Genomic DNA, 56,169 nt, shown 5'->3' with positions numbered 1-56,169 from the left:
GGGACGACTCGGTCGACCATGCCGATGCGCAGCGCCTCGTCGGCCTTCACGAAGCGGCCGGTGAAGATGATGTCCTTCGCGCGCGACGTGCCGACCAGGCGGGCGAGCCGCTGGGTGCCACCGGCGCCGGGGATGATCCCGAGCAGGACCTCGGGCTGGCCGAGCACCGCGTCCTCGGCGGCGAAGCGCAGGTCCGCGGCCAGGGCGAGCTCGCAACCGCCGCCGAGGGCGTAGCCGTTGACCGCCGCCACCACGGGCTTGGGGATCCGGGCGATCGCGGTGGTCGCGGAGCTCACCGACGCCGAGACCTTCACCATGTCGGAGTAGGACAGGTCGGCCATCTCCTTGACGTCGTTGCCGGCGGCGAAGACGCGCTCGCCTCCCCACACCACGACCGCGCGGACGTCGTCGCGCATCGTCAGCTCGGCGGCCGCCTCGCGCAGGTCGGCCTGCACCTGGATGCTGATCGCGTTCATCTTCGGGCGGTCGAGCCGCAGCACGGCGACCCCGTCGGTCACGTCGATCGAGACGAACTCCATGGTTGCTCCCCTTCGTCGGTGCCGGTCCCGCCTCCCGTGAGCGGTGTTGCCGGATCGTGATGGGGCATTGTGCCGTGTGGCGCCGACTCCGCGACAATGGCCCGCGTGACACCGCCCCCCGCGACGCCCGCCGTCTGGAACCACGACGGCGAGACCATGTCGGTCTGGCCCGGCCGCAACTACCCGCTCGGCGCGACGTGGTCCTCGGAGTCGACCAACTTCGCCGTCTACGCCCCGGCCGCGACCCAGCTCTGGGTGTGCCTGTTCGACGACGACGGCACCGAGGTCCGGCACCGCCTCACCGAGCACTCCCTGGGCGTGTGGCACGGCGCGATCCCCGGCGTGCGCCCCGGCACCTGCTACGGCTACCGCGCCGACGGCCCGTGGGACCCCGACGCCGGGCTGCGGTTCAACCCGGCGAAGCTGCTGCTCGACCCCTACGGCAAGGCCGTGGCCGGCGACCTCACGGTGGACGACGCGATCTTCGGCTACGCCCCGGGCGACCCCGCCACCGCCAGCGACCTCGACTCCGCGCCGTACGTGCCGCGCAGCGTCGTGGTCTACGACGACTTCCAGTGGGGCGCCGACACCTCGCCGCGACGCCGCTGGCGCGACACCGTCATCTACGAGATGCACGTCAAGGGGATGACCGCGCTGCACGACCGGGTGCCCGAGGAGCTCCGCGGGACCTACGCCGGGCTGGCGACGCCCGCCGTCACCGACTACCTGCGCGACCTCGGCGTCACCGCCGTCGAGCTGCTGCCGGTGCACCAGTTCTTCTCCGAGCCCATGCTCGCCGAGCGCGGCCTGGTCAACTACTGGGGCTACAACTCGCTGTGCTTCTTCGCCCCGCACAACGCCTACGCCGCCTCCGGCGACCGGGGCCAGCAGGTGTCGGAGTTCAAGCAGATGGTCAAGGACCTCCACGCGGCCGGGCTGGAGGTGATCCTCGACGTGGTCTACAACCACACCGCGGAGGCCGGCCCGCTCGGCCCGACGCTCAGCTTCCGTGGCCTCGACGACCTCGGCTACTACCAGCGCGTGGTCGCCGTCCCCGACCCCGACGGGCCGCCGCCGCCCGACACGTACTGGGACGTCACCGGCTGCGGCAACACCGTCGACGCCACCCACACCCAGAGCCTGCGGATGATCCTCGACTCGCTGCGCTACTGGGTCACCGAGATGCACGTCGACGGCTTCCGCTTCGACCTGATGAGCGCGCTGACCCGCACCGACCAGGTGGTCGACATGGGCAGCCACCTGATAACCGCCATCGGCCAGGACCCGGTGCTCCGGCACGTGAAGCTGATCGCCGAGCCGTGGGACGCCTCGATGGACGGCTACCGCGTCGGCCAGTTCCCGCCGCCGTGGATCGAGTGGAACGACCAGTTCCGCGACACCGTCCGCGACTTCTGGCGCGGCCACTCCGCCGGCGTCCGCACGGTCGCGACCCGGCTGGCCGGGTCGAGCGACCTCTACGCCGACGACGGCCGCTCGCCCTACGCCTCGGTCAACTTCGTCACCGCCCACGACGGCTTCACCGTGCGCGACCTGGTCTCCTACGACCACAAGCACAACGAGGCCAACGGCGAGGACAACCGCGACGGCACCGACAACAACCGGTCGTGGAACTGCGGCGTGGAGGGCGAGACCGACGACCCGTCGATCCTCGCGCTGCGCCGGCGCCAGGCGGCCAACCTGATGGCGACGCTGTGCTTCTCCAGCGGCGTGCCGATGCTGACCGCCGGCGACGAGCGCGGGCGCACGCAGGGCGGCAACAACAACGCCTACGGCCAGGACAACGAGACGTCGTGGATCGACTGGCGCCCCGACGACGCGTGGCTCGACGTCTACGAGGTCACCAAGGCCGCGCTGCGGCTGCGGCGCGAGCACCCGGTGCTGCGGCAGCGGCACTGGTTCGAGGGCCGGCCCACGATCCGGGGCGGGATCAAGGACCTGGTGTGGGTGCACCCCAGCGGGCGCGAGATGTCGACCGACGACTGGAACGACGACGCCTGCCGCACCGTCGGGATGTTCCTCAACGGCGCCCCGCTGCGCTCCCCCGGCCCGCGCGGCGAGCAGGTCCGCGACCGCTCGTTCATGATCTGGCTCAACTCCGGGGTGGACGACGTCGAGCTGGCGCTCCCCGCCAACCAGTGGGTGCACACCGGCGAGGTCGTGCTGTCGACCAACGACGCCGTCGCGCTCGGCACCCCCGTGGTCGCCGGCGGCACGCTGCCCCTCCAGGCCCGTTCGGTCCTCGTGCTCCGCCAGACCTGACCCGTCAGGCCGGCTGGGCCGCCTTGGCGGCGTCGATCACCGTCGCCAGCCGGTCGCGCAGCTCCATGAGCTCGTCGACGTCGATGCCGAGCCGCTCCACCACCGTGCCGGGCACCGCGAGCGCCTGCCCGCGCAGCGCGCGCCCACGCGGCGTGAGGGCGACGGCGAGGCTGCGCTCGTCGTCCGGGTCGCGGTCGCGGGTCACCAGGCCGGCCGCCTCGAGCCGCTTGACCAGGCGCGACAGCGTGCCCGGGTCGAGGTCGAGCTGGCGCCCGAGCCCGCTCAGCGACAGGGGCTCGTGGCCCCAGAGCGCGAGCATCACGAGGTACTGCGGGTGGGTGAGGCCGAGCGGCTCGAGGACCGGGCGGTAGACCGACACCACGGTCCGGCTGGCGACGGCCAGCGCGAAGCAGACCTGGCGCTCCAGGGCGAGCGGGTCGTCGTCTTGGGTCGGCGCGGACATTCCGTTAGCCTAACAACAGTTGTCACAGCAAAGAATTGGACGGTCCGCCATGGCCAGCAGCGTCCCCGCCCGCCGCACCGAGAAGGGTCGCGGCCACCTGCTCGACCTCGACGCGCCCCGCCGCGTCGTGGGCGACCCGTCCGCGGAGGACCGCGACCTGGCCCGCGTCCAGCGGTGGGTGATGTCGACGATCGCCGTCACCACGATCCTGCACCTGTCCGGCGGCCTCGTCGTGGCCTCGGTGATGCTCGACGAGAAGCCGTGGTCCTCGCAGGTCGGGCTCTCCGTGATGGCCGGCGTCGTCGGGGTCCTCGCCGTCGCCACCGGGCTCGGCATCCACGGCCGCCGGCTGGTCTCGCCGTGGCTGCTGCTGGGCCTGGTCCCGACCGCGATCGGGCTCTGGCTGATCCGCTGAGCGGCCCTCAGACCGGCTGCGCGACCCACTCGGCGGGGTCGCCCGCGTCGAGGTCGGTGATCCCGAGGGTCTCGTAGGCCCCCAGCACGACCAGGCGGCGCACGGCGGCGAAGGTCAGCACGTGCGCCACCATGCCGCCGTAGGAGAAGACCCGCGGCGGCTCGCAGGTGACGTCGAGGAAGGTGTCGTCGAGACGCCCCTCCTCCACCGTCGTCCGCACCTGGGACAGGAAGGCCGGTCCCTCCGCGGCGAGCTCGCGGCGCAGGGTGGTCACGGACTTGCCGCGCTCCTGGTCCCAGTCGTAGCGCCGCTGGTCGACCGCGGCGTTCCACTGCGCGAGCTGGCCGACGATCCGGCCGAGCACCGAGCGGATCGTCATGTCGTCGTCGATGGTGCCGATCGGCACCTCGATCGGGGCGTCGAGCTGCTCGTCGCTCAGCCGGGCGGCGCGGTCCAGCATCTCGCCGGTCAGCCAGAGGTGGTGCTCGATCATCCGGGTCATCAGGTCCATGGCGGACACCTTTCGTGCAGTGGGCAGCCGCAGGCCGCCCGGCGGGTGGAAGTGCACCTCGCTGGCACCCGGGATCCGGGTGCCGGTCGGTGCCTGACGCCAACGGCTGGGCGCGCTGCCGTACGCCCGGGCGAACGCCCGCGTGAACGCCTCGTGCGAGCCGAAGCCCGCCCCGAGCGCCACGTCGAGCACCGGCCGGTCGGTGGTGGCCAGCTCGTAGGCCGCCCGCTCGAGCAGCAGCCGCCGGCGCATCCGCTCCGGCGACTCGCCCCCGGTCGCCGAGACGACCCGGTCGAGGTGGTGGCGCGAGAGGTGGAGCCGCCGCGACCGCTCCTCGCTGCCCAGGTCGAGGGTCTCGGCCAGGGTGGCGAGGAACTCCGCGAAGGTGTCCGCCGCTGTCGTCATGCCCCCAGCCTCACGACCGGCGCGCGCCGGCGCTTGATCGTGCTTGCGCACTCCCCCGTCACGACCGGTCGCCTCAGAGCCGCAGCGTGCTGATCGCGACCAGGTACGCCCCGCGCACCAGGTCGGGGTCGTGGAACCGGCCCTCGTCGGCGGCCACCGCGGCCTCGCGGGCGCGCATCGCCGCTCCGGGGTCGGGCGCGACCAGGTCCGAGGCGAGCGCCGCCACGACCAGGGGCAGGTCGTGCCCGTCGAGGTCGTCGAGCACGAGGCCGTCGTGGAGCATCCCGGCCGCCTCGGCCATCAGCTCGCGGGCGACCTCGAGGTCCACCTCGGGCCGCTCGGCGGCCGTGGCGTCGGCGGCGGCGAGGAAGGGGTCGAGCAGGTGGGCGGGGACGCGGGAGGTCACCGCGCCATCCTCGCCACCGTCGTACGGCCCGGCAACCGATTCACCCGGAGGTTGTCAGGCTCTCGCTGAACTTGTCAGGCCATGCACGGCCTGACAAGTTCAGCGATCCCCGGCTGACCGGGGATCGCTGAAGAGCCGAGAACCGCCTCTCAGGCCGGCTCGGCCACCAGCCCGAGCTCGGCGACCGACGCGAGGGCCGCGTTGCGCGGCACGACACGCACCGTGTAGCCGAACGGGCCCGAGTGCGCGAGCCGCACGTCGGTGTCGAAGCGGTGGCGGTTGCCGTCGTAGGACTCGACCACGTGCATCGGCGAGACCGTCGTCGCGGTCAGCACGTCGTCGGAGCCGATCCGGCCGTGCACGACCTGGACCTCGACGTCGGCGGGCGAGAGACCGCCGAGCGCGACCCACGCGCGGACGCCGAGGGTGGCGCCGACCTCGGCCTGGTCGCCCACGCCCTCGGAGTCGACGTGCTCGACCCGGACGCCCGGCCACGCGGCGCGGACGGTCTGCTTCCAGCCCGAGAGGTTCCGGGCGCCGGCGTAGTCGGAGTTGATCGCCCGCGCGGTGTGGGCCGCCGGGGCGTAGAGCTCGCGGACGTAGTCGCGGACCTGGCGGGTGGCGAGCACCTTGGGGCCGAGCGACTTGAGGGTGTGGCGCACCATCTCGATCCAGCGCGGCGGGACGCCCTCGTCGTTGGTCTCGTAGAAGCGCGGGACGACCTCGCCCTCGAGCAGGTCGTAGAGGGCGTTGGCCTCGAGGTCGTCACGCCGGTCGGCGTCCTCGATGCCGTCGGCCGACGGGATCGCCCAGCCGTTGTTGCCGTCGTACCACTCGTCCCACCAGCCGTCGAGGATCGACAGGTTGAGGCCGCCGTTGAGCGCGGCCTTCATGCCCGAGGTGCCGCAGGCCTCGTAGGGGCGCAGCGGGTTGTTGAGCCACACGTCGCAACCGGGGTAGAGCGGCTGCGCCATCGCGATGTCGTAGTTGGGCAGGAACGCGATCCGGTGGCGGATCTCCGGGTCGTCGGCGAAGCGCACCATCTCCTGGATCAGGCGCTTGCCGGTCTCGTCGGCGGGGTGGGCCTTGCCGGCGATGACGAGCTGGATCGGGCGCTCTGGGTCGAGCAGCAGCTTCTTGAGCCGCGCGGGGTCGCGCAGCATCAGGGTGAGCCGCTTGTAGGTCGGCACGCGGCGCGCGAAGCCGATCGTCAGCACGTCGGGGTCGAGCGCGCCGTCGACCCAGGTGGTCTCGGCGGGGGCGAAGCCGCGCTTGGCCGCGGAGCGACGCATCCGGTCGCGGGCGTCGTCGACGAAGCGGGTGCGCAGGGTGCGCTTGAGGTCCCAGATCTCGCGGTCGGAGATCTGGTCGACCAGCGGCCACAGCGCGTCGGTGTCGTCGCCGTCGATGTCGCCGCCGCGGCTGGCGGCCAGCTCGATGACCTCGCGGGCGATCCAGGTGGGCCCGTGCACGCCGTTGGTGATCGACGTGATCGGCACCTCGGCCTCGTCGAACGCGGGCCACAGGCCGTTGAACATCCCGCGCGACACGTGCCCGTGCAGCTCGGAGACGCCGTTGGCGCGCTGCGCCAGCCGGAAGCCCATCACGGCCATGTTGAAGACGCCGGCGTCACCGCCGTCGTAGTCCTCGGCACCCAGCGCCAGCACCCGGTCGACCGGCACGCCCGGCGTCGGCGAGCTGCCGCCGAAGTACTGCTCCACGAGCTCGCGCGGGAAGCGGTCGATGCCGGCCGGCACCGGGGTGTGGGTGGTGAAGACGGTGCCCGCCCGCGAGACCTCGAGGGCGGTGTCGAAGTCGAGGTGCGGGCCGTCCTCGGCGACGGTGAGCTCGCGGATCCGCTCGATCCCGAGGAAGCCGGCGTGGCCCTCGTTGGCGTGGAAGACCTCGGGGGCCGGGGCGCCGGTGATCCGCGACCAGGCCCGGAGGGCGCGCACGCCGCCGACGCCCAGCAGCAGCTCCTGGCGCAGCCGGTGCTCGGAGTTGCCGCCGTAGAGGCGGTCGGTCACGTCGCGGTAGTGGGCGCTGTTCTCCTCGATGTCGGTGTCGAGGAGCAGCAGCGGCACCCGGCCGACCTGCGCGACCAGGATCCGGGCCACCAGGTCGGCGCCGTCGGGCAGCGCGAGGGAGATCGTCGCGCGGCTGCCGTCGGCCTCGCGGAGCACGCTCAGCGGCAGCTCGTCGGGGTCCAGCACGGGGTAGCTCTCCTGCTGCCACCCGTCGCGGTCGAGCGCCTGCTTGAAGTAGCCGTGGCGGTAGAACAGCCCGACGCCGACCAGCGGGATGCCGAGGTCGGACGACGCCTTGAGGTGGTCGCCGGCGAGGATGCCGAGACCGCCGGAGTACTGCGGCAGCACCGAGGTGATGCCGAACTCGGAGGAGAAGTACGCGATCGCGCGGGGCGCGTCCTCGCCGGCCTTCCGGGCGTACCAGCGGTCCTCGGAGAGGTAGCGCTCGAGGTCGGCGTGCGCGGCGTCGAGGCGCTGGCGGAACTCGGCGTCCCCGACGAGCTCGTCGAGCCGCTCGCGGCCGACGGCGCCCAGGAAGCGGACGGGGTCGCCGGCCACCTCGCGCCACAGCGCGGAGTCGACGGACGCGAAGACGTCCTGGGTCGGCGGGTGCCACGACCAGCGCAGGTTGCCGGCCAGCACGGCCAGCGCCCCCAGCGGCTCGGGCAGGACGGGACGGACGGTGAATCGTCGGATCGCTCGCACGGTCGTGCACGCTAGGGCATTTCTTGGATCGATCCAAGACCCACCCCCGGGGACGGGACGGCGCACCGCTCCGCAGGGTGAGACCGAGCATGCCCCGGGTTGCGCCCATGACCATGGGTTCGCAAGTGTGGGGGCATGGTTGGACGCATTCCCGTGATGGACGTCTCCCCCGTCGTCGACCTCGGCCGCCAGGCGGCCAAGGCGACGGTCGGCGAGCCGATGCCCGTGCGCGCGACGGTGTTCCGGGAGGGGCACGACCAGCTCGGCGCCGAGGTGGTCGCGATCGACCCGCAGGGCGTGCGCCGCGCGCCGGTGCGGATGGAGCCCGACGGGCCCGAGCCCAACCGCTACCTCGCCCACGTCACCCCCGACGTCGAGGGTGAGTGGACCTTCGAGGTGCACAGCTGGTCCGACCCGATCGGCACCTGGCAGCACGACGCGGGCATCAAGATCCCGGCCGGCGTCGACGTCGAGCTGATGTTCACCGAGGCCCGGCTGCTCCTCGAGCGCGTCCTGGCCGGCACCGGGCCCGACAAGCCCGACGCCGCCGACGCCGCGGTCCTCCGCGCGGCCGTGGCCGCCGCCGACGACACCTCGCGCCCCGTCGGCGCCCGCCTGGCCGCCCTGCAGGACCCCGGCCTCTCGGCCGTCCTGCTCGCGCACCCGCTGCGCGACATGCTCACCACCACCGGGCCGTTCCGCTTCCGCGCCGACCGCGTCCGGGCGCTCTTCGGCAGCTGGTACGAGTTCTTCCCCCGCTCCGAGGGCGCGACGCGCGACCCGCGGACCGGCAAGGTCACCAGCGGCACCTTCCGCACCGCGACCGAGCGGCTCGACGCCGTCGCCGCGATGGGCTTCGACGTGCTCTACCTGCCACCGATCCACCCGATCGGCGAGGTCAACCGCAAGGGCCCGAACAACACCCTGACGCCCGGACCCGACGACACCGGGTCGCCGTGGGCGATCGGCAGCAAGGACGGCGGCCACGACGCGATCCACCCGGACCTCGGCACCTTCGACGACTTCGACGCGTTCGTCGCGCGCGCCGGCGAGCTCGGCCTCGAGGTGGCGCTCGACCTCGCCCTGCAGGCCGCGCCCGACCACCCGTGGGTGACCACCCACCCGCAGTTCTTCACCACGCGGGCCGACGGCACCATCGCGTACGCCGAGAACCCGCCGAAGAAGTACCAGGACATCTACCCGATCAACTTCGACAACGACCCCTCCGGCATCTGCCGCGAGGTGCTGCGCATCGTCAAGCTCTGGATGTCGCACGGCGTGCGGATCTTCCGCGTCGACAACCCGCACACCAAGCCGCTGGCCTTCTGGGAGTGGCTGCTGGCCGAGGTGCGGCGCACCGACCCGGACGTGCTCTTCCTGTCGGAGGCGTTCACCAAGCCGGCGATGATGCACGGCCTCGGCGCGGTCGGCTACCACCAGAGCTACACGTACTTCACCTGGCGCACGGGCAAGCGCGAGATCGAGGACTACCTGCGCGAGGTGTCGTCGGAGTCCGACCACCTGATGCGGCCGAACTTCTTCGTCAACACCCCCGACATCCTGCACGCCTACCTGCAGTACGGCGGCCCGGCGGCGTTCAAGGTGCGCGCCGCGCTCGCCGCGACCGGCTCGCCGAGCTGGGGCGTCTACGCCGGCTACGAGCTCTACGAGCACGTCGCGGTCAAGCCCGGCTCGGAGGAGTACCTCGACTCCGAGAAGTACCAGATCCGGATCCGCGACTGGGAGAAGCGGGAGGCAGACGGCACCAGCCTCGCGCCGTACCTCACCCGGCTCAACGAGATCCGGCGCCAGCACCCCGCGCTCCAGCTGCTGCGCAACCTCACCGTGCACTCCAGCGACGACGACCAGGTCCTGGTGTTCTCCAAGCGGCACACCCTCCCCGACGGCACCGACGACGTCGTGATCAGCGTGATCAACCTCGACCCGCACGGCACCCGGGAGACCATGGTCCACCTCGACATGCCGGCGCTGGGCCTGGAGTGGCACGACTCGTTCGTCGCCCACGACGAGATCACCGGCGCCGACTGGAGCTGGAGCGCGCACAACTACGTGCGCCTCGATCCCGGCTGGGAACCCGCCCACCTCATCAGCGTCAGGAGGACCCGTTGACCGAGCACCCGACCTCCGCGCAGATGCCGACCGACGCCGGAGCAGCGACCGCGGTGCTCAACGCGGAGCCCGAGTGGTTCAAGACCGCCGTGTTCTACGAGGTGCTGGTGCGGTCGTTCCGTGACTCCAACGGCGACGGGACCGGCGACTTCAAGGGCCTGATCGAGAAGCTCGACTACCTCGAGTGGCTCGGCGTCGACTGCCTGTGGGTCCCGCCGTTCTTCACCTCGCCGCTGCGCGACGGCGGCTACGACGTCGCCGACTACAACAACATCCTCCCCGAGTGCGGCACGGTCGAGGACTTCCACGAGTTCCTCGACGCCTGCCACCAGCGCGGCATCCGGGTGATCATCGACTTCGTCATGAACCACACCAGCGACGCGCACCCGTGGTTCCAGGCCAGCCGCAGCGACCCCGAGGGCCCCTACGGCGACTTCTACGTCTGGTCCGACACCGACGACCTCTACCAGGACGCCCGGGTCATCTTCGTCGACACCGAGCCGTCGAACTGGACGTGGGACCCGGTGCGCCAGCAGTACTACTGGCACCGGTTCTTCCACCACCAGCCCGACCTCAACTTCGACAACCCCAAGGTCCACGAGGCGATGCTGGACGCGATGGCGTTCTGGCTCGACATGGGCCTCGACGGGTTCCGCCTCGACGCCGTGCCGTACCTGTACGAGCGGGCCGGCACCAACGGCGAGAACCTCCCGGAGACCCACGACTTCCTGAAGAAGTGCCGGCGCTTCGTCGACGAGCACTACCCCGGCCGGGTCCTGCTCTGCGAGGCCAACCAGTGGCCGGCCGACGTGGTCGAGTACTTCGGCCCGGAGCAGACCGAGGACGGTCGCTGGGTCGGCACCGAGTGCCACATGGCGTTCCACTTCCCGGTGATGCCGCGCATCTTCATGGCCGTGCGCCGCGAGTCGCGCTTCCCGATCTCGGAGATCCTCGAGCAGACGCCCGAGATCCCCGACGGCTGCCAGTGGGGCATCTTCCTGCGCAACCACGACGAGCTGACCCTCGAGATGGTCACCGACGAGGACCGCGACTACATGTGGTCGGAGTACGCCCACGACCCGCGGATGAAGGCCAACATCGGCATCCGCCGCCGCCTGGCGCCCCTGCTGGACAACGACGTCAACCGGATGGAGCTGTTCACCGCCCTCCTGCTGTCGCTGCCCGGCTCGCCGGTGCTCTACTACGGCGACGAGATCGGGATGGGCGACAACATCTGGCTCGGCGACCGTGACGGCGTGCGCACCCCGATGCAGTGGACCCCCGACCGCAACGCCGGCTTCTCGTCCGCGACGCCGGGCAAGCTGCACCTGCCGGCGATCCAGGACCCGGTCTACGGCTACCAGTCGGTCAACGTCGAGGCGCAGCTGGAGAACACCTCCTCGCTGCTGCACTGGACCCGGCGCCTGGTCCACACCCGGCGCCGGCACCCGGCCTTCGGGCTGGGCGACTTCACCGACCTCGGCGGCTCCAACCCGAGCGTGCTGTCCTACGTCCGCGAGCACGAGGGACCGGACGGGCGTGACGTGATCCTGTGCGTCAACAACCTGTCCCGCTTCCCGCAGCCGGTCGAGCTGGACCTGCGCCACTACGAGGGCATGGTCCCGGTCGAGCTGCTCGGCGGCGTGCCGTTCCCGGCCGTCGGCGAGCTGCCCTACCTGCTGACGCTCGGTGGGTACGGCTTCCTCTGGCTCCGGCTGACCGACTCGAGCACGACCGGCACCATGGCCGGCGCCGGCACCGGCAGCATGGACACGGGGGTGGAGCAGTGAACGACCAGGTCGCTTCGTGGGTCGCGCAGGCCCGCTGGTTCGGCGGCAAGGGCCGCGACTGGACGCTGACGGCGCTGCGGCGCGTCGGCGAGCTGCCCGACCCGCCGCCGGGCCTGCGGGTCGTCATCGAGCTGGCGGAGGTGACCTACGCCGACGGCGACACCGAGCTCTACCAGCTGCCGCTCGCCCTCTACTCCGAGCCGCAGGACCGTCTGGGCCACGCGCTGCTCGGCGAGTGGGACGACGCGGACCACGGGCACGCGTGGGTCTACGACGCGCTGCACGACCGCGAGGCGATGGCGCTGTGGCTGCGGGCCTTCGACGCGGCGGCCAACGCCACCCGCGGGCTGCTCCACTTCCACCGGGTGCCGGGCCACGACCTGGACCTCGAGGCCCACTCCACGCTCTTCTCCGGCGAGCAGTCGAACTCGTCGGTCGCGTTCGGCGACGACGCCCTGATGAAGGTGTTCCGCAAGGTCACCCCGGGCGTGAACCCGGACATCGCGATCCACCACGTCCTCACCGAGGCCGGGTCGACGCACGTCGCGGCGCTCTACGGCTGGCTCGACCTGGTCGACGAGGACACCGACACGACCATCCAGCTGGCGATGCTCCAGCAGTTCCTGCGCACCGCCAGCGACGGCTGGGACCTGGCCCTGGCCAGCGTGCGCAACCTGTTCGCCGAGGCGGACCTCCACGCCGAGGAGGTGGGCGGGGACTTCGCGGGGGAGGCCGCGCGGCTCGGCGTGGCGCTCGCCGAGGTGCACGCCGACCTGGCCGCGCACTTCCCGCGCGAGCAGCGCGACGCCGCGGCGCTCGACCGCCTCGCCTCGGCGATGGAGGGACGCCTCGACGCGGCCATCGCGGTGGTGCCGGCCCTGACGGCCTACGAGGAAGACCTGCGCCGCACGTTCGCCCGGCTGCGGGAGCTCGACGGCGTCGAGGTCCAGCAGGTCCACGGCGACCTGCACCTGGGCCAGACGCTGCGCACCGTCAAGGGCTGGAAGATCGTCGACTTCGAGGGCGAGCCGGCCAAGCCCCTCGCCGTACGCCTCGAGCCGGACTCGGTGTGGCGTGACGTGGCCGGGATGATCCGGTCGTTCGACTACGCCCCGCGGGTGACCGCCCTCACCGGGGCGGGCGCCGACAGCTCCGAGACCGAGCAGCGCGCCTACCGGGCGGCCGAGTGGTCGGCCCGCAACCGGCAGGCGTTCCTGGAGTCCTACACCGAGCAACGGGGTACCGGGCTCGACGAGGCGGCGAGCGCCCTGCTCGACGCCTACCTCGCGGACAAGGTCGTCTACGAGGCCGTCTACGAAGCACGCAACCGACCGGGGTGGATCTCCATCCCGCTCGCCGCGTTGGGAGACACGCCATGACCGACCAGCAGAGCACCGACCGCACGCACGCACCCGGCGAGCTCGACCTGCACCTCATCGGCGAGGGCCGCCACGAGGAGCTCTGGACGGTCCTCGGCGCCCAGGTCTCGACGGGCCCCACCGGCGAGGTCGACGGGACCTCGTTCCGGGTCTGGGCCCCCAACGCCCTGGAGGTCCAGGTCGCTGGCGAGTGGGCCGGCTGGGACGGCGCCGCGCACCCGATGACCCGGCTCGACGGCTCCGGGGTGTGGCACGTCCACGTGCCCGCCGCGGGCGTCGGCTCGCAGTACAAGTACCGCATCCGCGGCGCGGACGGCGCCTGGGTCGACCGCGCCGACCCGATGGCCCAGTACGCCGAGCGGCCGCCGAGCTCGGCGTCGGTCGTGTGGCGCTCGCAGCACGTGTGGGGCGACCAGGACTGGCTCGAGGCGCGCCGCGACAAGCAGCCCGTCGACGAGGCGATGTCGGTCTACGAGGTGCACCTCGCGTCGTGGCGCAAGCACCCCCACTCCCACGGACCCGGCGGCGACCTCTACGACTGGGACCAGATCGCCGACGCGCTGGTGCCCTACGTCTCCGACCTCGGCTTCACCCACGTCGAGTTCATGCCGGTCATGCAGCACCCGTTCGGCGGCTCGTGGGGCTACCACGTCACCTCCTACTTCGCCGCCGACTCCCGCTTCGGCGACCCCGACGGCCTCAAGCGGCTCATCGACCGGCTGCACCAGGCCGGCGTCGGCGTGATCCTCGACTGGGTCCCCGGCCACTTCGCCACCGACGAGTGGGCCCTCGCCCGCTTCGACGGCACCCCGCTCTACGAGGACCCCAACCCCCAGCGCGGCTGGCACAAGGAGTGGGGCTCGCACATCTTCAACTTCGGGCGCAACGAGGTGCGCAACTTCCTCTACGCCAACGCGGTCTTCTGGCTCGAGGAGTTCCACGCCGACGGCCTGCGCGTCGACGGCGTGGCCTCGATGCTCTACCTCGACTACGCGCGCGAGCACGGCGAGTGGTCGCCCAACGTCCACGGCGGGCGGGAGAACCTCGAGGCGGTGCAGTTCCTCCAGGAGATGAACGCCACCGTCTACAAGCGCGTCCCCGGCATCGTCACCATCGCCGAGGAGTCGACCGCGTGGCCGGGCGTCACCGGCCCGACCAGCGAGGGCGGGCTCGGCTTCGGGTTCAAGTGGAACATGGGCTGGATGCACGACTCCCTGACCTACATGGCCAAGGACCCGCTCTACCGCAGCCACCACCACGGCCAGATGACGTTCTCGCTGGTCTACGCCTTCGCCGAGAACTACGTCCTGCCGATCAGCCACGACGAGGTCGTGCACGGCAAGGGCTCGCTGCTGCGCAAGATGCCCGGCGACCGCTGGCAGCAGCTGGCGAACCTCCGCGCGTACCTCGCCTTCATGTGGGCCCACCCCGGCAAGCAGCTGCTCTTCATGGGCTGCGAGCTCGGCCAGGAGTCGGAGTGGGCCGAGAGCCGCGAGCTCGACTGGTGGCTGCTCGAGCACCCCGAGCACGCCGGCGTCCACGCGATGGTGCGCGACATGAACGCCGCCTACACCGCCTCGGGCGCCCTGTGGGGCCGGGACAACGACCCGGCCGGCTTCCAGTGGGTCGACGCCAACGACGCGGGCCGCAACACGTTCTCGTTCGTGCGCCGCTCCCCCGGCTCCCCCGACCTGGTGTGCGTGTCGAACTTCGCCGGGCAGCCGCACGAGGGCTACCGCCTCGGCCTGCCCTCGGCCGGCACCTGGACCGAGGTGCTCAACACCGACGCCTCCGCCTACCACGGCTCCGGCGTCGGCAACCTCGGCTCCATCACCGCCGTCGAGGGCGAGCACGTCGGCCAGCCCGCCCACGCCGACGTCGTGGTGCCGCCCCTCGCCACGGTCTGGTTCCGCAAGGAGGCCTGACCGGACACCATGAAGGCAGTTCGCACGAGCCACTCGGCCGCCGAGCGCACCAACCGCACGCCGGCCCACGAACTGCCTTCATGGTGCGCCCCTCCCCTTCGGCGCGCTGGCTAGGGTGGCCCGGTGCCTGAGCAACAGCCGACGCTGACCGACGGGGCCGTCACGCTGCGGCCATGGCGTGCCGACGACGCCTCGGAGGCCGTCGCCGGCCACGATGACGAGATGGCGCTCTGGTTCGGCTGGGACGCCTCCGACGTGACCGAGGAGTCCCACGCACGGGCGATCGCCCGGTGGCAGGAGCGCTACCGCGCGGGTGAGCAGGCCTCGTTCGTCGTGGAGCACGACGGAGCGATCGTCGGCAGCGTCGAGGCGACCCGGCAGGGGGACGCCGGCGCGAGCCTGAGCTGGGCCCTCTACTCCGGTCACCGCGGGCGTGGCCTCGCGGCCCGTGCCGTGCGCGTGCTGGTCGACTGGGTGTTCGCCGACCGGGAGCAGGGAGGTTGGGGACTGCAGCGCGTCGAGGCCCGGATCGACCCCCGCAACGACGCGAGCCGGCGAGTGGCCACCCGCGCGGGGCTCCGGCTCGAGGGGGCCCAGCGCATCACCCCCGGCATGGGCGACCGGCCCGACGCCACCTCCTACCTGGTCTTCGCCCGTCTGGTCACCGACCCTCCGCTGAGCGACCCCGAGTCGTTCCGGTCGCTGCTCAACTCCTTCCTCCCCCGCAAGCGGGCCATCGCGCAGATGCTGGTGCGCGACCCCGAGGGGCGCGTGCTGCTGTGCCAGCTGACCTACAAGCGTGACTGGGACCTGCCCGGCGGGGTGGTCGAGGTCGGCGAGTCGCCGCGGCTGGCGGTGGGCCGCGAGGTCGAGGAGGAGCTCGGGCTGACGATCGAGCCCGGCGCGCTCGTGCTGACCGACTGGCTGCCGCCGTGGGGAGGGTGGGACGACGCGGTGTGCCTGGTCTTCGACGGCGGCACCCTGGAGCCGTCCGCGCTGGCCGACGTCGTCAAGCAGGAGCGCGAGATCCGCGACGTGCGGTTCTGCACGCTGGAGGAGGTCGACGCCCTCGCCGCCGACTTCACCGCGCGCCGGATCCGCTCCGCCGTCACGGGTGAGGGGACGTATACGGAGTCCGGTCGCTGAGGCAGGATGCCTCCCATGACCTGGGTCTACGACTTCGCTGAGGGCAACAAGGACCAGAAGGACCTGCTGGGCGGCAAGGGCGCCAACCTGGCCGAGATGACCAACCTCGGTCTCCCGGTGCCACCGGGGTTCACGATCTCCACCGAGACGTGCCGCGCCTACCTCGCCCTCCAGGAGTCGGGCGAGGGCGGCCAGCCCGACGGCCTGGCCGACGAGGTCACCGAGCACCTCGCCGCGCTCGAGGAGGCGATGGGCAAGAAGCTCGGCGACGCCGACGACCCGCTGCTCGTCTCGGTGCGCTCGGGCGCGAAGTTCTCGATGCCCGGCATGATGGAGACCGTCCTCAACGTCGGCCTCAACGACACGTCGGTCGGGGGCCTGGCCGCTCGCAGCGACTCCGATCGGTTCGCGCAGGACTCCTACCGCCGCCTCCTGCAGATGTTCGGCGGCACCGTCCTGCACGTCGACTCCGAGCTGTTCTCCGACGCCCTCGACGAGGCGAAGCGCGCCAAGGGCACCGAGTCCGACCTCGACCTCGACGCCGACGACCTGCGCGGCGTCGTGGCGACGTTCAAGCAGATCATCAAGGACCAGACGGGACGCGACTTCCCGCAGGACCCGCGCGAGCAGATGGACCTCGCCATCCACGCCGTCTTCGACTCGTGGAACACCGACCGCGCCCGGCTCTACCGCCGCCAGGAGCGGATCCCGGAAGACCTCGGCACGGCCGTCAACGTCCAGGCGATGGTCTTCGGCAACTTCGGCATGGACTCCGGGTCCGGCGTCGCGTTCACCCGCGACCCGGCCAGCGGCAACCAGGGCGTCTACGGCGACTACCTGCAGAACGCCCAGGGCGAGGACGTCGTCGCCGGCATCCGCAACACCGTGTCGCTGGCCGACATGTCCGACATCGACCGGACGTCCTACGACGACCTGATGGACATCATGAACCGCCTCGAGCGGCACTACCGCGACATGTGCGACATCGAGTTCACCGTCGAGCGCGGCAAGCTCTGGATGCTGCAGACCCGCGTGGGCAAGCGCACCCCGGAGGCCGCGTTCCGGATCGCGGTGCACATGGTCGACGAGGGCCTCATCGAGATGGACGAGGCCGTGCTGCGCGTCACCGGCGACCAGCTCGCCCAGCTGATGTTCCCGCGCTTCGACGAGACCTCGGAGCGCACGCTGCTCGCCAAGGGCATGAACGCCTCACCGGGCGCCGCCGTCGGCAAGGCCGTCTTCGACTCCGACACGGCCGTCGAGTGGACCGCGCGCGGCGAGGACGTGATCCTCGTGCGCAAGGAGACCAACCCCGACGACCTGCGCGGCATGGTCGCCGCGCGCGGGATCCTGACCAGCCGTGGCGGGAAGACCTCCCACGCCGCCGTGGTCGCCCGCGGCATGGGCCGGACGTGCGTGTGCGGCGCGGAGTCGCTGGACGTCGACACCAGGGCCAGGCAGTTCCGCGTGCGCGACGGCGAGACCATCAGCGAGGGCGACGTCATCTCCATCGACGGCACGACCGGCGAGGTGTTCGCCGGCGCCGTCCCGGTCGCCGACTCGGTCGTGGTGCGCCACTTCGAGGGGGAGAAGCTCGACGACGACCTCGCCCACGCCGTCGCGCGGATCATGGCGCACGCCGACGGCGCCCGACGCCTGCGGGTGCGGACCAACGCCGACACCCCCGACGACGCCGCCCGCGCCCGCCGGTTCGGCGCCCAGGGCATCGGGCTGTGCCGCACCGAGCACATGTTCCTCGGCGAGCGCCGTGAGCTGGTCGAGAAGCTCATCGTCGCCGAGGACGACGAGGGCGTGGAGGCCGCGCTCGCCGAGCTGCTGCCGCTGCAGCGCCAGGACTTCACCGAGATCTTCGAGGCGATGGACGGCCTTCCGGTCACCATCCGGCTGCTCGACCCGCCCCTGCACGAGTTCCTGCCCGACCTCACCGAGCTGAGCGTCGAGGTCGCGCTCGCGGAGGAGCGCGGCGAGGTCGACGAGCACGCGGTCACGCTGCTGACCCACGTCCGGCGCCTGCACGAGCAGAACCCGATGCTGGGCCTGCGCGGCGTACGCCTCGGCATCCAGATCCCCGGCCTGTTCCGGATGCAGGGCCGGGCCATCGCGGAGGCCGCCGCCGACCGGATGGCCGTCCACGGCGCGCCGCGCCCGGAGATCATGGTCCCGCTGGTCGCCAGCGTCCGCGAGCTCCAGATCGTGCGCGCCGAGCTCGAGCAGCAGGTCGCGGAGGTCGAGGAGGAGCGCGGGATCAAGCTCGACATCGCCATCGGCACCATGATCGAGCTGCCGCGCGCGGCCTTCCTCGCCAACCGGATCGCGAAGTCGGCCGACTTCTTCTCCTTCGGCACCAACGACCTGACCCAGATGGCGTGGGGCTTCAGCCGCGACGACGTCGAGGCGTCGTTCTTCTCGCGCTACTTCGAGCACGGCATCTTCGACGTCTCGCCGTTCGAGTCGCTCGACCAGCTCGGCGTCGGCGGGATGGTCGAGATGGGCACCAAGAAGGGCCGCAAGACCAAGGCCGACCTCAAGATCGGCGTGTGCGGCGAGCACGGCGGCGACCCGCGGTCGGTGCACTTCTTCGACGAGATCGGGCTCAACTACGTCTCGTGCTCGCCGTTCCGCGTGCCGGTCGCCCGGCTCGAGGCCGGCCGGTCGGTGCTGCAGAGGCGCTGAGGCCGGACCGGCTCAGAAGAGCGCCGAGGCCAGGCTGCGGCGGCCCGCGAGCACGCGCGGGTCGTCGTTGCCGACCGCCGCGAACAGGCCGAGCAGGTGGTCGCGCGCCTTCTCGCGGTCCTTGTCGCTGGTGCGCGCGACCAGGTTGACCAGCCGGGCGAAGGCGTCCTCGACGTGCCCGCCGAGCATGTCGAGGTCGGCGACCATCGTCTGCGCGTCGACGTCGTCGGGGGCGTCGGCCGCGGCCGCGCGGGCGGCGTTGAGGTCGACGCCCTGGGTCCGCTGCATGACCTTGGCGATGGCCAGGCCGCCGGCCGCCTCGACGTCCGCCGGGTTGGCGTCGACGAGCCTCTGGTACTCGGCGACCGCGCCGTCGATGTCACCGGCGGCGAGCGCGTCCTGGGCGGGCGCGTAGCGCGGGTCGACGACCTCGTCCTCGTCGTCGCCGACCGGCGCCGCGCTCGCGCGCGGCTGGTGGCGACCGGTGATCCCCTGGGCGGTGAGCTGCTGGCCGAGCTGGGCGAACAGCGTGGTCAGCTCCTCGGCCGACAGCGCGCCGGGGATCGGCTGGGTCACCGGCCGGCCGTCGAGCACGACCATCATCAGCGGCACCTGCGGGATCTGCATCGCCTGCGCGATCTCGGGCTGGGCGTCCACGTCGACCAGCGCGGCGAGCAGGCGTCCCTCCTGCTGCTCGGCGACCGCGGCCACGTCGGCGGCGTACTGCTCGCTGCCCGGCGCCTGACGGGCGGAGTGGAAGACCATCACCACCGGCGCGGTCATCGACTCCTGCAGGACCTGCTGGAAGTTCTCCTGGGTGATCGTGACGGAGTACGCCCCGCCCGACCCGCCCTGCGCGGCGGGCGCCGCCGCCTGCTGCGGGGCAGGGGGCTGCCCGAGCCCGGAGAGGTCGATGGCACCTGGACGGCTGAACGGCTGCTGCGTCATGCCCCAATCCTAGGGAGAAGCCCCGCGCGCGGAAGGACGGGTGGGTAGCCTCGTCCGCATGGGATCCCGGGGAACCGCGCTGCTGCAGCGCCATCGGCGCAACCTGGGCCTGCTCGCCCGCTTCGGGATCGTGGGCGCCTCGGGCGTCGTCGTCAACATGCTGACGCTCGTGCTGCTGCGTCGGATGGGACCCCACTTCGACGACGCCGTGGTGGCCCTGGGCAGCACCGACTTCAACCTGCGCTGGTACCACGTGTACTCCACGGTGGCGTTCCTGGTCGCCAACCTCTCGAACTTCCAGCTCAACCGGTCCTGGACCTTCCGCAGCAGCGGGCACTCCCGCTGGTGGCGCGAGTACTGGCCGTTCCTCGTGGTCGGGCTCGGCGGACAGGTCATCGGGCTGGCCCTCCTCACCCTGCTGATGCACCCGCACTCGCCGGTGAGCCTGCCCACCGACGTCTTCGACGACTCCAGCGGGCTGCGCAACCGGCTCTACTGGTCCCAGCTGATCGTCATCGGGCTGGTGACCCCGCTCTCCTTCGTGCTCAACAAGATCTGGACGTTCGCCGCCGTGCGCGGCGGGCACGCCGAGCTCGCCGACCCGCTCCGCGAGGAGGAGGCGCTGGCCGGCTCGGATGTGGTCTGAGCGTGCTGTTCTGTGGCCCTGCTGAGGATGGACCGCCCTGTCCCCTCCGCCCTACCGCGTGGTAGAAAACACCCTGGGTTCCAACGGGAGGGCGGCGCGCCAGGCATGACTTCGGGGTCATACGACTTCACCGGCTACCAGGTCCTCGTGGTCGGTGGAACACGGGGCGAGGGCCACGCCGTCGCCAGCGCGTTCGCGCAGTCCGGCGCCTCCGTGACCGTCACCGGCACGATGATGCTGCGCTCGCTCTACGACACCGACCTGTCCGCGTTCGACTACGAGTCGGTCAACCTCGCCCGCCAGCAGTCGATCGACCAGCTCGCCGCGGGCATCGACCACCTCGACGTGCTGGTGCTGGCCGCCGGCTGCACCCTGCCCTACGGCCTCCCGCCCTCGGAGCAGTCGTTCGTCGCGGGCGCCGCGCGCTCCGGCCTGCTCGGCCCGATGTTCCTCACCACCCGCCTGCGCCTCAAGCTCAGCCACAGCCCCGCCCTCGGCGGCGGCTGCGTGGTCAACACCGGCGCGGTCCGCTCGTGGCTGGAGCTGTCGTCCACCCCCGAGGAGGCCGAGGCCGAGCTGCTCGCCTCGACGGCGCGCGCCGGCGAGCAGTGGGCGGGCCTCGGTGTGCGGGTCAACTCCGTCGTGCACTCCCCCCGCTCGGTGCTGCCGCGCCAGTACGCCCCGACCGCGACCTACTCCGGCAGCCGGGTCTCGGGCGACACGCTGGTGCGCAGCCGCAGCCGGGTCGCCGACGCGGTCACCGACGCCACCCTCTTCCTCGCCAGCAGCGCGGCCTCCCGGATCACCGGGCAGACGCTGCGGCTCAGCTGAGCAGCTCGTCGGCAGCGCCGAACGGGTCGAGCTCGCCCGCGGCGACGCGCTCACCGAGGCAATCGAGGCCGGCGCCGCCCGAGGCGTGCCACCGCTCCTGCAGGGTGGCCAGCGCGATCGCCTCCACCTCCCGCCGGGCCCGGGCCGTGCGCCGGAGGGCCAGCTCACCGCTCTCGCGCAGCCAGGCCGCGTGCCGGTCGACCTCCTCGAGCAGCCGGTCGATCCCCTCCCCCGTGCTGGCGACCGTGGCGATCACGGGCGGGCGCCAGCCCTGCTCGCGCCGCTCGACCATGGCGAGCATCGAGCGGAGCTCGCGCCGGGTGCGGTCGGCCCCGTCGCGGTCGGCCTTGTTGACCGCGTAGAGGTCACCGACCTCGAGGATCCCGGCCTTCGCCGCCTGGATGCCGTCGCCCATCCCCGGCGCGAGCAGGACGAGCGTGGTGTCGGCGAGCCCGGCGACCTCGACCTCGCTCTGCCCGACGCCCACGGTCTCGACGACCACGACGTCGAAGCCGGCCGCGTCGAGGACCCGCACGGCCTGCGGTGTGGACCGGGCCAGCCCGCCGAGGTGGCCGCGGGAGCCCATCGAGCGGATGAAGACGTCCCGGTCCAGCGCGTGGTCGCCCATCCGCACCCGGTCGCCGAGCAGCGCGCCGCCGGAGAACGGCGACGAGGGGTCGACGGCGAGCACGCCCACCCGTCGGCCGGCGCGGCGCAGCGCGGCGACCAGCGCGTTGGTCGAGGTGGACTTGCCGACGCCCGGCGCACCGGTGATGCCCACGACGTGGGCGTGGCCGACGTGCGGCGACAGCGCCGCCATCACCTCGCGCAGCGCCGGGGAGGCGTCCTCGACGAGCGAGATGAGGCGGGCGACCGCCGCCGGCTCCCCGTCCCGGGCTCGCGCCACGAGGTCGGGGACGGCGACGGCGCCCCGTCGCGTCACGCCCGAGGTCCCGCGCCCGCTCAGGCGCCGGGGACGCGGATGATCAGCGCGTCGCCCTGACCGCCGCCGCCGCACAGCGCGGCGGCACCGACGCCGCCACCGCGGCGCTTGAGCTCGAGCGCGAGCGTCAGCACGATGCGGGCGCCGGACATGCCGACCGGGTGGCCGAGCGCGATCGCGCCGCCGTTGACGTTGACCTTGTCCTCGCCGACGCCGAGCTGGCGGGCGGACTCGATGCCGACCGCGGCGAAGGCCTCGTTGAGCTCGAAGAGGTCGATGTCCGCGACGTCGATGCCCTCCTTCGCGGCGGCCTTCGCGATGGCGTTGGCCGGCTGGAGCTGAAGGGAGGAGTCGGGGCCGGCGACCTGCCCGGACGCGCCGATCTCGGCGATCCAGGTGAGGCCGAGCTCCTCGGCCTTCGCCTTGCTCATCACGACCACGGCGCACGCACCGTCGGAGATCTGCGAGGCCGAGCCGGCGGTGATGCTGCCGTCCTTGCTCACCGGGCGGAGCCGGGCGAGCGACTCGACGGACGTGTCCGCGCGGACGCCCTCGTCCTCGGCGACCGTGACGTCGCCCTTGCGGGTCGAGATGGTGACCGGCACGACCTCGTCCTCGAACAGGCCGTTCTTCCAGGCCAGGGCGGCGCGCTGGTGCGACTGCGCGGAGAACGCGTCCTGCTCCTCGCGGGTGAGGTTGGCGCCCGCGGCGTTGCAGCCATCGGTCAGGTTGATCATCGCCTGGTGGGTGAACTGGTCGTAGAGCGCGTCGTAGGCCATCGAGTCGACCAGCGCGGTGTCGCCGTACTTGAAGCCCTCGCGGCTCTTCGGCAGCAGGTGCGGGGCCTGGGTCATCGACTCCATGCCGCCGGCCACCACGACCTCGTGCTCACCGGCGCGGATCAGCTGGTCGGCCATCGCGATCGCGTTGAGGCCCGACAGGCACACCTTGTTGATGGTGATCGACGGGACGTCCATCGGGATGCCGCCCTTGACCGCGGCCTGGCGGGCGGTGATCTGGCCGGCACCGGCCTGGATGACCTGGCCCATGATCACGTAGTCGACCTGGTCGCCGCTGACGCCGGCCTTCTCGAGCGCACCCTTGATGGCCACGCCGCCGAGGTCGGCCGCCGACTGGTCCTTCAGGCCACCGAGCAGGCGGCCGATGGGCGTGCGGGCGCCGGCGACGATCACAGATCCGGACATGGGTCTCCTCCAGGCGTGCGTTGTGGGGCGGCAGGCGCGCCGCCGCTTGGGACGATACCCACCACCCCCTTCGGCGCGGCAGGGGGTGAGCGGTCATTCACCGTGAGGCACACGTCACACCCCCTCGCGCGCCGGAGCGGGCGGGGGAAGGATGGCCGCATGACGACCCCCGACCTGCCTGCCGACGTCCAGCACCTGTTCACCGCGATCGACCACGTCGGCATCGCGGTGCCCGACCTCGACGAGGCGATGGCCTTCTACCGCGACGCCTACGGCATGCAGGTGCTGCACGAGGAGACCAACGAGGAGCAGGGCGTCCGCGAGGCCATGGTCGGCGTCGGCGACTCCGGCTCGTGCATCCAGCTGCTCGCCCCGCTGACGCCCGAGTCGACCATCGCGAAGTTCCTCGACCGCAACGGCCAGGGCATCCAGCAGCTCGCCTTCCGCGTCGACGACGTCGAGCACGTCGCCTCGGTGCTGCGCGAGCGCGGCCTGCGCCTGCTCTACGACGCCCCGAGGCGGGGCACCTCGGACAGCCGGGTCAACTTCATCCACCCCAAGGACGCCGGCGGCGTGCTGGTCGAGCTCGTCGAGCCTCACGGCACCAGGTAGTCGGCGTCCCGTGCGTCGGTGACGAGCATGTGCCCGGGCGCGTGCGAGATCGCCAGCGACGGGCGCGACTCCATGACCGCGGCCTGCGGGGTGACCCCGCAGGCCCAGAACACCGGGACCTCGCCGTCGCGGACCTCGACCGGGTCGCCGAAGTCGGGGCGGCCGAGGTCGGCGATGCCGATCGCCCCCGGGTCCCCGACGTGCACCGGTGCGCCGTGCACCGCGGGGTAGCGCGAGGTGATCCGTACGGCGTCGGCGACCCGGTCCGCGGGGACCGGCCGCATCGACACCACCAACGGTCCCGACATCGTCCCGGCCGGGCGGCAGCGCCGGTCCGTGACGTACATCGGGACGTTGACCCCCTGCTCGACGTGGCGCACCGGCACGCCGCCCTCGGCGAGCGCGGCCTCGAAGGTGAAGCTGCACCCCACCAGGAACGCGACCAGGTCGTCGCGCCACCAGCCGGTCGCGTCCGGCACCTCGTCGACGAGCTCGCCGTCGACGTAGACGCGGTAGGCCGGGAGGTCGGTGCGGACGTCGCCGTCGAGCAGCGGCCCGGAGACCGCGCCGGCCTCGAGCACGTCGAGCACCGGGCACGGCTTGGGGTTGCGCTGGGCGAAGACCAGGAAGTCGAGGGCGAGGTCGCGGGGCAGCGCGACGAGGTTGGCCTGCGTCCACCCACGGCTCCACCCCGCGGTGGGGGTCACCAGTCCGTCGCGGAACAGCCGGCGCGCCTCGCGGGGCGTCAGCGCGCCCGGGTCCGGCGGGAGGCGGGCGCTCACGACGCCTCCACCCAGCGGAAGCGCACCGTGTCGCCGGGCCGCAGCTGCGCGGCGCGGTCGACGTCGGCGTCGACCACCACGGCGACGACGGGGTAGCCGCCGGTGACGGGGTGGTCGGCGAGGAAGAGCACCGGCTCTCCGTCCGGCGGGACCTGCACGGCCCCGCGCCAGGCGCCCTCGCTCGGCAGCTGCTCGTCGCGGGCGTGCTCGAGGGCGGGGCCGCCGAGGCGCATCCCGACCCGGTTGCTCCGCTCGGTGACCGCCCAGCCGGTCGACACCAGCAGGTCGGCGTCGGCCACCCACCCGTCGCGGGGGCCGCGGACGGCGCGCAGCACGACGTCCCCGGCCAGGTCGGGGACGACGACGGTGTCGAGGTCGGAGAACCGGTCGCCCGGGCAGCCGACGGGCAGCACGTCGCCGACCTCCAGCGGCGGCGGTCCGAGTCCGGACATCACGTCGCTGGAGCGCGAGCCCAGCACCTCGTCGGGCTCGACGCCGCCGCGGACCCCGAGGTAGGACCGCAGGCCGGCCGTGGGCGCGCCCAGCCGGACGCGGGCGCCGGGCTCGGCGAAGAACACGGTGTGCGAGCCGACCTCGCGACCGTCGACGGTGACCGGGCACGGGGCACCGGTGACGCAGCACCAGCTGCCCTCGCCCACGACCTCGACCTCGAGCCCGCCGAAGGTCACCTCGACGGCGGCGGCACCCTCCTCGTTGGCCAGCAGCCGGTTGGCCTGGCGCAGGGCCGCCCGGTCCGCGGCGCCGGACCGGCCGACGCCGACCCCGGACAGGCCGCGGCGTCCCAGGTCCTCCACCAGCGCCACGGGTCCGACGGCGTGCACGCGCAGGGCCCGGCTCACTGCGACGCCTCCACGAAGCGCACCCGGACGCCGGGCGCGAGCAGGGCGGCCGGGTCCCGGTCGAGGTCCCACAGCGGCACGTCCGTGCGCCCGATCAGCTGCCACCCGCCCGGCGACGAGCGCGGGTAGATCCCGGAGTACTCCCCCGCCAGCCCGACCGCCCCGGCCGGCACGCGGGTGCGGGACTCGCCGCGGCGGGGCACGTGCAGCCGCTCGTCCTGGCCGATGAGGTAGCCGAAGCCCGGCGCGAAGCCGCCGAAGGCGACCCGCCACTCCTGGCCGGTGTGGGCGGCCACCACCTCGCGCTCGGACAGCCCGGTCAGGCGGGCGACGTCGGCGAGGTCCTCGCCGTCGTAGGTCACCGGCACCTCGACGACGGGCTGCTCGGCGGCCGCGTCGCCGCCGGACGCCGGTGCGACGTCGGCGAGGAGCGCACGCAGGTCGGCCAGCGCCGCGCCCTCGTCGGCGACCACCAGCACCGTCCGGGCGGCCGGCACCACCTCACCGACCACGGGGGCGTCCCGCCCGCGCAGCGCGACCGCGTAGTCGACGGCCTCCTGGGTCGAGCCCAGCTCGACCAGCACGGCGCGGTCACCGTAGGGCAGCAGCGTGGGTGCGGCGCTCATGCGAACGCCTCCGGCGCGACGCCCTGCGCGACGAGCGCGTCGCGCACGGCGGTGGCCATGGCGACCGCCCCGGGGCTGTCGCCGTGGACGCACACCGAGTCGGCCTCGACCCGCACGGTCGAGCCGTCGACCGCGACCAGCGTGCCGTCGGTGACGAGCCGCACCACCCGCGCCGCGACCTCGTCCGGGTCGTGCAGCACCGCGCCGGCCTCGCTGCGCGGCAGCAGGGTGCCCTCGGGGGTGTACGCGCGGTCCGCGAAGGCCTCGCGCACGGTGCGCAGGCCGGCCGCCTCCGCCTCGGCGAGCAGCCGCGAGCCGGGCAGGCCGAGCACCGGCAGCGAGGGGTCGTACGCCCTGACCGCCGCGACGACCGCCCGCGCCTGTCCCTCGTGGTGGACGGTGGCGTTGTAGAGCGCGCCGTGCGGCTTGACGTAGGAGACGCGGGTGCCGGCCACACGGGCGAGCGCCTCGAGGGCGCCGACCTGGTAGAGCACGTCGTCGGCCAGCTCGGTCGCGTCGTAGTCGATGAAGCGCCGACCGAAGCCGGCGAGGTCGCGGTAGCCGACCTGGGCGCCGACGACCACGCCGAGCCGTGCGGCGTCCTCACAGCAGCGGCGCAGGGTGGAGGCGTCACCGGCGTGGAAGCCGCACGCGACGTTGGCGCTGGTCACCACCTCCAGCACACCGGCGTCGTCGCCCAGCGTCCAGCGGCCGAAGGACTCGCCGACGTCGCTGTTGAGGTCGATCCGCGGGGCGCTCACAGGTCACCCAGCAGCAGCAGCGCGTTGTAGCCGAGGTAGAGCGAGAGCAGCCACGCCAGCGCACCGACGACCAGCAGCCACGCGGGGTAGCGGTAGCCGTGCAGCAGGTCGCGGCGGCGCCAGGCCACCCACAGCAGCAGCCCGAAGCCGATCGGCAGGATCAGGCCGTTGAAGGTGCCGGCGAAGATCAGCAGCTGCGTCGGCGCCTGCTCGATGACGACGTAGATGACGGCGCAGACCGCGATGAACGCGACCGTCACCAGGCTGCGGGTCCGCTCGGGGGTCGCGGAGGTGGTCAGGAACGACACCGACGTGTAGGCGGCGCCGATGACCGAGGTCAGTGCGGCCGACCACAGGATCACCCCGAAGACGCGCAGCCCCGCCTCCCCCGCGGCGGCGCTGAACGCCGCGCCGGCCGGTCCACCGACGGCGTCCTGCGACAGCGCCGCACCTCCCGCGACGACCCCGAGGATCGCGAGGAACAGCAGCACCCGCATCAGCCCGGTGACCAGGATGGACACGACCGAGCTGCGGCTGACGGCGGCGACGTGCTCGGGGCCGGTGAGGCCGGAGTCGAGCAGGCGGTGGGCGCCGGCGTAGGTGATGTAGCCGCCCACGGTGCCGCCGATGATCGTGGTGGTGGCGACGAAGTCGAACTCCTCGGGGGCGACCACGCTGACCAGCGCGTCGCCGACGGGCGGCGACGACGAGATCGCGATGACGAGCGTCGCCACGATCATCAGCAGCCCGAGCAGCACCACGATGCGGTCCAGGGCCACGCCGGCGCGACGGCTGAGGAAGATCAGGATCGCGAGGCCGGCCGACACCGCGCCGCCGATGCGCGCGTCGACGCCGAGCATCGCGTTGACGCCGAGGCCCGCGCCCGCGATGTTGCCGATGTTGAACACGACGCCACCGATGAACACCAGCGCGGCGAGGAGGTAGCCCACCCCCGGCAGGACCTGGTTGCCGAGCTCGTGGGCGCGCATCCCGGAGACGCCGATGACCCGCCAGACGTTCATCTGCACGGCGATGTCGACGACGACCGAGATCGCGATCGCGCAGGCGAAGGCCGCGCCGAGGCTGATCGTGTAGTTGGCGGTCTGGGTGATGAAGCCCGGCCCGATCGCGCTGGTCGCCATCAGGAAGACGGCGCCCATGACCGCGGTGCGGCCGAGCCCGTTCGAGGTGGCCGGCTCCGCGGAAGCCGTGGGGGGTGTGTGCTGGGTCATACTGAGGACGGTAGGGATTGTTCAACAATTCTTCAATACTTCGATCGCCTCCATCCCGCTACGCTCGCCACGTGAGCACCACCGACCCCGCCGGTCACACCGGCCACGACCTCGACGCCGTGCTCGACCACGTCCTCGCCGAGCGGCGCCGCACCCGGACGGTGATGAGCACCTCCGCGGACCGCGCCGCCCGGGTCGTGCGAGAGCAGGTCGTCGAGGGGCACCTGCGCTCCGGCACCCGGCTCCCGGAGGAGCGCCTGGCCGGCGCCCTCGGGGTCTCGCGCAACACGCTGCGCGAGGCGCTCAGCCAGCTCGTCGCCGAGCGCATCCTGGTGCGCGAACCGAACCGCGGCGTGGTGGTCGCCACCCCGGACGCAGACGACGTCGAGGACGTCTACCGGGTCCGCCGGCTCGTCGAGCCGGCCGCCCTCGCCCACGGCGGTGCCCACACGCCCGACCGGGTGGCGGGCGTCGCGGCAGCCGTCGCCGAGGGGCGCGCCGGGCTCGGGCGCGGCGACTGGGACGCGGTCGCCTCGGCCAACCAGCACTTCCACCGCGCGGTCGTCGCGCTGGCGGGCAGCCCGCGGCTGGACGCCCAGATGGACCTGCTGCTGGCCGAGATGCGGCTGTTCTTCCACGCGATGGGCGATCCCGAGCGCTTCCACCGGCCCTACCTGGAGGAGAACGCGGCCATCGCCGAGCTGCTCTCCGGGGGCGAGCGGACGGCCGCCGCCGACCGGCTCGACGCCTACCTCGCGGCCGCGCAGGAGCAGCTCGTCGAGGCGTTCCGGGCACGCGACTGACCCTCCTGTCCGGGCTGGATCGTTCCAAGCGGGCCACGGCCGCGGCGTAGATCACACTCGGGTGACAGTGCCCGTACCCGTCGGTACGTTTCACGCACCCCGAGCCCCGACACCAGGAGCCACGCCCCGTGCAGAACATCCTTGACGCCATCCAGTCCGGCACCGCGACCTCGGAGGACTTCGCCAGCCTCGCGCTCCCCGAGTCGTACCGCGCCGCCTTCGTGAAGAAGGACGAGGTGGACATGTTCGAGGGCCTCACGGCCAAGGAGAAGGACCCGCGCAAGTCCCTCCACGTCGACGAGGTCCCGCTCCCCGAGCTCGGCCCCGGCGAGGCGTTCGTCGCCGTGATGGCCAGCGCCATCAACTACAACACCGTGTGGACCTCGATCTTCGAGCCGGTCTCCACCTTCGGCTTCCTCGAGCGCTACGGCCGCGGCTCCGAGCTCACCAAGCGCCACGACCTGCCCTACCACGTCGTCGGCTCCGACCTCTCCGGCGTGGTGCTCAAGGTCGGCGCCGGCGTCACCCGCTGGAAGCCGGGCGACCGCGTCGTCGCGCACTGCCTCTCGGTCGAGCTCGAGGGCCCCGACGGCCACAACGACACGATGCTCGACACCGAGCAGCGGATCTGGGGCTTCGAGACCAACTTCGGCGGCCTCGCCGACGTCGCGATGGTCAAGGCCAACCAGCTGATGCCGAAGCCCGAGCACCTCACCTGGGAGGAGGCCGCCTCCCCCGGCCTGGTCAACTGCACCGCCTACCGCCAGCTGGTCTCCACCAACGGCGGCAACATGAAGCAGGGCGACAACGTCCTGATCTGGGGCGCGTCCGGCGGGCTCGGCGGCTTCGCGACGCAGTACGCCCTCAACGGCGGCGCCACCCCGGTGTGCGTGGTCTCCAACGAGGAGAAGGCGAAGATCGCCCGCAGCATGGGCGCGGAGCTGATCATCAACCGCTCCGAGGAGGGCTACAAGTTCTGGAACGACGAGGGCACCGAGCAGGACCCGCGCGAGTGGAAGCGCTTCGGCGCCCGCATCCGCGAGCTCACCGGCGGCGAGGACATCGACATCGTCTTCGAGCACCCCGGACGCGAGACCTTCGGCGCGAGCGTCTTCGTCACCCGCAAGGGCGGCACCATCACCACCTGTGCCTCGACCACGGGCTACATGCACGAGTACGACAACCGCTACCTGTGGATGAACCTCAAGCGGATCATCTCCAGCCACTTCGCCAACTACCGCGAGTCGTGGGAGGCCAACCGCCTGATCGCCAAGGGGAAGATCCACCCGACCCTGTCGCGGACCTACACCCTCGACGAGGTCGGCCAGGCCTCGCTCGACGTCCACCAGAACGCCCACCAGGGCAAGGTCGGCGTCCTGTGCCTGGCTCCCGAGGAGGGCCAGGGCGTGCTCGACCACGAGATGCGCGCGCAGCACGAGGACGCGATCAACCGCTTCCGCGGCGTCTGAGACCCATCCCTCACCCCGGTTCGCGGATCACCCGCGAGCCGGGGTGGGTTTGTCCCCACCGATCGGACAGACTGGCCTATCGACGCAGTCCGTACGACGTGAGAGTGGGTGTCGCAGCATGAGCCGCGAGCAGGGCCTGTCCATCTTCGACGAGCCGGAGTCCGGGGGCGACTCCGCCGAGGAGACCCAGGTGCTCCCGGTGACGCCCAAGTCCGCCCCCGAGGAGCCGAGGCCCGAGCCGGGCGAAGGCCGAGCCGGCCCGGCCCGACGACGCCACCGCGCCGGCCGGTCGTCCCGCCCGCGGCCCCCGTCGGCCGCGACCCCGAGCCGACGCAGCCCACGCGGTTGTCCGCCGGCGGCCACCCCCGCGCCCGCCCGTGCCGCGGCGCCCGGGCCCGCGCCCGCCACCCCGCTCCCCCAGGTGCGACGCGGCGGCTACGACAAGTCCGCCGTCGACCAGCGGCTCGCCCAGCTCCAGTCGGAGAAGACCGGGCTGGCCGGCAGCCTCGCCAGCAGCGAGCAGCGCGTGATCGAGCTCGAGGCCGAGCTCGACCGGGCGCGGACCGAGCTGGAGGAGAACGCGAACCCGACCTACGCCGGGCTGGGCGGCCGGGCGACCTCGATGCTCAAGATGGCCGAGGACGAGGCCCTCGACGTGCGCACGAGCGCCCAGCGCGACGCCGACGAGATCCGCCGGGGCGCCGAGCGCGACGCCGCCAGCATCCGGGCCGACGCCGCCCGCGAGGCCGACGACATGCGCCTGGTCCAGCTCAAGGAGCTCGACGAGATGCGCGCCCGCCTCACCGCCGACGCCGAGACCGAGCGCAGCCTGGCCAAGGCCGAGGCCGAGGACCTGCTGTCCGCCGCGCGCCGCGAGGCCGACCAGCTGCGCCTGGCCGCGCAGCAGGAGACCAACGAGATGCGGGTGACCGCCACCCGCGAGGCCGAGCAGGCCCGCGCGTCGGCCGACCGCGAGGTGCAGGAGGCCCGCCGCACGCTGGCGGTCGAGAAGGAGCGCCTCGCCCGCGAGGCGGCCGAGCACCACAGCAACGCCACCGCGGAGACCCAGCGCCTGGTCAAGGAGGCCGAGGACCGCGCGACGGCCGCCGAGCAGCGCGCGCGCGAGGCGACGGCGCAGGCCAACGCGCACCGCGCCCAGGCCCAGTCGGAGGCCGAGGGGCTGCTGTCGCGGGCGCGCCGCGAGGCCGAGCAGGTGGTCGCCTCCGCGCGGACCCAGGCCGACTCGATCAGCACCACCCGTGCCGCCGAGGCCGAGCGCGAGCTCGCCAACATCCAGGCCGAGGTGGAGCGGGTGACCAAGCGTCGCGACGCCATCACGGCCCAGCTCGGCGCGCTGCGGGACGTGGTCGCCGGGTTCGGCGAGGACGAGTCCTGACCGGGACCCGCCCGGACGACCCGGAGGAGCGTGCGGCGGCCGAGGTGGCCGAGGCCGCCGAGGCCGCCGAGCGCGCCGAGCAGGCCGCCGACCGTGCCGACAGCGCGGCCGAGACCGCGCAGGAGGCCGCCGAGGAGGCGACCGAGGCCGCCGAGTCGTCGGCCGCCATCGCCGAGCGGATCGACGACGCCACCGACCTGGTCGTCGCGCCCGAGGCGCCGTCGTACCCGCCCGCCCCGGTGCTCGGCCACCGGCCGGTCTCGGTGCTGCGCCACTCACCGTTCAACATCGGGTTCTTCGGCGCGCTCGGCGCGCTGTTCGCGATCTTCCTGACCCAGCAGGTGCTGGGGATCTCGTCGGTCCTGGTGCTGCTCGTGCTGGCGATGTTCCTCGCGATCGGGCTCAACCCGCTCGTCGAGTGGTTCATGCGGCGCGGCGTGCGGCGCAGCCTCGCGGTGGTGGTCGTCCTGGCCGGCGTGATCGGCGTGCTGACGCTGTTCGTCGGCGCGGTCGCGCCGGTGATCAGCGACCAGATCGCGCTGATCACCCGCAACGCCCCCGAGTGGTTCACCGACCTGCAGCGCAACCGCTACGTCGAGCAGCTCGACGAGCGGTTCTCGATCATCGACAAGGCCCGCGACTACGTCTCGGACGGCGCCTTCACCCAGCGGGTGTTCGGCGGCGCGCTCGGCGTCGGCCTCGCGGTCCTGTCCGCGCTGACCAACACCTTCATCGTGCTGGTGCTGATGATCTACTTCCTCGCCTCGCTGCCGAGCATCAAGCACGCCTGCTACAGCCTCGCCCCGGCGTCGCGCCGTCCTCGCGTCAGCGAGCTGGGCGACAAGATCATCCGCAGCACCGGGGCCTACGTCTCGGGCGCCTTCCTCGTCGCCACCTGCGCCGGCCTCAGCACGTTGGTGTTCACCTTCGTCGTCGGGCTCGGTGACTACAGCTTCGCGCTGGCGTTCATCGTCGGGCTGCTCAGCCTGATCCCGGTCCTCGGAGCCGTGGTGAGCGGCGTGATCATGACCCTGCTGGCGCTCACCGTCTCACCGTCCGTGGCGCTGGTCGCCGGCGTCTACTACGTCGCCTACCAGCAGCTCGAGTCCTACGTCATCTCGCCGCGGATCATGAAGAAGGCGGTCGACATCCCCGGCGCCATCACCGTGATCGCCGCCCTCGTCGGCGGCAGCCTGATGGGCATCATCGGCGCACTGCTGGCCGTCCCGGTCGCGGCCGCGCTCCTGCTCCTGCACCGCGAGGTCTTCCTCCGCCGGCAGGACTCCCGCTGAGGTCTCGCCCTCGCCGAGCTTGACCGCGACGACGCCCGCGAGCACGAGCAGCCCGCCGAGGACCTGCACGGGCCGCGGCAGCTCGCCGAGCAGCAGCCACGCCCACACCACCGCGGCCAGCACCTCGCCGAGCGCGACGAACGACGCCAGCCTGCTGCCGAGGCGGCGTCCCGCCGCGATCCCGGTGACGTAGGAGAAGGCCGCCGTGACCAGTCCGAGGACGACCACGGGGACCCACCAGGCGACGGTGCGGCCGTCGTAGACCGCGTCGCGCGTCGAGGCGTCGAACGGCAGCAGGCCGGTGGCGCCCGCGACCAGCAGGACGACGGCGCCGACGAGCAGCCCGCCCGCGGCCAGGGTCAGCCCCGGCAGCCCGTTGCCCTCGTCGGCCGAGATCACGAAGTACGTCGCCGCGCCGACCATCGCGCCGAGCGCCCACAGCACCCCGACCGCGCTCAGGTCGGCGCCCGACAGCACGTCGAGGACCAGCACCAGGCCGGCCGCCGACAGCGCCGCCCCGGCGACGGTGAGGCCGGTGGGCCGGTGCCCGTGGCGCAGCCACAGCCACACGACCACCGCGACCGGCGCGGTGTACTCCAGCAGCAGCGCGACGCTGACCTGCAGGTAGGTGACGGCGTAGAAGTAGCACAGCTGCGCCCCGGCGACCGCGGCGATGCCGTAGACCACCACGGTCCCGGCGCTGGCCCGCAGCAGGTGCCAGCGGCCGCGCAGGGCCAGCACGCCCGGGACGAGCAGCACGGCGGCGGCGATGGAGATGCGCAGCGCCACCGTGGCACCGGCGCTCCACCCGGTGTCGAGCAGCCCGCGCGCGAGCGCGCCGGAGAGCCCGAACGAGGTCGCCGAGGCGACCGCCAGGACGAGTCCCGCCGAGGTGCGGGCCCGCGCGCTGTCATGTGTCAAAGCCTTCACGGTCATGACACTAGGAGGGCCTCCTGTAATGTGTCAACGTGCTTTTCACGGATGACACCGACGCCGCCCTGCAGGCGGCGGTCGCCCTCGCGAACTCGACCGACACCCCGGGCGACCCGCTGGGCTCGGTGGACGACCTGTCGGCCTTCCTGGCGCAGTGGTCCTACACCGGCCGCCACGACGCCACGCCCGACGAGCTCGACGCGGTGCGGCGCCTGCGGCCGGCCCTGCGCGAGCTGCTGCTCGCCGAGCGCGACGCGGCCGCCGACCTGGTCAACACCATGCTGGCCCGGGCCAGGGCGCTCCCCCAGCTGCAGCGCCACGACCAGTGGGACTGGCACCTCCACGCCGTCGACCCCGACCGCCCGCTGGACGAGCGGGTCGTGGTCGAGACCGCGATGGCGATGGTCGACGTGATCCGCGCCGACGAGATGTCGCGGCTGGCGCGGTGCGCCGCGGACGACTGCGAGGACGTCGTCCTCGACCTGTCCCGCAACCGCTCGCGCCGCTACTGCTCCACCACGTGCGGCAACCGCGAGGCGGTCGCCGCCTACCGCGCCCGCCAGCGGTCCTGACCGACGCTCAGGCGAGGAACCGGCGCAGCACCTCGAGGAAGACGTCCGGCCGCTCGGAGTGCACCCAGTGCCCGGCGTCCTTGATGACGACGCGCCGGTTGCGGGGGAAGCGCCGGTCCATCTCCGGGGCGTGCTCGTCGGTGACGTAGTCGGAGCGCGAGCCCCCGATCCACAGCACCGGGCCGTCGTACGTCGCGTCGCCGAGCGCCTCGTCGGGCCAGCCGGCCAGCTCGGCCATGTGCCGCGCGAGCAGCTCGAGGTTCGGCTGCCAGTGCCAGCCGTCGTCGGTGCGGCGGAGGTTCTGCAGGAGGAAGCTGCGCACGACCGGGTCCGGGACGTCCGCGGCCATCGCCTCGTCGGCGTCGCTGCGTCGCTCGAGGGCGGACAGGTCCAGGCCCCGCATGGTCTCGGTGTAGCCGATGAACTCGCGGCCGCTGTCGTAGCCGGCCGGCGCGATGTCGACCACCGCGAGCCGCTCGACCCGCTCGGGGTGGCGCAGCGCCAGGCACATCGCGATCTTCCCGCCCATCGAGTGCCCCACCAGCGCCACCGGCTCGTCGCCGAGCTCGGCGGCGACGAGGTCGGCGAGGTGGACGTAGTCGAAGGTCTCGGTCCACGGCGAGCGCCCGTGGTTGGGCATGTCGAGCAGCGTGACGCGGTGCTCGGCGCTGAGCGCCTTCGCGACCTGGGTCCAGTTCTTGCCCTGGCCGAAGAGGCCGTGGCAGAACACGATGCGGCTCCCGGACTCGCCGAGCTCGGTGCGGTGCAGGCTCACCGGCCCATCCTCCCAGCACCCGCGCGGCGCCCGACGAGGGGTGGGGTCAGAAGTCGAACCCGTCGAACATGTCGCCGATGCCGTCGCCGATGCCGCCGAACAGGTCGCCGATCCCCTCGCCGATGGCCCCGATGCCCTCACCGAGGCCGTCGAAGCCGCCCCCGAAGAGCATGCCCATGAACATCCAGTCCATCGGGGAGAAGGTGCCGAAGTAGCCCTGCGCGTAGGGCTGGTAGGCGCGGCCGCCCTGCCAGTAGGGCACCCGGCGCGAGCCGACCATCACCTTCCGGATGTCGGGCTCGGCGCCGGCCCGCACCCGCTCGACGTCGAGCGCGCAGGCAGGGACGTCGCGCGACGTGCCGCCCGGAGGGGTCCACGGCACGTCCGCCACCGACAGCCCGTGACGCGGGTCGAAGAAGCACGGCGGGCGCCGGGTCGGCAGCGGCTGCCCGGCCACCCGGGCGCGCACGCACGCCATCGCGTAGCGGCCGTCCTCGAGGATCTCGGTGACGTGCCGGACGTCCTCGGCGCGGGTCAGGCCCGCGGCCGCGGTCTTGGCGGACTCGTAGGAGTCGAGCGCACGCTGGTAGTCGGCGTTGGCGCCCGGGTCGAGCTGCTCCCCGGCGAGGTCGATGTCGAGGTCCTGGAGCTCCACGCCGAGGGCGGTGACGTCCTCCTCGGCGAGCTTCTTGACCGGCGCCACCTCGGCCTCGGCGCGGGCCAGCTCACGCTTCTTGCTCGACTTCCCGGCCGCGACCGCCACCGCGGTGAGACCACCGAGCACGACCAGCACGAGGACGAGTTCCATGCGACCAGCGTACGCAGCCGGGGAAACACAGAGCGGGCCGCACGTCGACCCCCGACGACGTGCGACCCGCTCCGAGACACGGCCGGGGATCGGGGCCATCCCCTGTGCGGCCCCGTGGGCCCCGGCGTGAGAGAACACTCCCGCGGAACCGCACCGGCCAGCATCCGTAGTCCTACCTATCTCTCCCGCCGAGGGCGATATGTTCGGTCCGTGCTCTCCCCCTGCCTCGGTCGTGACGACGTCGCGCTCGCGTTGCGCGAGGCGATCGGCGAGTCACGCTGGGTGACGGTGGTCGGGCCGCCCGGCAGCGGCAAGACGCTGCTGGTGCGCCACCTCGCGGAGGCCTCCCCCGCCGCCTGGGTCGACGCGCGCACCCTGCGCAGCCTCGACGAGGTGCTCGTCGCGGCCCTGGAGACGCTCGGGGCCGAGACGGCGCCCGGCGACAGCCTGGTAGGGGCGCTGGGGCGTGCCGTCGACGCCCACGACGGCCTGCTGGTCCTCGACGGCCTCGACCTCGACACCACCGCCGCCGGCCCGCTCCTGCAGTCGGTGCTCGAGGCCACCGGCGGGGCCCGCGTCGTGGTGACCGCCCTGACCACCGCCGGCCAGCCCTACGAGTCCGTCGTGCGGGTGGGCCCCCTCCCGGTCCCGGCGCAGCGCGCACCGCTGGAGGGGCCGGCGGTCGACCTCTTCCTGCGCCGGATCAGGTCCGCCGGCGGGCAGCCGGTCGACCTCGACGGCCAGGCCCACGAGGTACGCCGCCTGCTGAGCGCCACCGGGGGCCTGCCGCTGCTGATCGAGCAGGTGGCCGTCCAGAGCGCCCTCGTCGGGCTCAGCAACGCCATGTCGGCGGTCAGCCTCGACCAGGCCGTCGACTCCGCGCACGGCCTCCTCGACCCCGACAGCGCCACGGCGCTGCGACGCATCGGGCTGCTCGACTTCCCGGCCGGGATGGGCGTGCTCACCCGGGTCCTGGACGTGCCGTCCCACACCGCCGCCGAGCTCGCCGGCAACCTGGTCCGTCGCAGCCTGCTGGAGGTCGACGGGCAGGGCCGCTTCGACATGCTGTCCCCGATCCGCGGGCGGGCGCGCGGGCTCGCCACCGACGACGACGTCGCCGCCGTCGAGCAGGGCCTGCTGGCGTGGGCCGAGCAGCACGCGCCCGCCCACGACAACTTCGGCGCGGCCGACGCGGAGTGGCTCCGGGACCTGCCGGCGATGCGGCAGGCGGTGCTCACCGCCTGCGCCCGCCCGGAGACCCGGGGCCAGGGCTACTCCATCGCCAACCGGATCTTCTCCTCCCTCTACACCTCCATGCGCACCCGCGACGCCGTCGAGATCCTCGAGGGTGCGCTCGCCAGCGGCGACGGGCCGCCGGAGATCGGCGCGCAGATCGCGCGCCGGGCGGGCATCGCCGCCTCCGAGATGCGCGGCACCTACGAGGGCCTGTGGCTCCTCGCCCGCTCCGACGAGCACGCGTCGGCCGCCCCGAACCCGGACGAGCAGCTCTGCAAGACCGCGTCGATCCGGGCCGAGATGCACCTCGACGCGGGCGACCTGGCGAGCGCCGAGGTCGAGGCGCAGCGGGCGATCGACCTCGACCCCGACGGCTCCATCACCCGTCAGGCCACCCGCACGCTCGCCGACGTGTACGCCTCCCAGGGCCGCTTCGCGGAGGCCACCCGGGCGATTGCCGCCGCGATGCCCGCGCGCATCACCAACGACGAGCGCTGGATCGACCTCTCCCTGCGCACCCTGCTGGCCCGGATCGCCCTCGAGCAGGGCCGGATCGCCGAGGCCGTCGCGGGTGCCCGCGCGGTCGTGGCCGAGGCGCGCCAGCTCGCCGAGGACCGCGTCGGCCTGCTGGCCGAGACGCTTCTGCGCGGCCTCGACCCGACCTGGGTGCCCACCCCCGTCGACCGCCAGTCGCTCCCCTGGGCCGTCCGGCTGCCGGTGCTGGCCCAGGACGGCCGCGACCTGCTCGCCCGCGGCGACGTCCGGCAGGCCGCTGGCCTCGCCGCCGACGTCGTCGCCCTCGCCGACTCCGCGCGGCTGGGCCGCGACGCCGTGGAGGCACGGCTGCTGCTCGGGCGGGCGATGGTCCAGCTCGGCGACCTCGACCAGGCCACGACGACCTACCTCACCGCGCTCGACCACTGCCGCACCATGGGCCTGCCGCTGCGCGGGGCCGACGTGCTCGACGGCCTCGCCGTCGTCGCCCGCGCCCGCGAGCTGCCCGAGGCGCGCGCGATCGCCGCGACCGCCGTCGCCCTCCGTGTGCCGCGGATGGCGGTGCGGTGGGGCTACTCCGCCGACGTCGACGTCACGCCCGCGTCGACCGCACCGGCCGCCTGGCTCGACGGCGACGACCTCTCCGCCGAGGTGGTGCCGCTGGTCACGGCCGTCCTCTACCGCCCCGCGTCAGCCCCGCCGTCGGTGCTCGACGCCCTGACCGCCGCCGAGCGACAGGTCGCCGAGCGGGTCGCGCACGGGCTGACCAGCCGCCGGATCGCCGAGGAGCTCTTCGTCTCCCCGCGCACCGTCGACGCCCACCTCACCCACATCTACCGCAAGCTCGACATCAACAGCCGGGCCCGGCTGGCGGCCCTGGTGATCGAGCAGGCGGCGCGCTAGCCGGCGTCGCTGTCGGTGGGTGCGGGCAGGATGGCCGCCATGAGCCGGACCATCCAGGTGACCTTCGACGCCCACGACCCCGAGCTGCTGTCCCGTTTCTGGGCCGCCGCCACGGGATACGTCAACCCGCCCCCGCCGGGCCGGCAGCCCGATCCGGGCCAGGACGTCTTCGCGGCGTGGCACGCGTTCCTCGCCGAGGTGGGGGTCCCGGAGTCCGAGTGGAACGCAGCCTCCGCCGCGCAGGACCCCGACGGCGACGGTCCGCGGCTGTTCTTCCAGCGCGTGCCCGAGGAGGCGGCCGGCAAGAACCGGGTGCACCTCGACCTGCGCGCGGCCCCCGGCCTCGAGGGCGAGGAGCGGATGGCCGCGCTCGAGGCCGAGGCGCAGCGCCTGGTGGCGCTCGGCGCCACGCGGGTGGCGCGGCACGAGCCCGCGCCACCGATGACCCTGGGACATCTGGTGATGACCGACCCGGAGGGCAACGTGTTCTGTCTCGACTGATCGACGGACAGACGCGTCAGGTCATGCTTGACTGACGTGCGCGCTCGGGCGCAGGCCCCACTGCCGACCCCGAAGGACGCATGACCGACCTGATGCCGGACGCTCCCGGACTGCCGAGGCCCTCGCGCCGGGCCATCCTCGGCGCGACGTGGACCGCTCCGGTCGTGGTGGCTGCGAGCGCGGCACCCGGCTACGCGGCGTCCGCCTCGGCGACGCTGAGGTTCGACACGCTCACGTCCTACCCGACCACGTGGGCCGGCCGCGGTCCCACCAGGATCGAGACCCAGGTCCAGGTGCAGCACGTGTGGGCGGCGAACGCCCCCACGGTCAGCGGGCTCACCGTGTCCGTGGTGTTCCCGGGGTCGGTGGCAGCAGGCGGGCCGGCCGCCGTCGACGGCAAGGGCTGGACGGCTGGCTCCGTCACCGGATCGGCGGCCAAGGGCTGGACCTACACCTTCTCCTACGCCGACACCCTCGCTCCGTCGGCGTCCACCGCCCCGCTGACGTTCGTCGTCGGGCGCCGCGACGTCGACCAGCGCAGGGAGACCGTCACGGCCTACGCGGGTGCCCCGCAGGCGCCGACGGTCACCGCGACCACCACCCGCAGCCTCTGACCCCGCACCCCGGGCCCGGGACCCGCCTCAGCGCGCGCTGTAGTCGCGGAAGCCGCGCCCGGTCTTGCGGCCGAGGTAGCCCGCCGTCACGAGGTGCTCCAGCAGCGGCGCGGGGGCGAACCCGGGCTCGCGGAACTCGAGGTAGAGCTCGCGCTGGATCGCCAGCGACACGTCGTTGCCGACCACGTCGAGCAGCTCGAAGGGCCCCATCGGCAGCGCGCAGCCCTGCTTCATCGCGGTGTCGATGTCGTCGGCGGTCGCGTAGTGCGCCTCGAGCATCTTGACGGCGTCGTTGAGGTAGGGGAACAGCAGGGCGTTGACGATGAACCCCGACCGGTCGCCGCAGCGCACGCCCACCTTGCCGACCTCCCCGCACAGCGCGAGCACGGTCTCCGTCACGGACTCGTCGGTGGCGACGGTGGAGACCACCTCGACCAGCTTCATGATCGCGGCGGGGTTGAAGAAGTGCATGCCGATGACGTCCTGCGGACGCCGGGTCACCTTCGCCATCGCGATGATCGGCAGCGACGAGGTGGTGGTGGCGAGGATCGCGCCCGCGCCACCTCGACCGCCGGTGCAGATCTCGTCGAGGTTCTCGAACAGCGTGGTCTTGACCGCGAGGTCCTCCGCGATCGCCTCGACCACCAGGTCGACGTCCGCGAGGTCGTCGAGCGAGGTGGTGCCGCGGACCCGGCCCAGCACCTCGGCCTTCTGCTCCTCCGTGGCGCGGCCGCGCTGGATCTGCTTGTCGAAGTTCCTCGCGATGCTCGCCACGACCCCGTCGACCTTGTCCTGGCTGCGACCGGTGAACAGCACGTCGCGCCCGGCCTTGGCGAAGACCTCGACGATGCCCGCCGCCATGGTGCCCGTACCGACGACGCCGACCAGGCGTACATCGTGGTGCATCGTGGGCCTGTCGTCCTCGCCCGGGGTGTGGGCGTCGGCGACCACGACGGGCGAGTCCGGGGCCTCGTAGGTGTAGAAGCCGCGGCCGGACTTGCGACCCAGCAGGCCGGCGGTGACGTACTGCTTGAGGATCGGCGCGGGCGCGTGCAGGCGGTCGCGGCCCTGCTTGTACATCGTGTCGAGGATCTCGTAGGCGGTGTCGAGGCCGATCAGGTCCAGCAGCGCGAGCGGGCCCATCGGGTAGCCGCAGCCGAACCGCATCGCCGCGTCGATGTCCTCGCGGGAGGCGTACTTGCCCTCGTACATCGCGACCGCGTGGTTGAGGTAGCCGAAGAGCAGGGTGTTGGCGATGAAGCCGGCCTTGTCGCCGCAGACGACCGGGTTCTTGCCGAGGCTGCGCAGCAGCGCCTGCACGTCGGCGAGAACGTCGGGCTCGGTGACCACCGTGCGGATGATCTCGACGAGGTTCTGCACCGGCGCGGGGTTGAAGAAGTGGACGCCGACGACGCGCCCCGGCTTGGCGTTGGCGGTGGAGATCTCGGTGACGCTCAGCGACGAGGTGTTCGTGGCCAGCACGGCGTCCGGGCGCACGATGTCGTCGAGGGCCCGGAAGATCGCCTTCTTGACCTCCAGCGACTCCACGACCGCCTCGACCACGAGGTCGGCGGCCGACAGCGCCGTCATGTCGGTGGTGAGGGTGATCCGGCCGAGCAGCTCGTCGGCCTGCTCCTGGGTCAGCTTCTCGCGCTTGACCGCGCGACCGGTGGAGTGCTCGAGGTGCTGGCGGCCGCGCTCCAGCCCGCCGTCGTTCTGCTCGACACCGATGACGGCGAAGCCGTTGCGGGCGAAGACCTCGGCGATGCCGGCGCCCATGGTGCCGAGGCCGATCACGCCGACGGTGGAGAACTCACGGGTAGCCGTCTCAGTCATGGACGCATGCTCCCACGGCCGGTGCCGCGCGCGGGTGTGGGGAGCGTCACTCCCCCGCGGCGGTGCTGCCGGGTCCGAACAGGCCGCGCAGCAGGCCGTGCCCGAACTCCTCGAAGGCCTCGTCGCCCACCTGGTGCGCCCAGGTCGCGGTGCCGACCGCGACCCCCACCCGCTCGCAGCGCCACGTGCGCGGCTCGCGGGGATCCTGCCCGTAGCCCTCGAAGAAGGCGGTCTCCAGCACGGGGTCGCGGGCGAAGTCCTGGTTGGCGAGGCGGCTGAAGTCCTCCTCGACCGGACGCAGGTCGGCCCGACCGAGGTCGATCACGCGGACGGTGCCGTCGTCGACCAGCCAGTTGCGCGGCTGCCAGTCGCCGTGCGTCGGCACCACGGTCGCCGGTCCACCCGGCCAGGTGTCGACCTCGGCCCGCACCCGCTCCTCGATCACCGGGTCGATCCGGTGCCGCGAGTCCAGTCCGCGCCGGACCCGGTCGCGCAGCCGGTCGTACCAGGTGTCGTCGGTCTGCGCGTGCTGGGCGTGGAAGCGCGCGATCAGCCTGCCTGCCTGCCGGTAGGTGTCCGGGTCGTCCTGCGCCGGGTCACCCTGGACCAGGCGACCGGGCAGGTGGTCGGTCACCAGGACCTTGGCCGCGACGTCCGCGTGCCGCAGGACCGCGGCGTGCCCGGTGCCCACCCACGGGGCCGTCCACTCCCGGTGCGCGCGGATCTCGCGGGCGATGTGGTGGTCGGAGGCACCGCCGGCCTTGACCATGCACCTGCGACCGCCGCCGGTCACCTCCAGCACCCGGGTCTCGACCAGGCCCCAGCTGTGGTCGGCGACCACCTCCAGGTCGGGCAGCCACGCCGCGAGCAGGGCGCGCTGACGCTCGTCGAGCGCGGCGAGCGGGTCGGTCAGGTCGCTCACGGGCGCCGCACCACGACCTCGTCGCCCGGACGCACCGGGCCGGGACGGACCACCCTGGCGCAGAGCCCGCGGAGCCGGCGCGGCTTGCCCTCGGGCCCGTTGACGAAGGTCATCGCGTCCTTGCCGAAGCGGGCGATGAACTTCCCGCAGCCGTTGTGCGGCTGGTCCGTGACGACGACCACCGCTCCGTCCGGGCCGCCGATGTGCAGCTCGGACCAGGCCGGGAGGTGGTCGTGGGAGAGGTCGAGGTCGAGGAACATCTGGTCGCCGGCGAGCGCCTCGCGCGCCGGGTCCTGGGCGAGGAACTCGACGAGGCGGTGGTTCATGACGTTGAGCTGCATGTCGGGGTGGGCCGAGCCGTCGGGCGTGCGCCGGCTCCCCCGCTCCGCCCAGGTGTCGCCGAGCAGCCCGTGCTCGAGGTCCAGGTGGCCGACCTCCAGCACCTCGCGCTCACCCGGCCCGGGGCGCCGGACGACGGCGCGCACCGTCCCGACCTCGCGGGGCGAGGCGTCCAGCGCCGGGAGGAACGCCTCCAGCTCGGCGGTCGAGCGGTGCGGGCGCAGCACCCGCCGCATCCAGGTCCGACGCCCGTGCCGGCCCAGCCCCAGCCGCTCCTCCTCGTCGGAGATCGCCTGCTGCTGGGCGGTGAGCGGGTCGTCGGCCGCGAACTCCACGAAGCCGTGCCGGGCGTAGAACGGCCCGTTCCACGGCAGGTCGGCGTACGTCGTGAGGGTGAGCGAGCCGTGGCCCTTCAGCGTCGCGCGCTCGGCCGCCGCCTCGAGCAGCGCCGCCCCGACGCCGCGGCGGCCGTGGTCGGGGTGCACCGAGAGCTGCGCGAGGTGGGCGTGGCCGACCAGGTCGACGACGTGGGCGAACCCGACCGCCGGGTCGCCGGCGACCAGCAGGAAGCCGGGCTGCGCCGCCCGCCACTCGCCGCTCGGCGCCGGCGAGGCGAGGGCGTCGCCGGTGAGGTCGCCGAGCACCTCCTCGAACATCGGGGTGCCCGCGTCCTCGATCGCGGCGAGGAGCGGCAGGTCGCGCGCGCGGGCGGGGCGTACTGCGGGAGCGGTCACGGGGTCACTGTAGATTCGCCCGACGTGAGGATCGTCGTAGCCACGTGCCAGGTCGACTACGCGGGACGGCTCTCGGCCCACCTGCCGATGGCCACGCGGGTGCTGATGCTGAAGAACGACGGCTCGGTGCTCATCCACTCCGACGGCGGCTCCTACAAGCCGCTCAACTGGATGTCGCCGCCGTGCACGGTCCGCGAGGGGGTGTCCGAGGACGGCCGGCCCGAGTGGCTGGTGACCGCCACCAAGACCGACGACACCCTGCGCATCCTCATCGACGAGGTCCTGCACGACACGTCCCACGACCTCGGCGTCGACCCGGGACTGCAGAAGGACGGCGTCGAGAAGCACCTCCAGGAGCTGCTCGCCGAGCACCCGGCAACGCTCGCCGACGGCCTGACGCTGGTGCGCCGCGAGTTCATGACCGCGATCGGCCCGGTCGACCTGATGTGCCGCGACGCCGACGGCCTGTCGGTCGCGGTCGAGATCAAGCGCCGCGGCGAGATCGACGGGGTCGAGCAGCTCACCCGCTACCTCGAGCTGCTCAACCGCGACCCGATGCTGACCAGCAAGGGTCCGGTCCGCGGCATCTACGCCGCCCAGGAGATCAAGCCCCAGGCCCGCGTGCTGGCCACGGACCGCGGCATCGCCTGCGCGCTCGTCGACTACGACGCCCTGCGCGGCATGGACGACGCGGAGCACCGGCTGTTCTAGGCGTGGCCGGGTCGCCCCCCGACGAGCCCGCAGGCCAGGCTCTTGAGGCACAGCCCCGCTCCGTGGAAGAGCCGGTCCTCGACGTAGAGGCCCTCGCAGATCGCGTAGGGCGTGAAGCGGCGCAGGTAATGGTCGACGTAGTGGCCGTCGAAGCCCAGCGCTCGCTCATGTCGTTACCCTCGCACGGTGACCGAGGCCGTCCCCGACCGCATCTTCCACATCGCGACCGACGCCGACTGGCGCCGCGCCCTCGAGACCGGCACCTACACCACGTCCACCGTGGGACGGACGCTCGCCGAGGAGGGGTTCATCCACGCCAGCCGCCGCGACCAGGTGCAGGGCGTCTTCGACCGCTACTACGCCGGCCTCGACGAGCACCTGGTGCTGCTCACGATCGACCCGCGCCGGCTCGACGCCGAGGTGCGCGTGGACCCGGTCGGGGACGACACGTACGCGCACGTCCACGGCCCGATCAACCGGTCCGCGGTCCTCGAGGCGACCCCGCTGGACCGCCGCGGCCGACCCGCGACGCTGATGTCGCTGTGGGTCGGCGCGATGGCGGTGCGGATGGGCGTCGCCGTCGCCGTGATGGCGCTCGTGCTGGTCGTGCTGTGGGCGGCGGGCCTGCTCGGCTGAGGGCGGCTCAGAGGTCCTGACCGGCCCACGAGCGGGCCACCCAGCCGCCGGCGTCCGCCTCCATCACGACCACCCCGCAGTTCGGCATCGGGAGGTCGCGGGAGTGGCTGACCGCGAGGTTCGCGGCGAGCACGGACAGCGCCAGGCACATCACGCCGCCGTGGCTGACCACGAGCACGGTCTCCCCGCGGTGGGCGTCGGCGATCTCCTCCAGCACCGTCCGGTAGCGCGCGACGACGTCCTCGCCGCTCTCGCCGCCGGGGATCCGGGCGGCCAGGTCGCCGTCGAGCCACGACGCGAAGGTCGCCGCGAACGGGTCGGGGACACCGGTCGTCCCGGCCGCGTCCCCCACCCCGAACTCGCGCAGCCCCGTCCGGACGACGACGTCGACGCCGAGCGGACCCGCGACGACCTCGCCGGTCTGGACGGCCCGGGCCATGTCGCTGGTCCACACCCGGGTGACCTGCTCGTCGGCCAGCGACGCGGCGAGCCCGCGCGCCTGCTCCCGGCCCAGTGGGGTCAACCACCCGCCGGCATCGCTGAGCAGGTCGCTCTCGTAGGCGGCCTCGCCGTGGCGGGCGACGAGCAGGCGGGTGGTGCGCGGGAGGTCAGTCACCGACCAGGCCCACCACGTCGGCCGCGCAGCCCCACGACAGGGTGACGCCGGCGCCACCGTGGCCGTAGCAGTGCACCACGTCGCCCTCCCGCTCGAGCCGGACCTGCGGACGGGCGGGACGCAGCCCGACCTTGTGCCGCAGCACCCGGGCCCCCTCCAGCGCCGGCACCAGGGCGGTCGCGCGGTGCAGCACCTGCTCGGCGACGGCGGGGTCGGGCGTACGGCTCCACTCCCCCTCGACGTCCGTGCCGCCCAGCACCACCTCGTGCGTGCGGGGCACGACGTAGGTGAGGCCGGAGCCGTCGAGGGTCCAGCGGTCGATCCCGACCTGCTCCACCACGACGACCTGGCCCCGGACGGGCTGCACCGACGGGTCCGCGCCGAAGTGGCGCGCGCCGAGGCCGGTGGCGTTGACCACCAGCGACCCGTCGTCCGGGAGGGCCGAGAGATTCATCCGGGTCAGGGTGCCGCCGAGCTCGTCCACGCGCGCCACCAGCCAGCGCAGGAAGACCGGCATGTCGACGACGGGGCTCGCGAAGGTCCACCCGTCCGCATAGCCCGGCGGCAGGGCGGTCTCCCGGTCCAGCGCCGGCACCGCGGAGCGCCACCACGGGTCCGGCGAGGGCCGGCGCAGCAGCTCGGTGCCGGTCAGCACCCGGACGCCGGTGCGCTCGTCGCGCGCGAGGTCGGCGAGCACGTCGTACGTCGTCGCCGACCAGGCGGTGACCCGGTCGTGGGGCGCGGCGCGGTAGGGGTACCAGAGCGCTGCCGCGACCGCGGACGTCGTCTCCAGCGGCAGGTCGCGGGCCACCACGTCGACGCGGTGGCCCGCCTCCAGCAGCCGGACCGCGCAGGTCAGCCCGACGACCCCAGCCCCCACCACGATGACCCGCATGGTGCGAGTGTGCCAGCCGCTACTCGCCGGGGGCGGTCGGCAGCAGGTCGCGCGCCCGGTCGACCGCGTCGTCCACCGGTCCGGTCGGCGGCAGGTGGTCGGTGACCCGGCGGATCGGGTCGTCCACCGCGTCGCGCAGCGGCGTCTGGGGTCCCCGGTCGCCGCCTCGCTGGTCGTCGACCTCGTCGGCCACCACGTCGGAGAAGCCGTCGATGATCGACTGGGCCGAGCCCGAGATCGGCGCCCCTGTGAGGCCGGTGACGCCCTTGACGACCGGCTTGATGAGCATGCCCTTGACCAGGATGGTCTTGATCAGGATGCCCTCGCGGCTCAGCGTCTTCATCGCCTTGACCGCCTTGAGCGCGTCGGCGACCGCCTTGAGCAGCTTGGCGAGCTTCGACAGCGCCGCCGCGACGCGCGAGCCGGCGACCGCCGCCTCGGCCGCCGCGGCCGCACCGCCCGCAGCCGCGCTGGCGCCGAAGGTGACGACCGTCAGTGCCGCGGAGACCACCAGCGTGATCAGCGCCCACTCGATGAGCTCGCGGATGATCGTCTCGACGAGGTCCTCGGCCATCTTGACCTCGAGCGAGGCGTCGAGGAGGTACTCGGCCGTCTCGTCCATCTCGGCCGCCACCGCGTCGATCTGCTCGGCGAACTCCTTGGTGATCCGCTCGAAGGCGTCGCTGGCCTGCCCGGTCCACCCGGCCGTGGTGCGGAACGCGGCGTTGAGCTCGGAGTCGCTCAGCGCCCGGGTCCGGCGTGCCATGTCGCGCCACCGCTCGGCGGTGGCGGTGACCTCGGCCGAGTCGCCCGTGACCCAGTCGAACTGGTCGGCCAGCGGCGAGACCAGCGGACGCATGACCGCGTCGATCGCTCCCTCCAGCGGGGCCATCCAGCCGTTGATGCGCTGCCAGACGTCGACCGCCCCTGCCGCGCTCACGAGTCACCCCGCATCCGGTCGAAGGCCTCGGCGACGAGCGCCTCGACGTTCGAGAAGTCCTCGACGGTGTCCTTGAGGGCCGAGGCGAGGATGTCCATGCACTCGCGCACCGCGTCGAGCGCGTCGGCCGCACCGGCGGCCCGCTGCTCCGACACCGAGCGGATCTCGTCGCTCTCGGGCAGCTTGCCGAGCGCGCCGGAGGGCAGCAGGATCCGACCCGCCTCCCCCGACATGCGCGAGGCCTGCTCGCTGAGCTCCAGCTGGGCGTCCGCGCCCTCCAGCAGGCCCTCGAGGCTCAGCTCGACCATCGCGCTCACCGCTCCTGCTCCCGCGCCGCGCGGATGCTGGCCAACTCGGCGTCGACCGCCCGCATCGTGCTGTCGGGGACGCGCCCCTCGCTCAGCGCTGCCAGCCGGTCCTCCGGGACCAGCCCGCCGACGATGCGGCGCATGTCGTCGGCGACCGACACCTGCGCCTCGCGCACGGTGCGGACGATCTCCGCGGCCAGCCGGTCGGCGGCGAGGTCGCGCACGCTCTCGCTCAGCCACAGGTCGAGCAGCGCGCCCGCCGGAGTGACCTCCACGCGGACGGTGCCCGCGCGGTTCTCGGCCCGACCGCGCAGCGTCTGCAGCTCGGACTGCATGGACGCGACCGCCTCCAGGCGGGCCTCCGCGTCCCTGGTGATGCTCTCGATGTCCACCCGGACCCCCTTCGTCTCGCGGGTCACCATGCCCGTTCGGCGCGGTCCCAAACAGGACCGTAGGGTGGGGCTCGTGAGAGTGCTCGGGATCTTCGACAGCGCCTGGACCCTCGTCGTGCTCGCCGTCGTGGGAGCCGTCGTCGGGGTCGCGGTGGCAGCCGCCACCTCGTCCGACACCGGCCTGGCCGTCGCCGCCGGGCTCGGCGCGGTGGCCGGCGTGGCCGTGCACTACGTCGGCACCGGCCTGCTCTGGGTCTACGGCCTGCTCTCGGCGGCCGGCGCGGCCCGGCGCGGCTCCGAGCGCCGCTGACGCCGCGCGGTCAGCCCGCGGCGCCCGCCTGGCGCGGCGCGGTCGGGTCCTCGCCCTCGCCGCCGTGCTCGCGGGCGACGTACTCCTCGATGTCCTCGACGTCGTCACGGTTGCGGCTGACGACGGTGAGCAGGTCGCTCATCGTGGCGACCTCCTCGACCTGCTCCTTGATGAACCACTGCATGAACTGCTCGGAGGCGAAGTCGTGCTCCTCGCGGGCGATCCGCAGCAGGCCGTTGACCTGCTCGGTGACCGTCCGCTCCTGCTCGAGGGCGAGCGCCACGGGAGCCACCACGTCCGCGAACGACGACGTCGGAGCGGGCACCGCGGGGATCGCGACCTCGGAGTCGGTGTCGAGGAGGTACTGGACCATCATCATCGCGTGACCGCGCTCCTCGAGGGCCTGGGCGTAGAAGAACGCCGCCATCCTCGGCATGGTCAGCGCGTCGTAGTGGATCGCACACGCGAGGTACTGGTGGTGGGCGGCGAGCTCGTTGCCGATCTGGACGTTGAGCTGGTCGGCGAAGCGGGCGGCAGGCATCGGGGGCTCCTCGGTGGGGCGCGGCCTCAGGCCGCGATCTTCTTCTTCGACTTCTTGCGACGCGACCGCTCCAGCTCGGCGGTCGTCACCAGGCGCCGCTTGTGCACGGTGTAGCCCTCGGGCAGGGTGCCCTCCTTGAGCATCCGCAGCGGGCAGCGCTGGCACTTCGGCGTGTCCTCGCAGCACTTCTTCTTGGGCAGCTTGGCGACCTTGCCGTCCTTGCTGCCCTTGCCCTTGGCCTTCTTGCCCACGGTCGGGACGATAGCAGGAGAATTTAGGGCAGCCTAACCTCAGTCCAGGTCGTGGGCCCGGCGGATCACGTCGACGATGCCGCCCATGATCTCGGTGAGGCCGTAGTCCTTCGGCGTGTAGACGGCGGCGACGCCGAGCTCACGCAGCCGGCGCCCGTCGGCCTCGGGGATGATGCCGCCCACGATCACCGGGAGGTCGCCCAGGCCGGCCTCGGCCAGGCCGTCGAGCACGTCCGGCACCAGCTCCATGTGGGAGCCGGACAGGATGGAGAGGCCGATGCAGTGCACGTCCTCGGCGACCGCGGCCGCCACGATCTGGGCCGGCGTCAGCCGGATGCCCTGGTAGATCACCTCGAAGCCGGCGTCGCGGGCGCGGACCGCGACCTGCTCGGCACCGTTGGAGTGCCCGTCGAGCCCCGGCTTGCCCACCAGCAGCCGCAGCCGCCCGCCCAGCTCCTCGCCCGTGGCCCGCACCCGCTCGCGCAACGCGGTGAGCTCGGCGCCCGCCTCGGTGGCCACGGCGCCGGACACGCCGGTCGGGCCGCGGTACTCGCCGAACACCTCGCGCAGGGTCGCCGCCCACTCCCCCGTGGTCGCGCCCGCCCGCGCCGCGGCCAGGGTGGGTGCCATCAGGTTCTCGTCGGTCTTCGCGGCGGCGGCGAGAGCGGCCAGGGCGTCGGCCACCTCGGCCTCGTCCCGCCCGGCCTTCCACGCCTCGACGCTGGCGCGCGCGGTGCGCTCGGCCTCGGGGTCGGCAGCCATGATCGCGCCGTCGAGGTCGGCGGTCAGCGGCGAGGGCTCGGTCGTCTCGAACCGGTTGACGCCGACGATGACCTCCTCCCCGGACTCGATCCGGGCCCGGCGCGCGGCGTGGGAGGAGACCAGCTCGGACTTCATGTAGTCGACGGCAGCGATCGCGCCGCCCATCTCCTGCACCCGCTCGATCTCGGCCTTCGCGCCGGCGACCAGCTCGGCGACCTTGGCCTCGATGACGTGGGAGCCGGCGAAGATGTCGTCGTACTCGAGCAGGTCGGACTCGAAGGCCAGCACCTGCTGCAGGCGCAGCGACCACTGCTGGTCCCACGGGCGCGGCAGGCCGAGCGCCTCGTTCCAGGCCGGCAGCTGGAGCGCGCGGGCGCGGGCGTCCTTCGACAGCGTGACGCCGAGCATCTCCAGCACGATGCGCTGCACGTTGTTCTCCGGCTGGGCCTCGGTGAGGCCGAGCGAGTTGACCTGCACGCCGTAGCGGAAGCGCCGCATCTTGGGGTCCTGGACGCCGTAGCGGTCCCGGGCGATCTCGTCCCAGAGCTGGACGAAGGCCCGCATCTTGCAGGTCTCCTCGATGAACCGGACGCCCGCGTTGACGAAGAACGAGATCCGCCCGACGACCTTCTCGAAGTCGTCGTCGGAGACCTGGCCCGAGGCCTTGACCTCGTCGAGCACGGCGATCGCGGTGCTCAGCGCGTACGCGAGCTCCTGCACGGGCGTGGCGCCCGCCTCCTGCAGGTGGTAGCTGCAGATGTTGATCGGGTTCCACTTCGGGATCCGGTGGACGGTGTAGGCGATCATGTCGGCGATCAGCCGCATCGAGGCCTCGGGCGGGAACGCGTAGGTCCCGCGGGAGAGGTACTCCTTGATGATGTCGTTCTGGGTGGTGCCGGCGAGCTGGGCGGCGACCTCCTCGGGCGACAGGTCCGGGTTCTGCTCCTCGGCGACGACCTGGTACATCGCGAGCATCCACATCGCGACCGCGTTGATCGTCATCGAGGTGTTCATCGCGGTGAGCGGGATGTCGGTGAAGAGCGTGCGCATCTCGCCCAGGTGCGGGACCGGGACGCCGACCTTGCCGACCTCGCCGCGGCTGAGCGGGCTGTCGGGGTCGTAGCCGGTCTGGGTCGGCAGGTCGAACGCGACGCTGAGGCCGGTCTGCCCCTTGGCCAGGTTGGTGCGGTAGAGCGCGTTGGACGCCTCGGCGGTGGAGTGGCCGGCATAGGTGCGCATCACCCACGGCCGGTCCTTGGCGGGACGCTCCCCGGCCGTGCGGTCCGTGTGACCCGATTCCGTCATGGCGACACAGTAGGGCTGCGGTTACCGGTTGGTCACCGGGCTGGACGTGTGACGGATGCCTCAGGACCTCAGGCGGTCGCGGCCACCCGCTCGACCTCGATCGCGTGGGCCAGGCGCGCCAGGTGGGCCATCCGGCGCACCGCCGGACCGGGGTTGCGGACCGTGAGGTGGTGTCCGGTGAGCCACGCGTGACGGGTGGCCACGGCGAGCAGGCGGAGCGCGGTCAGGTCGATGGTGGACACGTCGGTCATGTCGACGACGACCTCGTGGTCGACCCCGTCGAGCGCCTCGAGGCAGCCGTAGATGGCGTTGCGCACCTCCCACGTGCTGCGCACGTCGAAGGCCCCGTGCAGGACCAGCGTGGCCCCGTCCGTGGTGATCTCCATCTGGTGCTCCTCACCGACGTCCCCCGGACGCCCGAGTCGTGACCGCTGTCACTCCCTAGGACGTTGTTCTACCGCGCGGGGTTGCACGCATGCACCACCTTTTCCGGCGAGTCGCGACCAGTAGGCTCCGCGTCATGGTGAACCTGACCCGCATCTACACCCGCACCGGCGACGCCGGGCGCACCCGGCTCGGCGACATGAGCGAGACGTCGAAGACCGACCCGCGCCTCGAGGCGTACGCCTGCGTCGACGAGGCGAACGCCCACATCGGCGTCGCGCTCGCCCACGCGGGTCTCGACGAGGACGTCGTCGCGGTGCTCACGCACGTGCAGAACGACCTGTTCGACGTGGGCGCGGACCTCTGCACCCCGGTCGTGGCCGACCCGGAGTACCCGCCGCTGCGCATCGAGCAGGACTACGTCGACCGGCTCGAGGGCTGGTGCGACCACTACAACGCCGAGCTGCCGGCGCTGCGGTCGTTCATCCTCAACGGCGGCACCGTCGCTGCCGCCCACCTGCACGTCGCTCGCACGGTCGCCCGCCGCGCCGAGCGCGCCGGCTGGGCGGCGTGGGCCGAGCACGAGGAGACGATGAACCTGCTGGCCATCACCTACCTCAACCGGCTCTCCGACCTGCTCTTCATCCTCGCCCGCCACGCGAACAGGGAGAACGGCGACGTGCTGTGGGTCCCCGGCGGCGAGCGCTAGTCAGGCCCGTGCGGCAGGAGCCGCCCGCTGCTCGCGGGCGCTGGGCACGACGAGCGCCGCGGGCAGCAGCAGGAAGGCGACGACGAGCAGCGCCTTGAGGGTGCCGACCTCGTCGCCGACGAAGCCGAGGAACGGCGGTCCGGCGAGGAAGGCGGCGTAGCCGATCGTCGAGACCACGCTCACCCGGGCGGCCGCACGCAGCGGGTCGTCCGCGGCCGCGCTCATCCCGACGGGGAAGCCCAGCGACGACCCGACGCCCCAGAGCACGATCCCGAGCACCACGACGGCCGGGTGGTCGGCGAACACGATCAGCAGCACGCCCGCACCGGCGAGGGCCATCGTCGACCACAGCACCGTGACCCGGCCGTGCCGGTCGATCAGCCCGGTGCCGACGAAGCGGCCGGCGGTCATGGCAGCCACGAAGACCGCGAAGCCGGCGACCCCCACCGCGTGCGAGACGTCGTGCCCGTCGACCAGGGCGACGGCGAGCCAGTCGTTGGCGGTGCCCTCGGTCATCGCCAGGGCCAGCACCATCAGCCCGATCAGCAGGGTCCGGGGCTCGAGCCACGCGCGGGCGGCCGAGGTCCGCTCCCCCTCGTGGTCCTCGACCACCGGGAGGAACGACGGCGACGACGCCCACACCAGGGCGAACGACGCCACCACGACCACGCCGAGGTGGGCCGACGACGGGACGCCGAGCTCGATCAGCAGCGCGCCGACGAGCGCGCCGACGACCGTGCCGCCGCTGAAGCCGGCGTGGAAGCGCGGCATGATCGTGCGCCCCAGGCCACGCTCGACCTCGGCGCCCTCCACGTTCATCGCCACGTCCCACACGCCGATGCCGACGCCGTAGACCACGAGCCCGACGACGGTGAGGGCGAGGGTGTCACCGAGGGACAGCGCCGCGGTGAGCATCCCGATGCTGGCGAGCACGGCGCCGCCGCGCACGATCCGGACGGTCCCCCACCGGGTGATCAGCGCGCCCGTCGTGGGCAGCGCGACGACCGACCCCACGGAGATGGCGAGCAGCACCAGGCCGAGGCGGCCGTTGGTCAGCTCGAAGCTCGAGCGCACCTCGGGGATGCGCGACACCCAGCTCGCGAAGACCAGGCCGTTGAGGAAGAAGGCGAGGCCGACGGCGTTGCGGGCGGCGGTCAGCTGGGCCACGGTGGCGCTCCTGCGAATCGTTTCGATCGAATCGATTCGATGCTAACGTCCGGGACATGGCGGGATCAACTCGTGCACCGACGCTCGCGGACGTCGCCGACGCCGCGGGGGTCTCGCTGTCGACCGCGTCGCTGACCTTCTCCGGCAACAAGCCGGTCGCCGCCGGCACCCGCGAGCGCGTGCTGGCGGCCGCGGCCGCGCTCGGCTACGCCGGCCCCAACCCGCTCGCCCGAAACCTGCGCCAGGGCCGCAGCGGCGTGGTCGGCGTGGCGGTGGGACCGCTCAGCGCCGCGTTCCGCGACCCGGCCGCCCTCCCCCTCTTCGACGCGATGTCGGAGGTGCTGGGCGCCGCCGGCCAGGGACTGCTGCTGATGGGCGACGAGGAGGCCCACGCGCGGCTGCCGCTCGACGCCGTCATCTTCGACATCTGCGGCCGAGAGACCTGGGCGCCGTACGCCGACCTGGTCGCGCGCGAGGTCCCGCTGGTGGTCGTCGAGGGCCCGTCGTGGCCCGGCACCACCTACGTCGACATCGAGCACCGGACGGGCACCGCCGCGCTGGCGGCCCACCTCCACGACCTCGGCCACCGGCGGGTGGCCACGCTCACCCTCGAGCCCTCGCACCCGCAGCGCGAGCGCGAGGCGGGCCTGCGCGACGTCTTCGCTGACGTGACCGTGGTCGGCGCCTGCGCCAGCGACCTCGCCACCGCGCAGCAGGTCGTCGGCGCCTGGCTGGACACCGGGCCGGAGGCCACCGCGCTGGTGTGCCAGAGCGACGTCCAGGCCGCCGGCGCGGTGCTCGAGGCGCGGCGCCGCGGGCTGGTGGTCCCGGACGACCTCAGCGTCGCGGGCTTCGACGGGGTCGCCACGCCGTGGCTCGACGTCGAGCTGACCACGGTCGTGCAGCCGATCGCGGAGAAGGGCCGGGCCGCGGCCCGCGCAGCGCTGGCCCGCGCCGCCGGCGAGCCCGCCGACGACGTGCTGCTGCCGGTGCAGCTGCGGGTCGGCGGCTCGACCGGCCCCCGTCGCCCGGCCGGCGGTGCGTGAGCCACCTTCTGCGGCTCGAGAACGTGGGTGGGGCACCGCTCCCGGAGCGGCGTACGACGACACGCCCGGCCGGCGGTGCGTGAGCCACCTTCTGCGGCTCGAGAACGTGGGTGGGGCACCGCCCGCGGAGCGAGGCTAGCGCCGGTCCCAGTCGGTGCCGGGCGGTCCGGACTCCAGCCAGGACTGGAAGCCGGTGAGGGCGGACTCGCTCATCGCGATCTCGAGCGGGTGGCCGTCGTAGTGGCACGACGCCACGACGTGGCCGTCGTAGAGCGACATCTCCTCCGGACCGGCCGGGGCGCGGCGCCCGGAGTACTCCAGCAGGTCGCGCGCCCAGACCCGCTTGGGCCGCGGGGAGAGCGAGAAGATCCGGAACCACTCGAGCGACTGGCCGGAGTAGCGACCGATGCCGAGCAGCCAGCCGCGGCCGGGGTGCTCGGTCCGGACCCGGAAGCTGAGCTCGAAGGTGCCACCGTGACGGGCCAGGAGCCGGCGCCGGACGATGAGCGAGATGCCGTAGAGCAGGGCGAGGAGGAGGCAGACCCCGACGATGTCGAGCAACCACTCCCAGACCGGCATCCACACCTCCACAAAGCAGTGAGCGCACGAACCCGGAGGTTCGTGCGCTCACCCTAGCGGTCGTGCTGGAGGCTCCGTCAGGAGGCCCGCTCCGCGGCACGCACGCGTGCCTCGGCGCGGCGGACCTTCTCCTGCGCCTCGTCGTCGTTCTCGCCGGCCTGCTGGCAGCGCTCGAGCTCGGCCCGTGCCTGCTCCAGGTCGATCTCGTGCGACATCTCGGCCCGCTCGGAGAGGATCGAGACGCGGTTGTCGGCCACCGACAGGAAGCCGGCGTCGACCGCCGCGATCCAGGTCTCCCCCTCGACGGTCTGCACGTCCACCACGCCCTCGATGATCGAGGACAGCAGCGGCGCGTGGTTCGGCAGGATGCCGACGTCGCCCTCGGTGGTGCGGGCGATGACCATGGTGGCCTGGCCCGACCAGACGAGCCGGTCGGCAGCGACCAGCTCGACCTGGAGGACCTTGTCGGTGGTGCCGGCCATCAGAGGCTCTTCTGGATCTCGGCCCACTTCTGCTCGACGTCGTCCAGACCGCCGCACATGAAGAAGGCCTGCTCGGCCACGTGGTCGTACTCGCCGTCCGCGATCTTGTTGAACGCCTCGATGGTGTCGGCCACCGGCACGGTCGAGCCCTCGATGCCGGTGAACTGCTTGGCGACGTAGGTGTTCTGCGACAGGAAGCGCTGGATGCGACGGGCGCGGGACACGATGATCTTGTCCTCCTCCGAG

The 56,169-nt window shown here is 73.0% G+C and carries 55 protein-coding genes and 1 pseudogene (2 of these 56 running past the window's edge); 24 read left to right on the top strand and 32 right to left on the bottom strand.

Annotation, left to right across the window (positions count from 1 at the left end; all coding sequences use genetic code 11):
* Positions 1–539: the 5' portion of an enoyl-CoA hydratase/isomerase family protein gene (locus tag LN652_RS20340; RefSeq protein ID WP_230442397.1), read on the bottom strand. It extends 238 nt beyond the left edge of the window; the window shows 539 of its 777 coding nt (coding positions 1–539); its start codon is at positions 537–539; its stop codon lies off the left edge, out of view.
* Between the two features lie 105 nt (positions 540–644).
* On the opposite strand from LN652_RS20340, the gene glgX reads away from it, so the two are divergent.
* Positions 645–2,819: a glycogen debranching protein GlgX gene (gene glgX / locus LN652_RS20335; RefSeq protein ID WP_230442396.1), complete on the top strand. Its 2,175-nt coding sequence runs from the start codon at positions 645–647 to the stop codon at positions 2,817–2,819.
* 4 nt (positions 2,820–2,823) lie between these two features.
* On the opposite strand, the gene LN652_RS20330 is transcribed toward glgX, so the two are convergent.
* Positions 2,824–3,282: a MarR family winged helix-turn-helix transcriptional regulator gene (locus LN652_RS20330; RefSeq protein ID WP_230442395.1), complete on the bottom strand. Its 459-nt coding sequence runs from the start codon at positions 3,280–3,282 to the stop codon at positions 2,824–2,826.
* 49 nt (positions 3,283–3,331) lie between these two features.
* On the opposite strand from LN652_RS20330, the gene LN652_RS20325 reads away from it, so the two are divergent.
* On the top strand, positions 3,332–3,697 hold the full coding sequence (locus LN652_RS20325; RefSeq protein ID WP_230442394.1) for a hypothetical protein: 366 nt from the start codon (positions 3,332–3,334) through the stop codon (positions 3,695–3,697).
* 7 nt (positions 3,698–3,704) lie between these two features.
* On the opposite strand, the gene LN652_RS20320 is transcribed toward LN652_RS20325, so the two are convergent.
* From LN652_RS20320 to glgP, 3 genes are all read right to left on the bottom strand, one after another.
* Complete coding sequence (locus tag LN652_RS20320; RefSeq protein WP_230442393.1) at positions 3,705–4,613, bottom strand: helix-turn-helix domain-containing protein; 909 nt, start codon at positions 4,611–4,613, stop codon at positions 3,705–3,707.
* A 73-nt stretch (positions 4,614–4,686) separates the two neighbouring features.
* The gene (locus LN652_RS20315) at positions 4,687–5,019 is read right to left on the bottom strand and encodes a hypothetical protein (RefSeq protein WP_230442392.1); all 333 of its coding nucleotides are present in this window, start codon (positions 5,017–5,019) and stop codon (positions 4,687–4,689) included.
* Between the two features lie 149 nt (positions 5,020–5,168).
* Positions 5,169–7,751, bottom strand: coding sequence for an alpha-glucan family phosphorylase (glgP, locus tag LN652_RS20310; RefSeq protein ID WP_230442391.1), 2,583 nt, complete (start codon positions 7,749–7,751; stop codon positions 5,169–5,171).
* Positions 7,752–7,886: 135 nt separating this feature from the next.
* On the opposite strand from glgP, the gene LN652_RS20305 reads away from it, so the two are divergent.
* The 6 genes from LN652_RS20305 (at position 7,887) to ppdK (ending at position 18,815) form a co-directional block, all read left to right on the top strand.
* Positions 7,887–9,881 carry an alpha-1,4-glucan--maltose-1-phosphate maltosyltransferase gene (locus LN652_RS20305; protein WP_230442390.1) on the top strand — a complete coding sequence of 665 codons (1,995 nt, stop codon included), beginning with the start codon at positions 7,887–7,889 and terminating at the stop codon, positions 9,879–9,881.
* Between the two features lie 23 nt (positions 9,882–9,904).
* Complete coding sequence (gene treS, locus LN652_RS20300) at positions 9,905–11,671, top strand: maltose alpha-D-glucosyltransferase (protein ID WP_230444782.1); 1,767 nt, start codon at positions 9,905–9,907, stop codon at positions 11,669–11,671.
* Positions 11,668–13,050 (top strand): maltokinase N-terminal cap-like domain-containing protein, encoded by a 1,383-nt coding sequence (locus LN652_RS20295; RefSeq protein WP_230442389.1) that lies wholly within the window; start codon positions 11,668–11,670, stop codon positions 13,048–13,050. The genes treS and LN652_RS20295 overlap by 4 nt, the downstream gene beginning before the upstream one ends.
* Complete coding sequence (gene glgB / locus LN652_RS20290) at positions 13,047–14,975, top strand: 1,4-alpha-glucan branching protein GlgB (RefSeq protein WP_230442388.1); 1,929 nt, start codon at positions 13,047–13,049, stop codon at positions 14,973–14,975. The genes LN652_RS20295 and glgB overlap by 4 nt, the downstream gene beginning before the upstream one ends.
* A 123-nt stretch (positions 14,976–15,098) precedes the next feature.
* Complete coding sequence (locus tag LN652_RS20285; protein WP_230442387.1) at positions 15,099–16,121, top strand: NUDIX hydrolase; 1,023 nt, start codon at positions 15,099–15,101, stop codon at positions 16,119–16,121.
* Positions 16,122–16,127: 6 nt separating this feature from the next.
* A complete protein-coding gene (ppdK, locus tag LN652_RS20280) occupies positions 16,128–18,815 on the top strand; it encodes a pyruvate, phosphate dikinase (RefSeq protein WP_407941511.1) in 2,688 nt (895 codons plus the stop codon).
* A 12-nt stretch (positions 18,816–18,827) separates the two neighbouring features.
* Here ppdK and LN652_RS20275 read toward each other — a convergent pair whose 3' ends face one another.
* Positions 18,828–19,763, bottom strand: coding sequence for a tetratricopeptide repeat protein (locus LN652_RS20275; RefSeq protein ID WP_230442385.1), 936 nt, complete (start codon positions 19,761–19,763; stop codon positions 18,828–18,830).
* Positions 19,764–19,821: 58 nt separating this feature from the next.
* On the opposite strand from LN652_RS20275, the gene LN652_RS20270 reads away from it, so the two are divergent.
* Both LN652_RS20270 and LN652_RS20265 read left to right on the top strand, forming a co-directional pair.
* Positions 19,822–20,409, top strand: a complete 588-nt coding sequence (locus tag LN652_RS20270) for a GtrA family protein (protein WP_230442384.1) — start codon at positions 19,822–19,824, stop codon at positions 20,407–20,409.
* Between the two features lie 105 nt (positions 20,410–20,514).
* Positions 20,515–21,240 carry an SDR family oxidoreductase gene (locus LN652_RS20265; protein ID WP_230442383.1) on the top strand — a complete coding sequence of 242 codons (726 nt, stop codon included), beginning with the start codon at positions 20,515–20,517 and terminating at the stop codon, positions 21,238–21,240.
* Here LN652_RS20265 and meaB read toward each other — a convergent pair.
* Together meaB and LN652_RS20255 are read right to left on the bottom strand one after the other, a co-directional pair.
* Complete coding sequence (gene meaB, locus LN652_RS20260; RefSeq protein ID WP_230442382.1) at positions 21,233–22,183, bottom strand: methylmalonyl Co-A mutase-associated GTPase MeaB; 951 nt, start codon at positions 22,181–22,183, stop codon at positions 21,233–21,235. The two genes, LN652_RS20265 and meaB, sit on opposite strands and share 8 nt — an antisense overlap.
* A gap of 20 nt (positions 22,184–22,203) precedes the next feature.
* Positions 22,204–23,388 (bottom strand): acetyl-CoA C-acetyltransferase, encoded by a 1,185-nt coding sequence (locus tag LN652_RS20255; protein WP_230442381.1) that lies wholly within the window; start codon positions 23,386–23,388, stop codon positions 22,204–22,206.
* A 159-nt stretch (positions 23,389–23,547) separates the two neighbouring features.
* Between LN652_RS20255 and mce the strand changes: the two genes are divergently transcribed.
* Positions 23,548–24,000, top strand: a complete 453-nt coding sequence (gene mce, locus LN652_RS20250; protein ID WP_230442380.1) for a methylmalonyl-CoA epimerase — start codon at positions 23,548–23,550, stop codon at positions 23,998–24,000.
* Here the strand turns inward: mce and LN652_RS20245 are convergent.
* Genes LN652_RS20245 through LN652_RS20225 form a run of 5 tightly spaced genes read right to left on the bottom strand, consistent with a single transcriptional unit; the run spans position 23,985 to position 28,261 of the window.
* A complete protein-coding gene (locus LN652_RS20245; protein ID WP_230442379.1) occupies positions 23,985–24,782 on the bottom strand; it encodes a putative hydro-lyase in 798 nt (265 codons plus the stop codon). The genes mce and LN652_RS20245 overlap by 16 nt on opposite strands.
* Positions 24,779–25,642, bottom strand: a complete 864-nt coding sequence (locus tag LN652_RS20240) for a 5-oxoprolinase subunit C family protein (RefSeq protein ID WP_230442378.1) — start codon at positions 25,640–25,642, stop codon at positions 24,779–24,781. Before LN652_RS20240 ends, LN652_RS20245 begins: the two co-directional genes overlap by 4 nt.
* Positions 25,639–26,268: a 5-oxoprolinase subunit PxpB gene (pxpB, locus tag LN652_RS20235; RefSeq protein ID WP_230442377.1), complete on the bottom strand. Its 630-nt coding sequence runs from the start codon at positions 26,266–26,268 to the stop codon at positions 25,639–25,641. The genes LN652_RS20240 and pxpB overlap by 4 nt, the downstream gene beginning before the upstream one ends.
* Positions 26,265–27,029, bottom strand: coding sequence for a LamB/YcsF family protein (locus LN652_RS20230; RefSeq protein WP_230442376.1), 765 nt, complete (start codon positions 27,027–27,029; stop codon positions 26,265–26,267). The genes pxpB and LN652_RS20230 overlap by 4 nt, the downstream gene beginning before the upstream one ends.
* On the bottom strand, positions 27,026–28,261 hold the full coding sequence (locus tag LN652_RS20225) for an NRAMP family divalent metal transporter (protein ID WP_230442375.1): 1,236 nt from the start codon (positions 28,259–28,261) through the stop codon (positions 27,026–27,028). The genes LN652_RS20230 and LN652_RS20225 overlap by 4 nt, the downstream gene beginning before the upstream one ends.
* Before the next feature lie 71 nt (positions 28,262–28,332).
* Between LN652_RS20225 and LN652_RS20220 the strand changes: the two genes are divergently transcribed.
* The 4 genes from LN652_RS20220 (at position 28,333) to LN652_RS20205 (ending at position 33,221) form a co-directional block, all read left to right on the top strand.
* Positions 28,333–29,064: a GntR family transcriptional regulator gene (locus LN652_RS20220; protein WP_230442374.1), complete on the top strand. Its 732-nt coding sequence runs from the start codon at positions 28,333–28,335 to the stop codon at positions 29,062–29,064.
* A 128-nt stretch (positions 29,065–29,192) separates the two neighbouring features.
* Positions 29,193–30,533, top strand: a complete 1,341-nt coding sequence (gene ccrA, locus LN652_RS20215) for a crotonyl-CoA carboxylase/reductase (protein ID WP_230442373.1) — start codon at positions 29,193–29,195, stop codon at positions 30,531–30,533.
* A gap of 118 nt (positions 30,534–30,651) precedes the next feature.
* Entirely contained in the window at positions 30,652–31,929 is a 1,278-nt protein-coding gene (locus LN652_RS20210; RefSeq protein WP_230442372.1) for a coiled-coil domain-containing protein, read from the top strand.
* A gap of 44 nt (positions 31,930–31,973) precedes the next feature.
* Positions 31,974–33,221: an AI-2E family transporter gene (locus tag LN652_RS20205; protein WP_230442371.1), complete on the top strand. Its 1,248-nt coding sequence runs from the start codon at positions 31,974–31,976 to the stop codon at positions 33,219–33,221.
* 81 nt (positions 33,222–33,302) lie between these two features.
* Here LN652_RS20205 and LN652_RS20200 read toward each other — a convergent pair.
* Positions 33,303–34,157: pseudogene (locus LN652_RS20200) on the bottom strand (EamA family transporter); the annotation flags it as partial.
* Between the two features lie 32 nt (positions 34,158–34,189).
* On the opposite strand from LN652_RS20200, the gene LN652_RS20195 reads away from it, so the two are divergent.
* Positions 34,190–34,726 carry a CGNR zinc finger domain-containing protein gene (locus tag LN652_RS20195; RefSeq protein ID WP_230442370.1) on the top strand — a complete coding sequence of 179 codons (537 nt, stop codon included), beginning with the start codon at positions 34,190–34,192 and terminating at the stop codon, positions 34,724–34,726.
* 7 nt (positions 34,727–34,733) lie between these two features.
* Here LN652_RS20195 and LN652_RS20190 read toward each other — a convergent pair whose 3' ends face one another.
* The gene (locus LN652_RS20190; protein WP_230442369.1) at positions 34,734–35,501 is read right to left on the bottom strand and encodes an alpha/beta fold hydrolase; all 768 of its coding nucleotides are present in this window, start codon (positions 35,499–35,501) and stop codon (positions 34,734–34,736) included.
* Between the two features lie 46 nt (positions 35,502–35,547).
* Positions 35,548–36,309, bottom strand: coding sequence for a hypothetical protein (locus tag LN652_RS20185; RefSeq protein WP_230442368.1), 762 nt, complete (start codon positions 36,307–36,309; stop codon positions 35,548–35,550).
* 210 nt (positions 36,310–36,519) lie between these two features.
* On the opposite strand from LN652_RS20185, the gene LN652_RS20180 reads away from it, so the two are divergent.
* The 3 genes from LN652_RS20180 (at position 36,520) to LN652_RS20170 (ending at position 40,058) form a co-directional block, all read left to right on the top strand.
* A complete protein-coding gene (locus LN652_RS20180) occupies positions 36,520–38,943 on the top strand; it encodes a LuxR C-terminal-related transcriptional regulator (RefSeq protein WP_230442367.1) in 2,424 nt (807 codons plus the stop codon).
* Positions 38,944–38,982: 39 nt separating this feature from the next.
* Positions 38,983–39,444 (top strand): VOC family protein, encoded by a 462-nt coding sequence (locus LN652_RS20175; protein WP_230442366.1) that lies wholly within the window; start codon positions 38,983–38,985, stop codon positions 39,442–39,444.
* 80 nt (positions 39,445–39,524) lie between these two features.
* Positions 39,525–40,058, top strand: coding sequence for a hypothetical protein (locus LN652_RS20170; RefSeq protein WP_230442365.1), 534 nt, complete (start codon positions 39,525–39,527; stop codon positions 40,056–40,058).
* Between the two features lie 27 nt (positions 40,059–40,085).
* Here the strand turns inward: LN652_RS20170 and LN652_RS20165 are convergent, their stop codons facing one another.
* The 3 genes from LN652_RS20165 to LN652_RS20155 are packed head-to-tail and all read right to left on the bottom strand — an operon-like array spanning position 40,086 to position 43,889.
* Positions 40,086–41,894 (bottom strand): 3-hydroxyacyl-CoA dehydrogenase family protein, encoded by a 1,809-nt coding sequence (locus LN652_RS20165; protein ID WP_230442364.1) that lies wholly within the window; start codon positions 41,892–41,894, stop codon positions 40,086–40,088.
* Positions 41,895–41,940: 46 nt separating this feature from the next.
* Positions 41,941–42,816, bottom strand: coding sequence for a phosphotransferase family protein (locus tag LN652_RS20160; protein ID WP_230442363.1), 876 nt, complete (start codon positions 42,814–42,816; stop codon positions 41,941–41,943).
* Positions 42,813–43,889 (bottom strand): GNAT family N-acetyltransferase, encoded by a 1,077-nt coding sequence (locus LN652_RS20155; protein WP_230442362.1) that lies wholly within the window; start codon positions 43,887–43,889, stop codon positions 42,813–42,815. Before LN652_RS20155 ends, LN652_RS20160 begins: the two co-directional genes overlap by 4 nt.
* Before the next feature lie 24 nt (positions 43,890–43,913).
* On the opposite strand from LN652_RS20155, the gene nucS reads away from it, so the two are divergent.
* The gene (gene nucS / locus LN652_RS20150; RefSeq protein WP_230442361.1) at positions 43,914–44,600 is read left to right on the top strand and encodes an endonuclease NucS; all 687 of its coding nucleotides are present in this window, start codon (positions 43,914–43,916) and stop codon (positions 44,598–44,600) included.
* A 186-nt stretch (positions 44,601–44,786) separates the two neighbouring features.
* Positions 44,787–45,236 carry a DUF952 domain-containing protein gene (locus LN652_RS20145; RefSeq protein ID WP_230442360.1) on the top strand — a complete coding sequence of 150 codons (450 nt, stop codon included), beginning with the start codon at positions 44,787–44,789 and terminating at the stop codon, positions 45,234–45,236.
* Between the two features lie 7 nt (positions 45,237–45,243).
* Here LN652_RS20145 and LN652_RS20140 read toward each other — a convergent pair whose 3' ends face one another.
* From LN652_RS20140 to LN652_RS20120, 5 genes are read right to left on the bottom strand one after another with little or no spacing between them, the layout of a single operon-like run.
* Entirely contained in the window at positions 45,244–45,852 is a 609-nt protein-coding gene (locus LN652_RS20140; protein ID WP_230442359.1) for a histidine phosphatase family protein, read from the bottom strand.
* Entirely contained in the window at positions 45,845–46,747 is a 903-nt protein-coding gene (locus tag LN652_RS20135; protein ID WP_230442358.1) for an FAD-dependent oxidoreductase, read from the bottom strand. Before LN652_RS20135 ends, LN652_RS20140 begins: the two co-directional genes overlap by 8 nt.
* A 19-nt stretch (positions 46,748–46,766) precedes the next feature.
* On the bottom strand, positions 46,767–47,687 hold the full coding sequence (locus tag LN652_RS20130; RefSeq protein ID WP_230442357.1) for a WXG100 family type VII secretion target: 921 nt from the start codon (positions 47,685–47,687) through the stop codon (positions 46,767–46,769).
* Positions 47,684–48,004: a hypothetical protein gene (locus LN652_RS20125; RefSeq protein WP_230442356.1), complete on the bottom strand. Its 321-nt coding sequence runs from the start codon at positions 48,002–48,004 to the stop codon at positions 47,684–47,686. Before LN652_RS20125 ends, LN652_RS20130 begins: the two co-directional genes overlap by 4 nt.
* Positions 48,001–48,387: a YbaB/EbfC family nucleoid-associated protein gene (locus tag LN652_RS20120; protein ID WP_230442355.1), complete on the bottom strand. Its 387-nt coding sequence runs from the start codon at positions 48,385–48,387 to the stop codon at positions 48,001–48,003. The genes LN652_RS20125 and LN652_RS20120 overlap by 4 nt, the downstream gene beginning before the upstream one ends.
* Positions 48,388–48,460: 73 nt before the next feature.
* On the opposite strand from LN652_RS20120, the gene LN652_RS20115 reads away from it, so the two are divergent.
* Positions 48,461–48,697 carry a hypothetical protein gene (locus LN652_RS20115; RefSeq protein ID WP_230442354.1) on the top strand — a complete coding sequence of 79 codons (237 nt, stop codon included), beginning with the start codon at positions 48,461–48,463 and terminating at the stop codon, positions 48,695–48,697.
* A 10-nt stretch (positions 48,698–48,707) separates the two neighbouring features.
* Here the strand turns inward: LN652_RS20115 and LN652_RS20110 are convergent, their stop codons facing one another.
* The 4 genes from LN652_RS20110 to LN652_RS20095 form a co-directional block, all read right to left on the bottom strand.
* Complete coding sequence (locus LN652_RS20110) at positions 48,708–49,238, bottom strand: ferritin (protein ID WP_230442353.1); 531 nt, start codon at positions 49,236–49,238, stop codon at positions 48,708–48,710.
* 26 nt (positions 49,239–49,264) lie between these two features.
* Positions 49,265–49,489 carry a hypothetical protein gene (locus LN652_RS20105; protein WP_230442352.1) on the bottom strand — a complete coding sequence of 75 codons (225 nt, stop codon included), beginning with the start codon at positions 49,487–49,489 and terminating at the stop codon, positions 49,265–49,267.
* 39 nt (positions 49,490–49,528) lie between these two features.
* A complete protein-coding gene (locus LN652_RS20100; protein WP_230444781.1) occupies positions 49,529–51,490 on the bottom strand; it encodes a protein meaA in 1,962 nt (653 codons plus the stop codon).
* Positions 51,491–51,624: 134 nt separating this feature from the next.
* On the bottom strand, positions 51,625–51,942 hold the full coding sequence (locus LN652_RS20095) for an STAS domain-containing protein (protein WP_230442351.1): 318 nt from the start codon (positions 51,940–51,942) through the stop codon (positions 51,625–51,627).
* 134 nt (positions 51,943–52,076) lie between these two features.
* On the opposite strand from LN652_RS20095, the gene LN652_RS20090 reads away from it, so the two are divergent.
* On the top strand, positions 52,077–52,649 hold the full coding sequence (locus tag LN652_RS20090; RefSeq protein ID WP_230442350.1) for a cob(I)yrinic acid a,c-diamide adenosyltransferase: 573 nt from the start codon (positions 52,077–52,079) through the stop codon (positions 52,647–52,649).
* On the opposite strand, the gene LN652_RS20085 is transcribed toward LN652_RS20090, so the two are convergent.
* Positions 52,650–53,816, bottom strand: a complete 1,167-nt coding sequence (locus tag LN652_RS20085) for an MFS transporter (protein WP_230442349.1) — start codon at positions 53,814–53,816, stop codon at positions 52,650–52,652. It lies immediately after the preceding gene.
* 56 nt (positions 53,817–53,872) lie between these two features.
* Here LN652_RS20085 and LN652_RS20080 point away from each other — a divergent pair, with 56 nt between their 5' ends.
* Complete coding sequence (locus LN652_RS20080) at positions 53,873–54,862, top strand: LacI family DNA-binding transcriptional regulator (RefSeq protein WP_230442348.1); 990 nt, start codon at positions 53,873–53,875, stop codon at positions 54,860–54,862.
* A 135-nt stretch (positions 54,863–54,997) separates the two neighbouring features.
* Here LN652_RS20080 and LN652_RS20075 read toward each other — a convergent pair whose 3' ends face one another.
* The 3 genes from LN652_RS20075 to atpD all read right to left on the bottom strand — a co-directional run.
* Complete coding sequence (locus tag LN652_RS20075; protein ID WP_230442347.1) at positions 54,998–55,441, bottom strand: DUF2550 domain-containing protein; 444 nt, start codon at positions 55,439–55,441, stop codon at positions 54,998–55,000.
* Between the two features lie 77 nt (positions 55,442–55,518).
* Entirely contained in the window at positions 55,519–55,923 is a 405-nt protein-coding gene (locus LN652_RS20070) for a F0F1 ATP synthase subunit epsilon (RefSeq protein WP_230442346.1), read from the bottom strand.
* Positions 55,923–56,169: the end of a F0F1 ATP synthase subunit beta gene (gene atpD / locus LN652_RS20065; RefSeq protein ID WP_230442345.1), read on the bottom strand. 1,205 nt of this gene lie beyond the right edge of the window; only the last 247 of its 1,452 coding nucleotides appear in the window; its start codon lies beyond the right edge, outside the window; its stop codon occupies positions 55,923–55,925. The genes LN652_RS20070 and atpD overlap by 1 nt, the downstream gene beginning before the upstream one ends.

Origin of the sequence: Nocardioides okcheonensis (assembly GCF_020991065.1) — a bacterium.
Taxonomy (GTDB): domain Bacteria; phylum Actinomycetota; class Actinomycetes; order Propionibacteriales; family Nocardioidaceae; genus Nocardioides; species Nocardioides okcheonensis.
Note: the sequence above shows the minus strand (reverse complement) of the source record. Positions and strands in the feature narration are given on the sequence as shown.

Bases quoted from the DNA above. Each gene is read 5' to 3' on its own strand.
- pxpB (WP_230442377.1), bottom strand. From the start codon at position 26,268: ATGAGCGCCGCACCCACGCTGCTGCCCTACGGTGACCGCGCCGTGCTG.
- LN652_RS20325 (WP_230442394.1), top strand. From the start codon at position 3,332: ATGGCCAGCAGCGTCCCCGCCCGCCGCACCGAGAAGGGTCGCGGCCAC.
- LN652_RS20165 (WP_230442364.1), bottom strand. From the start codon at position 41,894: ATGACTGAGACGGCTACCCGTGAGTTCTCCACCGTCGGCGTGATCGGC.
- LN652_RS20100 (WP_230444781.1), bottom strand. From the start codon at position 51,490: ATGCGCACCTATGCCGGCCACTCCACCGCCGAGGCGTCCAACGCGCTC.
- LN652_RS20075 (WP_230442347.1), bottom strand. From the start codon at position 55,441: ATGCCGGTCTGGGAGTGGTTGCTCGACATCGTCGGGGTCTGCCTCCTC.
- LN652_RS20110 (WP_230442353.1), bottom strand. From the start codon at position 49,238: ATGCCTGCCGCCCGCTTCGCCGACCAGCTCAACGTCCAGATCGGCAAC.
- LN652_RS20090 (WP_230442350.1), top strand. From the start codon at position 52,077: ATGGTGAACCTGACCCGCATCTACACCCGCACCGGCGACGCCGGGCGC.
- LN652_RS20135 (WP_230442358.1), bottom strand. From the start codon at position 46,747: ATGCGGGTCATCGTGGTGGGGGCTGGGGTCGTCGGGCTGACCTGCGCG.
- LN652_RS20080 (WP_230442348.1), top strand. From the start codon at position 53,873: ATGGCGGGATCAACTCGTGCACCGACGCTCGCGGACGTCGCCGACGCC.
- LN652_RS20175 (WP_230442366.1), top strand. From the start codon at position 38,983: ATGAGCCGGACCATCCAGGTGACCTTCGACGCCCACGACCCCGAGCTG.
- mce (WP_230442380.1), top strand. From the start codon at position 23,548: ATGACGACCCCCGACCTGCCTGCCGACGTCCAGCACCTGTTCACCGCG.
- LN652_RS20275 (WP_230442385.1), bottom strand. From the start codon at position 19,763: ATGACGCAGCAGCCGTTCAGCCGTCCAGGTGCCATCGACCTCTCCGGG.
- LN652_RS20225 (WP_230442375.1), bottom strand. From the start codon at position 28,261: ATGACCCAGCACACACCCCCCACGGCTTCCGCGGAGCCGGCCACCTCG.
- LN652_RS20320 (WP_230442393.1), bottom strand. From the start codon at position 4,613: ATGACGACAGCGGCGGACACCTTCGCGGAGTTCCTCGCCACCCTGGCC.
- LN652_RS20305 (WP_230442390.1), top strand. From the start codon at position 7,887: ATGGTTGGACGCATTCCCGTGATGGACGTCTCCCCCGTCGTCGACCTC.
- LN652_RS20265 (WP_230442383.1), top strand. From the start codon at position 20,515: ATGACTTCGGGGTCATACGACTTCACCGGCTACCAGGTCCTCGTGGTC.
- LN652_RS20210 (WP_230442372.1), top strand. From the start codon at position 30,652: ATGAGCCGCGAGCAGGGCCTGTCCATCTTCGACGAGCCGGAGTCCGGG.
- LN652_RS20095 (WP_230442351.1), bottom strand. From the start codon at position 51,942: ATGGAGATCACCACGGACGGGGCCACGCTGGTCCTGCACGGGGCCTTC.
- LN652_RS20170 (WP_230442365.1), top strand. From the start codon at position 39,525: ATGACCGACCTGATGCCGGACGCTCCCGGACTGCCGAGGCCCTCGCGC.
- glgB (WP_230442388.1), top strand. From the start codon at position 13,047: ATGACCGACCAGCAGAGCACCGACCGCACGCACGCACCCGGCGAGCTC.
- ppdK (WP_407941511.1), top strand. From the start codon at position 16,128: ATGCCTCCCATGACCTGGGTCTACGACTTCGCTGAGGGCAACAAGGAC.
- treS (WP_230444782.1), top strand. From the start codon at position 9,905: ATGCCGACCGACGCCGGAGCAGCGACCGCGGTGCTCAACGCGGAGCCC.
- LN652_RS20330 (WP_230442395.1), bottom strand. From the start codon at position 3,282: ATGTCCGCGCCGACCCAAGACGACGACCCGCTCGCCCTGGAGCGCCAG.
- LN652_RS20270 (WP_230442384.1), top strand. From the start codon at position 19,822: ATGGGATCCCGGGGAACCGCGCTGCTGCAGCGCCATCGGCGCAACCTG.
- LN652_RS20185 (WP_230442368.1), bottom strand. From the start codon at position 36,309: ATGGAACTCGTCCTCGTGCTGGTCGTGCTCGGTGGTCTCACCGCGGTG.
- LN652_RS20070 (WP_230442346.1), bottom strand. From the start codon at position 55,923: ATGGCCGGCACCACCGACAAGGTCCTCCAGGTCGAGCTGGTCGCTGCC.
- LN652_RS20255 (WP_230442381.1), bottom strand. From the start codon at position 23,388: ATGTCCGGATCTGTGATCGTCGCCGGCGCCCGCACGCCCATCGGCCGC.